Here is a 56,235-nt window from a genome sequence, read left to right on the forward strand (position 1 = left end):
AGAGTCAGAAACCGTATGGGTAGGCGAAGGACATGCGAAAGGTCCGGCGTAGAGGGTAAGACCCCCGTAGCTGAAATCTGTACGGCTCTTTTGGGAACCACCCAAGTAGCACAGGGCCCGAGAAATCCTGTGTGAATCTGGCGGGACCACCCGTTAAGCCTAAATATTCCCTGGTGACCGATAGCGGATAGTACCGTGAGGGAATGGTGAAAAGTACCGCGGGAGCGGAGTGAAATAGTACCTGAAACCGTGTGCCTACAAGCCGTGGGAGCGTCGCGATACGTGCTTGCACGTATCGTCGTGACTGCGTGCCTTTTGAAGAATGAGCCTGCGAGTTTGCGGTGTGTTGCGAGGTTAACCCGTGTGGGGAAGCCGTAGCGAAAGCGAGTCCGAATAGGGCGGCTGAGTAGCATGCTCAAGACCCGAAGCGGAGTGATCTAGCCATGGGCAGGTTGAAGCGGCTGTAAGAGGTCGTGGAGGACCGAACCCACCAGGGTTGAAAACCTGGGGGATGACCTGTGGTTAGGGGTGAAAGGCCAATCAAACTCCGTGATAGCTGGTTCTCCCCGAAATGCATTTAGGTGCAGCGTCGTGTGTTTCTTGCCGGAGGTAGAGCACTGGATAGGCGATGGGCCCTGCCGGGTTACTGACCTTAGCCAAACTCCGAATGCCGGTAAGTGAGAGCGCGGCAGTGAGACTGTGGGGGATAAGCTCCATGGTCGAGAGGGAAACAGCCCAGAGCATCGACTAAGGCCCCTAAGCGTACGCTAAGTGGGAAAGGATGTGGAGTCGCAGAGACAACCAGGAGGTTGGCTTAGAAGCAGCCATCCTTGAAAGAGTGCGTAATAGCTCACTGGTCAAGTGATTCCGCGCCGACAATGTAGCGGGGCTCAAGCGTACCGCCGAAGTCGTGTCATTGCAGCAATAGGGCCAACGCCCGCTGTGATGGGTAGGGGAGCGTCGTGTGCCGGGTGAAGCCGCGCCGGAAGGCAGTGGTGGACGGTTCACGAGTGAGAATGCAGGCATGAGTAGCGATACAAGAGTGGGAAACTCTTGCGCCGATTGACTAAGGGTTCCTGGGTCAAGCTGATCTGCCCAGGGTAAGTCGGGACCTAAGGCGAGGCCGACAGGCGTAGTCGATGGACAACCGGTTGATATTCCGGTACCCGCTATGAAACGCCCAATGCTGAATCTTCTGATGCTAAAGCCGTGAAGCCGCCTGCTGAGTCTTCGGACGAGGTGGGAGTGGTGGAGCCGCTGACCCGAGGGAGTAGTAGGTAAGCGATGGGGTGACGCAGGAAGGTAGTCCAGCCCGGGCGGTGGTTGTCCCGGGGTAAGGGTGTAGGACGTGCGGTAGGTAAATCCGTCGCGCACATAGTCTGAGACCTGATGCCGAGCCGATTGTGGTGAAGTGGATGATCCTATGCTGTCGAGAAAAGCCTCTAGCGAGTTTTATGGCGGCCCGTACCCTAAACCGACTCAGGTGGTCAGGTAGAGAATACCGAGGCGTTCGGGTGAACTATGGTTAAGGAACTCGGCAAAATGCCCCCGTAACTTCGGGAGAAGGGGGCCATCACTGGTGAGAGGACTTGCTCCTTGAGCTGGGGGTGGCCGCAGAGACCAGCGAGAAGCGACTGTTTACTAAAAACACAGGTCCGTGCGAAGCCGTAAGGCGATGTATACGGACTGACGCCTGCCCGGTGCTGGAACGTTAAGGGGACCGGTTAGTCATGATTCGTCGTGGCGAAGCTGAGAACTTAAGCGCCAGTAAACGGCGGTGGTAACTATAACCATCCTAAGGTAGCGAAATTCCTTGTCGGGTAAGTTCCGACCTGCACGAATGGCGTAACGACTTCTCGACTGTCTCAACCATAGGCCCGGTGAAATTGCACTACGAGTAAAGATGCTCGTTTCGCGCAGCAGGACGGAAAGACCCCGGGACCTTTACTATAGCTTGATATTGGTGTTCGGTTCGGCTTGTGTAGGATAGGTGGGAGACTGTGAGCCGGTGGCGCCAGCCATCGGGGAGTCGTCGTTGAAATACCACTCTGGTCGTGCTGGATGTCTAACCTCGGTCCGTGATCCGGATCAGGGACAGTGTCTGGTGGGTAGTTTAACTGGGGCGGTTGCCTCCTAAAGAGTAACGGAGGCGCCCAAAGGTTCCCTCAGCCTGGTTGGCAATCAGGTGTTGAGTGTAAGTGCACAAGGGAGCTTGACTGTGAGACTGACGGGTCGAGCAGGTACGAAAGTAGGGACTAGTGATCCGGCGGTGGCTTGTGGAAGCGCCGTCGCTCAACGGATAAAAGGTACCCCGGGGATAACAGGCTGATCTTCCCCAAGAGTCCATATCGACGGGATGGTTTGGCACCTCGATGTCGGCTCGTCGCATCCTGGGGCTGGAGTCGGTCCCAAGGGTTGGGCTGTTCGCCCATTAAAGCGGTACGCGAGCTGGGTTTAGAACGTCGTGAGACAGTTCGGTCCCTATCCGCTGCGCGCGTAGGAGTCTTGAGAAGGGCTGTCCCTAGTACGAGAGGACCGGGACGGACGAACCTCTGGTGTGCCAGTTGTCCTGCCAAGGGCATGGCTGGTTGGCTACGTTCGGGAGGGATAACCGCTGAAAGCATCTAAGCGGGAAGCCTGCTTCGAGATGAGGACTCCCACCCCCTTGAGGGGGTAAGGCTCCCAGTAGACGACTGGGTTGATAGGCCGGATGTGGAAGCCCTGTGAGGGGTGGAGCTGACCGGTACTAATAGGCCGAGGGCTTGTCCATAGTTGTACGCGTCCACTGTGTAGTTCTGAGGCAACCAGCGTGTTGTACCGCTGTTGTTTCATTGTGTTTCGGTGGTCATAGCGTGAGGGAAACGCCCGGTTACATTCCGAACCCGGAAGCTAAGCCTCAAAGCGCCGATGGTACTGCAGGGGGGACCCTGTGGGAGAGTAGGACGCCGCCGAACAAACTTTAGATTGAAGTGTGCCTCAGCCCCCGAACCGTCACGGTTCGGGGGCTGAGGCATTTCTGCGTTCTACCGGCGCCTACCGGCTTACGGCAGGGCCTGCTGCGCCGCGCACGTCCAGATCACCGGTTCGACGCCGCCCGCGTCGACCGCGAAGCCGCCGGCGTTGCCGTTGTCGGCGGCGGCTTCGGCGCCGGTGTCGGCGCCCGGCAGCAGTCCTGGCAGAGCGCGGATCGGGCCCGTGCCCGTCCAGATCTCGGCGACGCCCGGAGCGTCCGAGTACGACTCGGGGGACTCGCCCACCACCAGGCCGGTGGTGGGGCTGATCGCGCGCAGGTAGCCGCCGTTGTAGATGCCGGGCAGGCCCGCCAGCCGGGTGCCGTCGGCGGTGTAGGGGGCGTCCCAGTACGTCTCGTAGGAGCTGTCCGCCCAGTAGCTCTCGGTGGCGCCGACGATGCGGCCGTGCTCGTCGATGTCCTGGGGGGCCACGGAGATGCCGCTGTCGTCCGTGCTGTCGATCGGCAGCAGGGCGACCGCGGGCGCGGTGGGGTCGGCCGGCCAGACCAGGCCCACCTGGGCGAAGGTGCCGTTGACGAGTTCCGAGCCGGCTCCGATGACCGTGCCCTGGTTGTTCATGCCGGTAATGGTGCTGATGCTGGATGTACCGGACGGGAAGGGAAGGGTGAGGGTGCGCTGGATGGCGCCACCCTTCCAGATGTAGCCGCTCAGCGGGTAGTCGTACGCGTCGCCGCCGGCGATCTGGCCGCTGTCGTTGACGGCCCGCGCGTACGTTCCGCCGGGCAGGAACTTCGCCTTCGCGGCGCCGATCCGGTAGCTGAAGGCGACGTCCCTGCCGGTGGCGTTGTCGTTCACGTTGCCGACCATCAGGTCGTGGCGGTTGATCGCGGCGACCGAGCCGTAGCTGTAGCCCGCCGGGAACGGCACCTTCAGTGCGGTGTCGCCGATCCAGTACGCGGGGACGCCCGCGCTGCTGCCCGCCGCGATCGTGCCGCGGCCCAGCGCGTTGACCACGCCGCCGCCTCCGGGCAGCGTGCCGAGCACCTTGATCTTCGGGTGCGCGCAGCTTCCGGCGGCCGAGGCGCCGGTGGCGGCGGGCAGTTGGACGGCCAGCCCGGCGGCCAGAGCCAGCACCGAGGCGGTCACCGTACGGCGGTTCACGAGGCACTCCGCTGCGGCGGGACGAACGCCTGCTGGACGGCACAGGTCCACACCACCGGCTGCCGCACGCCGTCCCCGTCGTACGGGTCGGCGTCGTACGCCCAGCCGCCGACCGAGCCGTTGTCGCCCGCGGACTCCGCGCCCGCCGGGGCGTCGGCGGCCAGGCTCGGCAGGGCGCGGAACGGGCCGCCCGGCGTCCAGATCTCCGGCTGGTCCACCGGGGTGATCGGCGGGATGCCCTCGGGGAACTGCGCGGTGCCGGCGATCAGGCCCGTGGTGGGGCTGGTGGCCGAGAGCAGGCCCTTGTCCTCGTGGCCGGCCAGGCTGCCGATCTGGGTGTAGTCGGCGGTGTAGGGGCGGTCCCAGTAGACGCCGATGCCCAGGTCCTGGTGGAAGTAGTCGAGGTTGCCGACGATCCGGCCGTGCTCGTCGACGGCGGTGGCGAAGGTGTCCGTGTCGTTGTTGATGACGACGGGCAGCAGGTCGTGCGCGGTGACCGTGGTGGTGGCGCCGGAGGCGACGGCGGCCCAGACGGCTGCGACCTCGCCGGAGTTGCCGTCCGCGTCGGCGGCCTGGACGCTGCCGACCACCGTGCCGTCCTTGGCGATGCCGGCCACCGTCGGCCGGCTGCGGCCCGCCGGCACGGCCAGGGTGCGTTCGACGTGCGTGCCCGCCCACACGTACGCCTTGCCGGTGGTGGTGTTGCCGCCGGTGATCCGGCCGTTGTCGTTGACGCCGGCGGCATACGTGCCGCTGTCGAGGAGCTGGGACGTGGTGGCGCCGGCGGTGTAGCGGAAGGCGCGGCTGCCCGACGGGCCGCTGACCGTACCGGCCATCAGGCCGAGTTTGTTGACGGCCGCGACCTTGCCGGTGGTGTAGCCGGCGGGCAGCGGCACGCGGTGCACGGTGGTGCCGGTCCAGTACACGGGGACGTTCCCGGTGCTGCCGACAGTGAGCGAGCCGGCGCCGATGCCGGTGACCGTGTCGGTTGCGGGGCCGGTGGACGGCAGCCGGTCGAGCAGCCGCACGGCCGGGGTGCCGCAGGCGCTCGGCGCGGGCGCGGACCCGGGTGCGGATCCCGGCGCGGACCCGGGCTCGGTGGCCGAAGCGGCGGTGACACCCGTCACGGTGCACGCCAGCGTGGCGAACGCGACGGCGGCCCCCCTGGCCGCCCCCGCGCCCCGCAGGCCGCCCCGGCCGCCCTGGAAGCGCTGATTCCGTAACCGCTTTGCGGTGTTTCGCATGATTCCCCCCAGATTCGGCCCGTGGATCGGGCCGAGTGGCGGATCATTTTGCCGGGTGCACCCCGTAAGTTCCGTAATAGGCAGCGTATTTCAGCGCCGGTTACGCCAATTAGAGTGTGCGCGTGCAGTACGACCTGGTCATCTTCGACAACGACGGCGTGCTCGTGGACAGCGAGCCGATCTCCAACCGCATCCTCGCCGCGCACCTCACCGAACTCGGGCATCCGACCAGCTACGAGGACTCGATCAGGGACTTCATGGGCGGGGCCGCGCACCGGATCCACGACGTCGTCCGGGAGCGGTCGGGGCAGACGCTGCCCGAGGGCTTCGACGAGGCGTACCAGCGGCGGGTGTTCGCCGCGTTCGAGCGCGAGCTGCGGCCGGTCGCGGGCGTGGCCACCGTCCTGGACAAGCTCGCCGCGGACGAGGTGCCGTACTGCCTGGCCTCGTCCGGCACGCACGCCAGGATCCGGGTGGCGCTGCGCACCACCGGGCTCTACGACCGGTTCGGCGAGGGGCGGATCTTCTCCTCGCAGGACGTGGGGCGCGGGAAGCCGGCGCCTGACCTGTTCCTGCACGCGGCCGCGACGATGGGCGTACCGCCCGCAAGGTGCGCGGTGGTCGAGGACAGCCCGCTGGGCGTGGCGGCGGCCCGCGCGGCCGGGATGGACGTCTTCGGCTTCACGGCGATGACGCCGGCCGCCCGGCTCGACGGCGCGACCGCGCTGTTCGGCGCCATGGCGGAGCTGCCCGACCTGCTGCTGCGCTGATCCCGCGCCGCCCGCACCCGGGGGCCGCGCCGCCCGCAACCCGTGCAGGGGCGCGTTATCACCGGTCTGGACCACTTCCCGACGGCGCCGGGCGCAATTGTGATCCCCGGTACCTACTCATCCGTAGCTTCCGCGTTTACGCTGCACGCTCATGGACGACGTTCCCGCCGCCGCCCCGGCCACGACGGCCGGCCCGCCGCCGCGCCTGCGGTACGGCAGGGCCGCGCTCTCGGTCAGCTTCTTCGCGCAGGGGGCGCTGTTCGCCCTCCTGGTGACGCGGATTCCGGCCATCCAGGACCGCTACGGCATCAGCGACGGCCTGCTGCCGGTGTTCCTGGCGGCGGTGCCGATCCTGGCCGGGTTCGGCAGCGTGGGCACCGAGCAGCTGGTGAAGCGGGTCAGGCCCAGCGTCGTACTGCGCTGGGTGCAGCCGGTCGTCGCCCTGGTGCTGCTCGGGCTCGGCGCCGGCGACCGGCTGTGGGTGGCGGCGGTGACGCTGGCGCTGTTCGGCGTGTGCGTCGGCGGGCTCGACGCGTCGATGAACATGCTCGGGGTGAGCCTGCAGCGGGCGTACGGCACGAGCATCATGCTCGGCTTCCACGCCGCGTACAGCCTCGGCGGCATCGTCGGGGCGTGCCTGGCCTGGTCGGGCGCGCACTGGCACGTGTCGCTGGTGACGGTGTACGGGCCCGCCGTGGCGGTGCTGATCCCGCTGACGCTGGTCGCCAGCCGCTGGTACGCCGACCAGGAGCCGCAGAAGGCGGTGGCGGAACGCGAGGGCGCCACGTCTGCGGGCCCGTCCGTACAGCAGCAGGTCGTGATGCGGCTGCTGATGCCGCTCTGCCTGGTGATGGCGTTCGCGTACATCGGCGACTCGACCGTCTCCAACTGGAGCGCGAAGTACCTGGAAGACACCCTGCACAGCTCGGAGCAGCTGTCCACCGTCCCGTACGCCGTCTACATGGTCACCACGCTGATCGGCCGGTCGGTCGGCGACTTCGGGGTGCGGCGGTACGGTGCCGTGGCCGTCGTACGGCTGGGCACGGTGGTGGCGATGGCCGGGTTCGCGGTGGTCGCGATCGCGCCAGGGCCGTGGGTGGGGATGCTCGGGTTCACGCTGCTGGGGCTCGGCCTGTGCGTGATCGTGCCGCAGACGTTCGCGGCGGCCGGGCGGATGTTCCCCGACGCGTCGGATTCTGCCATCGCCCGGCTGAACATCTTCAACTACGTCGGGTTCTTGGTGGGATCGCCGCTGGTGGGGGCGCTGGGGGAGGCGTGGAGCTATCGCGCGGCGATGATCGTACCGATGCTGCTCGTCGGGCTGACGCTGCGCTACGCCAAGTCCTTCGCCGCCGGGCCGCCCGGGTACGGTGTCGGCCATGAGCGGCCGAGCACAGTTGATGTGGGATGAGCGGGTCACGCGGTACGACTTCGGCCCCGGGCACCCGATGGACCCGGTGCGGCTGTCCCTGACCCGCAGCCTGGTACGGGACCTGGGCATCGACCGGGAGCTCTCCGTGGTGGCGGCGCCGGCCGCCGGGGACTCCACGCTCGCCCTGGTGCACCGGGCGGACTACGTGGCCGCGGTGCGGCGGGTTTCGGCCGACCCGAAGGCGCCGGAACTCGACTACGGGCTCGGCACCATGGACAACCCGGCGTTCGCCGCGATGCACGAGGCGTCGGCGCTGATCGCCGGGCAGTCGGTCGGCGCGGCCGAGGCGGTCTGGAGCGGCGACGTGCGGCACGCGGTGAACTTCGCCGGCGGCCTGCACCACGCGATGCCCGGGGCGGCGGCCGGCTTCTGCGTCTACAACGACCCGGCGCTCGCGGTGGCGCGGCTGCTGGAGCTCGGCGCGGAGCGGGTGGTCTACGTCGATGTGGACGTCCACCACGGGGACGGCGTGCAGACGGTGTTCTGGGACGACCCGCGGGTGCTGACGATCTCGCTGCACGAGCACCCGCGGACGCTCTTCCCGTTCGTGAGCGGCTGGGCGGAGGAGACGGGCGGGCCGGCGGCCGAGGGGGGCGCCGTCAACGTCCCGCTGCCGGCCGGGACCGGGGACGCCGGGTGGCTGCGGGCGTTCCACGCGGTGGTGCCGGAGCTGGTGGCGGCGTTCCGGCCGCAGGTGCTCGTCACGCAGCACGGCGCGGACACGCACGTCGAGGACTCGCAGGCGCACCTGGCGGTGTCGCTGGACGCGCAGCGGGTGGTCGCGGAGGCGTGCCACGCGCTCGCGCACGAGCACGCGGAGGGGCGGTGGGTGGCGCTCGGCGGCGGCGGTTACGCGGTGACGGACGTCGTGCCGCGCTCCTGGGCGCATCTGGTCGCCATCGCGGCGGGCGCCCCGGTACCCCCGGAGACCCCGACCCCGGAGGACTGGCGCCACGAGGTCTACGCCCGCACCCGCCAGGAGGCCCCCCGCCGCATGACCGACGGCCTGCGGCCCGCCTGGCCCGACTTCCTGACCGCCGGCTACGACCCCTCCAACCGAGTCGACCAGTCCATCCTGACCACCCGCCGCACGGTCTTCCCCCTGCACGGCCTGCTCCCGTAGTTGCCCCGTAAGGGGCGGGGCTGTGTCTGATGTGCGGCTGCCGCCGCGTGGGCGCGAGCAGTCGCCCCGTAAGGGGCGCGGGGAACTGCGCGACCAGCCACGACGGCGCCGCACCCGATCGTGCTCCGCAAGCTCCCCGCAGGGGGCCGCGTTCACTCGGGCGGGGTGTTTTTCGCGATTTAGCGGACACCCGGGCTCGCGGGCGTAAAGATCAACCTCGTGCAGAGTGTCGGCGCGCTACGCGCGCATCTGGTGAAGGCCGGGCTGGCCGGCCGTGTCTCCACCCCGCGTGAGCGGAGCCTGCACAGCTACCGGCTGTTCGCCGCCCGCGACCCCCGGCAGACCCTGGGCCTGGACCCGGAAGGCGAGTGGAGCACCGCCGAGCTCCTCAAACTCATGTCCGAGCGCTGCGGCGTCTCCGCCGACCCCGCGGACACCTCGGGCCAGGACGTCATCGACCCCGACTGCACACTCGCCGCCCTGGACGCCTTCGCCGAGCGCCTCGCGCGGGCCGCGCATGACCGGATCCCGGTGCTCTTGGGCACAGGACATCCACATCGTCTCCTCGGCTTCTACGCATCTTTGGCCGCTGCCCTGTCGGCGGCAGGCTGTGTCGTCCTCACCCCCGCCTACGCTCGCAGTGTGGACATGCCGACGCAGTTCGGCGTACGCCGACACAATCTCTGGTACGTCGGAGGTGTCGCGGTCGCCCGCCCCGCAGACCTCCCGACGGGTGCGGAACACCCCTCCGGCGGCCCCCCGCCGGGCCCCCGCTCCGGTGCCCACACCCACTCCCCGCTGCCGGTCAGAGCGGCCCTCGCGGCCGCCGCGGAACAGGGCGGTGTGCTGCCCAAACTCGTGGTCGGGGACCACGGATTCGTATGCGGGGCAGGCCAGTTGGGGATCGAGTCGATCGGCCTCGCGGACGCCGACGATCCGGCCGTCTTCGTGGCGGAAGCGGAAGGCCGGGTATCGGTCGCGGTGCCCCTCGATGACACCGTCCGATCGGATTACTACCGGCCGCTTACTCGCTACGTACTCAATCGGGCGTGGCTGTCACAGTAGTCAACCATTGGCAACTCCTCTTCCCCACTTGCATCATGCGCCCCTAATCTAGTTGAGAGCGCACATGCTGTTGGAGTCGCCGGAGGGGAAGCCGGGGGCCGTCATGTGCGGAAGGTTCAGGTGTGTCATGACTACAACCGAAACCCGACCTCTCAACGAGGTCGTATTCCTCACTGTCGCCGAGGTGGCCGCAGTGATGCGAGTGTCGAAGATGACCGTGTACCGCTTGGTGCACAGCGGCCATCTGCCGGCGATCCGGGTCGGACGTTCGTTCCGCGTCCCGGAGCAGGCGGTGCACGACTACCTCCGCGAGTCCTACGTGGGGGTGGAATCTGCCTGAGAGAGCCCTGACGGGCCGATGACCGCCTGCGTGGGCCTCGGTTTATGCTCGTCCGCTCCGGACGGGTAGGCTTGGCCGACGTAGGTCGTGTGGGCTCGGACGCCCCGCACCGAGTGAAAACGAAGCGAGGGTAGTCGTGGGCTCTGTCATCAAGAAGCGGCGTAAGCGGATGGCCAAGAAGAAGCATCGCAAGCTGCTGAAGCGGACGCGTGTTCAGCGCCGCAACAAGAAGTAAGCGACGCTCTACGCCGCTCTTCCTGCCCCCCTCCACCGCCCGTAGGCGGCAGAGGGGGGCAGTGGCGTTCCCGGGGCCGTCCGACGGCGTTCACGGCGCGCCCGCAGAGCGTCGTTCACGGCGCGCCCGCCCGGCGTCACCGCCTGGTGACACGGGGGAGGTACGGTTCCCTCATCCCCTCAGGAAGGCGCTGAACCGTGGGCAAGGTGGTGCTCGTCACCGGCGTCGCGCGACAGCTCGGCGGCCGGTTCGTCCGGCGCGTGCAGAGCGAACCCGACGTGAGCCGGGTGATCGCGGTGGACGCCGTCGCGCCGGAGCACGGGCTCGGGGACGCGGAGTTCGTCCGGGCCGACATCCGGCAGCCGATGATCGCCAAGATCCTCGCGCAGCACGCGGTCGACACCGTGGTGCACCTGGACGTCAGCGGCACCGCGCTGGGCAGCGGCGGCCGCACCCAGTCCAAGGAGACCAACGTCATCGGCACGATGCAGCTGCTCGGCGCGTGCCAGAAGGCGCCCGGCGTGCAGCGCCTCGTGGTGAAGTCCACCACCAGCGTCTACGGCTCCGCGCCGCGCGATCCCGCGGTCTTCACCGAGACCACGCCGGTCAAGTCGCTGCCCACCGGAGGCTTCGCCAAGGACGCCGTCGAGGTCGAGGGCTACGTGCGCGGCTTCGCCAGGCGGCGGCCCGACGTGGCGGTGGCCGTGCTGCGGTTCGCCAACATCCTCGGGCCGCACCCCGACACCCCGCTGGCGGAGTTCTTCGCGCTGCCGGTGCTGCCCACCGTCCTCGGCTACGACCCGCGGCTGCAGTTCGTGCACGAGGACGACGTGATCGACGTCCTGGTGCTGTCCTGCCTCGACGCGCGGCGCGGCACGCTCAACAGCGGCACGTTCAACATCGCGGGCGACGGGGTCCTGCTGCTGTCGCAGACCGCGCGGCGGCTGGGCAAGCCGACGGTGCCGGTGCTGCTTCCCGCGATCACCTGGATCGGGCAGATGCTGCGCACCGCGGGTGTCACCGACTTCGCCCGGGAGCAGATCAGGCTGCTCACCCACGGCAGGGTGGTGGACACCCGGCAGATGCGTGAGACGCTCGGATTCGTACCCACGTACAGCACGGCGGAGACGTTCTACGACTTCGCCCGCAGCCGCGGCCCCGGTCTGCTGCCGCCCGAGCGGCTGGCACGGACCGTCGATCGCCTGGCGGCGGCGCTCCCGGCCGGTCCCGACCGCGCGTGACCGCCTCCCCCCGCAAGAAGGCCAGCAAGAAGGAGCCGACCCATGGCAGACGCCAAGGTCATCCCGTTCGACGAGGATTCGCGGACGCGTCGTGGCGGCGGCGCGGGCCGGCCGCCGCGGGGGCGGGCGGCGGCGGGCGTGCGTAAGAAGCAGGTCGCCGGCGGCGGCGATGAGGGCGCCGGCTCGGCGCAGCAGCCGCAGCTGCCGCTGGCCGCGGTGCCGGACGACCCCGGTGCGGCCTCCGCCGATCCGGCCGCCGGGATTCCCGCGCAGGCCAGGGGCGTTCGCCCGGAGGACGGCCCGCGGCCGGAGACCGCCGAGGCGGCCCGCTCAGGCTCGGTCGGCGACGCGCTCGGCGGGATCGCCGACCGGATGCTCGGCGGCCCGTGGGAGCGGAAGGTGGCCTCCGGGCTGTCGTTCCTGCGCCGCAGGGTCACCGGCGAGTACGAGGTGGACGAGTTCGGGTACGACGCCGAGCTCACCGACCAGGTGCTGATGTCGGTGCTGCGGCCGCTGTTCGACGGGTACTTCAGGGTCGAGGTCAAGGGGATCGAGAACATCCCGGCCGAGGGCGGCGCGCTGGTGGTGTCCAACCACTCGGGGACGCTGCCGCTGGACGGCCTGATGACGCAGGTCGCCGTGCACGACCACCACCCGGCCGGCCGGCACCTGCGGCTGCTCGCCGCGGACCTGGTGTTCATGGTGCCGCTGATCAACGAGCTGGCCCGCAAGCTCGGCCACACGCTGGCCTGCGCGGAGGACGCGCAGTCGCTGCTGGAGCGGGGCGAGGTCGTCGGGGTGATGCCCGAGGGCTTCAAGGGCCTGGGCAAGCCGTTCGCGGACCGCTACAAGCTGCAGCGGTTCGGCCGCGGAGGTTTCGTGGCGACCGCGCTCAAGACGGGCGTGCCGATCATCCCGTGCTCGGTGGTGGGCGCGGAGGAGATCTACCCGATGGTCGGCAACTCCCGCACGATGGCCCGGGTACTCGGCTTCCCCTACTTCCCCCTGACCCCGACCTTCCCCTGGCTGGGCCCGCTGGGCCTGGTCCCCCTCCCGACAAAGTGGACGATCCAGTTCGGCACCCCGATCCCGACGGACGGCTACCCGCCGGAGGCAGCGGAGGACCCGATGCTGGTCTTCAACCTGACGGACCAGGTCCGCGAGACGATCCAGCACACCCTTTACGAGCTTCTGGTCCAGCGGCGGTCGGTGTTCTTCTGAGGCCGAACGGGCGCTCCGGGCTTCGCCCGGGGTTTTGAAGGGGCGCGGGGAACTGCGCGCTAAGCCACGGACGGTCGGAGGCCGGGGAGCAACAGCACCAGCCCCTTCGGGCCGGTGGCCACCCGCGCCACCGTCGTGGCTTGTCGCGCAGTTCCCCGCGCCCCTGGTGAAGCCGGGGTCGGCTGCTCGCGCAGGCGCAGCCGGGGGGTCAGCCGTCTGAGTCGTCGTCGTCTGTCAGGCCCAGGCCGGGGAGGAGGCCGGGGAGGAGCGGGGGGAGGGTGACGGAGTGGTGGGAGGGGGTCGTGGGAGTGCTTGACGGGGTCTCGGGGGACGTGGGGGGCGGGGACTGGTCCAGGAGGTTGCCGGAGCCGCCGATCAGGCCGTTGGGGGCCGTCTGGGACGGGGCCGGGGTCGCGCTCTGGGCGCTGCCGTCGCCCGGGCGGGCCGGGATGCCCGCCGAGGCCGTCGTGGACGGCGTCGCCGAGCTCGTGCCGGACCGGCCGCCGCCGGTGCCACCGGCGGAACCCGTGCGGCCGGTGCCGCTGTCACCGCCGGGCGCGGCGTGCTTGCCCTTGCCCTCATGCGGAGCCGGCAGCATCGACTCCAGCGGCGCCACCTCTTGGTCTATGGCGGCGAAGGCCGAGCTCACCTGGTCGGAGACATCGGTGAGCTGGCTGGGCAGCTTGCCCGCCAGTTCGCTCCAGCCGACCCGGTTGCTCGCGGTGAACCTGTTCAGCGTCTCCATCGACTGCAGCGAGCCGTCCTGCTGGTACGCCTGGCTGAGCAGCCGGTGCCCCTCGGTCACCTCGTGGTGCATGCCGGACAGCGTCCTGCGGACCTCGGCCACCGACTCCGGGTCCAGATCGCCGCCGCGCCCGCGGTCCATCAGCCGGCGGGCCTCCTGCATCCGGGTGCCCGCCATGTCCAGGTAGACCTTGCCCCGAGAGGCGTCCCCGTTGGCCATGTCCAGCTTGATGTCCTCCATGCCCCGCTTGAGGCCGTAGAGGGTGTCGCCGGGCAGCGCGTTGGTGCTGGCCGCCGCGACCCCGCCGAACGCGCCCGCCGCGACGCCGACCGTGAGGCCGCCGACCGCGAGCCGGCGGGACAGCCGGGAGCGCGGTGCGAGCTTGCGCAGCGCGTGTGCGCCGCGGCCGCTCTCGCCGCGCTGCTCGGGCACCCTGGCGGGCACTGCGAAGCTGCCGTCGGCGAGCGCCTGCTCCATCGCGGCGAGCAGCTGCGCCCGCTGCACGGTCTTCTTCTCCGCGTCGAGCACCGGCCTGGGCCGGGAGCTGAGCGAAGCGGCCAGCGCCAGCAGCGTGGCCTGCTCCTGATCGGCGTGCCGGGCGGCGGCATGGGTGCTTGGTGCGCCCTGCTCGCCCCGGGCGCCATCGGAACCGTGCTCGCCGGTGGCCTCCCCGGTGACGACGGTGTCGTCAAGGGCCTGGGCGAAGGCGTTCGCCCGGCGGTGTGCCGTTGCCTGTCCGATCACGGGCGGCACCTCCTCTCGTCATCCACACTCGACTCCCCGTGCCGCCCGGAAGTTGCACCCCCGATCACCGTCCACCCGATCGAGTGAACAGTAATCGGCGGCGTTGGGCACAGCGGTGTCTGCATGTGATGCAACGAGTCTTTGGCCAGTTGGGTTACGCAGGTCTGATGATCTGGCCGGGGCCATCGGGGGGACACTTCACCTTCACCGGGCGTCTTCCGGCAGCAGCCGTGCCAGGGTGCGGACCGCCCGGTATTGCAGCGTTTTGATCGCGCCCTCGTTCTTGCCCATCACGCGGGCGGTCTCGGCCACCGACAGCCCTTGCAGGAAGCGCAGCGTCACGCACTCCTGCTGCTGCGGGTTGAGCTTGCGGACGGCCGTCAGCAGCGCCTCGTTGGACAGCGACTCCAGCACGGAGTCCTCGGGGCTGCGTTCGACCTCGTTGGCGTCGAGCATCTCGCCGGTGGTCACTTCGAGCCGGAAACGGCTCGACTTGAAGTGGTCGGCGACCAGGTTGCGGGCGATCGTGACCAGCCAGGCGCCGAAGTCGCGGCCCTGCCAGGTGAACGTGCCGATCCGGCGCAGGGCGCGCAGGAACGTCTCGCTGGTCAGGTCCTCGGCGGTGGCCTTGCTGCCCACCCGGTAGTAGATGTAGCGATACACGGTGTCGCTGTAGTGGTCGTACAGCTTGCCGAAGGCCTCGGTCTCGCCGTCCTGGGCGCGTTCGACCAGGTCCATCATCCGGCCGCTGTCGGTGTCGGATGCGGGGCGCCTGGCGTGCGTGCCGTTCGCGGTGGCCTGCTGGCCGTTGCTCGAACTGTTGCGAGTGCGTCTGCCTGCGGCTGTGCTGACTTCGGCCAGCGCGTACGCCGGACCGGGGACGGTGGGACCTGACGTGGCGAGGGCGGGCATGGCATACGTGGGGACGGTGCGTGTCAGGCAGTCGATCACCAGAGCGCGCAACGCAGCCAGGCCGGAGGTGTCAACCCCGTCGTGTGGGTACACGGGACTCCCAGAGGCAGAACTTCCATCACGTGCAGTACGGGACCGTTCACCCGTCGTGGCGACGTGTGGGTACCGGAATGCGTCTGAGGAGAATAACGCTTCGTACAGGCGACGCTACACCGAGTTGCGTAAATCGCCGTTTCCGCCACTTCCTGAGCGGATTGGCGACCGGTCAATTATCGAACGTGGACTGTTCGTTGACCACTTCTGCTCGTGAATTGGTCGCGCAGAGTGCGTGTTGTGCGTGTGTGACGGGGTGTGCGCACCGGGACACCAGTGACGGGCCCGGCGCCGGCAGCGGCGCGTTCAGCGACGGCGGCGGCTGATCGCCACCGCGGCGACCGCGCCGCCGGCCACCGCGCCCATGCCCGCCGCGGCCGGGATGCCGATCCTGGCCGCCTTGCGGCCGGTGCGGTAGTCGCGCAGCCGCCAGCCCTGGGCACGGGCGTGCCTGCGCAGCCGGCCGTCGGGGTTGATCGCGTACGGGTGGCCGACCAGCGACAGTATCGGGATGTCGTTGGCGGAGTCGCTGTAGGCGGCGCAGCGGGCCAGGTCCAGGTTCTCCGCGGCGGCCAGCGCCCGTACCGCCTCGGCTTTGGCCTGGCCGTGCAGCGGCTCGCCGGTCAGCCGGCCGGTGTAGACGCCGTCCACGGACTCCGCGACGGTGCCGAGCGCTCCGGTGAGGCCGAGGCGGCGGGCGATGATGGTGGCGGTCTCCACCGGCGCGGCGGTGACCAGCCAGACCCGCTGCCCGGCGTCCAGGTGGGCCTGGGCGAGCGCGCGTGTGCCGGGCCAGATCTTGCCGGCCATGTACTCGTCGTAGATCTCCTCGCCGATGGACATCAGTTCCTCGACGCGGTGGCCCTTGACGATGGACAGCGCGCTGTCGCGGGCGTCCTGCATGTGCTCGGGGTCCTCGGAGCCGGCCAGCCGGAAATACGCCTGCTGCCAGGCGAACCGCAGCAGGTCGCGCTTGTCGAAGAACTTCCGCTTGTACAGCCCGCGGCCGAAGTGGAAGAGCGCGGCGCCCTGCATCACGGTGTTGTCGAGGTCGAAGAACGCGGCCGCCCGCGCGTCGCCGGCGACCGCCGCGAGCGGGAGGTCGTCGGACTCGTCGGTCTCGGCGGCATCTGCCTGCGCCGCTTCCGCGGCCTTCGCGGCTTCCGCCGCCTCCGCGGCCTCGGCGGCGGCCTCTCCGGCCAGCACGCTGCGCTCGGTGGCGGAGTGCTTCCTCGGGGTGAGCCATTTGAGTGCGGCCATATCGCGAGCATAGTCACCGCGGACGGCCGATCCGTGGCGCGCCGGAGCACAATGGCCGTCATGACGGGTACGAATGCGCGAACCGTGACGCTGATCGGCAAGCCGGGCTGCCACCTGTGCGACGACGCCCGCGCGGTGGTGGAGAAGGTCGCCGCGGAGACCGGCGCCGAGGTGCGGGAGCGGGACATCCTCCAGGACGAGGAGCTCCACGCCCTGTACTGGGAGCAGATCCCGGTGGTACTGGTGGACGGCGAGCAGCACACGTTCTGGCGGGTGGACGAGGCGCGGCTGCGCGCCGCGCTCGTGACCGGTTAGCCGACAGGGCGTTTTGCGGGCGTTACCTGCCACTGCGGGTATTCGATTACGATCGAGGTCGTTTTGTACATCCGGGGGCACGTGTGAGGAGTGAGAACACATGCTCTCGGGCCGGATCCAGGAGGCGCACGGCTACGCCGTCATCGACCTGGAGGCCACCGGTTCGTCCTCGCGGCGGCACCGGGTGGTCGAGCTCGCGGTCGTGCTGCTGGGTCCCGACCTGGCGCCGCAGGGCGAGTTCAGCACGCTGATCGATCCGCAGGGCCCGGTCGGCCCCACCCACATCCACGGCATCGAGAGCAGCCACCTGGGCGGCGCCCCCCGGTTCGCCGGGGTCGCGGCCAGGCTGCTGGCGCTGCTGCGCGGCCGGGTGCTGGTCGGCCACAACGTCGGCTGCGACCGGGCGTTCCTGGTGGCGGAGTACGGCCGGGTCGGCTTGCGGATGCCGGCCGTCCCCGAGCTGTGCACGATGCGGCTGGCGGCGGCGCACGGCCCGGCACCGTACGGCCTGTCGCTGCGCGCCTGCGCGCACGCGCTGGGGATCACCGACTGGCGTCCGCACACCGCGCTCGGTGACGCCCGGGCCACCGCCGGGCTGTTCGCGCACTACGTCACGCACCCGGCTGAAACGGGCGCCGACGCGACTGCGGCGGGCGCCGATACGGGCCTGGCGGAGCAGCTGCGGCTGGCCGCCGAGGTCGAATGGCCCTCGACCGCCGGGCTGCTGACCGGCCCGGATGCCTTGTGGCTCCGGCGCAGCAACGATTCAGCGCTGCGAATCGTGTCCAATGTCCGTAATGAGAGCGCGTGATGCCCATCACTTCCGCCGGGCAAATCGGACACCATCTTTGTGCACGCGTTCACAAAGACATAGCCTGGCATCCACGGGGCGGCCCCAAAGACCGTGGTCGTCTTCAGCCCAGCTCTAACCGCAGGAGCACCGTGGCAACTGGCCGATCGCACCGACCGGCGACCCGCAGCCGAGGGATTCCCGAGGCCACCGTCGCCAGACTCCCGCTGTACCTGCGGGCACTGACAGCACTCTCCGAGCGCTCGGTGCCCACCGTTTCGTCTGAGGAGCTCGCCGCCGCGGCCGGAGTCAACTCGGCCAAGCTGCGCAAGGACTTCTCCTACCTCGGCTCCTACGGGACGAGGGGCGTCGGCTACGACGTCGAGTACCTCGTCTACCAGATCAGCCGGGAACTCGGACTGACCCAGGACTGGCCGGTCGTCATCGTCGGTATCGGCAACCTCGGCGCCGCCCTCGCCAACTATGGCGGGTTCGCCTCCCGCGGTTTCCGGGTGGCCGCCCTGCTGGACGCGGATCCCGCGCTGGCCGGCCGGCTGGTCGCCGGGCTGCCCGTGCGGCACACCGACGAGCTGGAGGCGATCGTGGCCGACAGCCAGGTGTCCATCGGGGTGATCGCCACCCCGGCCGGCGCCGCCCAGGAGGTCGCCGACCGGCTGGTCGCCGCCGGTGTCACCTCGATCCTGAACTTCGCCCCGACCGTGCTGACGGTCCCGGACGGCGTGGACGTACGCAAGGTCGACCTGTCCATCGAGCTCCAGATCCTCGCGTTCCACGAGCAGCGCAAGGCCGGTGAGGATCGTCAGGGACCGGATGGGGACGTGCCCACCGTGATGCCCGCATGAGCGTTCTCGTCGTGGGCCTGAGCCACCGCAGCGCACCGGTGAGCGTCCTGGAGCGCGCCGCGCTGCCCGGTGACGCCCGCGCCAAGCTGCTGCAGGACGCGCTGGCCGTCGAACCGGCCGCCGAGGCCGCGGTGCTCGCCACCTGCAACCGCATCGAGCTGTACGCGGACGTGGACAAGTTCCACGCCGGGGTCGCCGAGCTGTCGACGCTGCTCGCCCAGCACAGCGGCGTCGGCCTGGAGGAGCTCACCCCGTACCTGTACGTGCACTACGAGGACCGGGCCGTGCACCACCTGCTGTCGGTGGCCTGCGGACTGGACTCGATGGTGATCGGCGAGGGCCAGATCCTCGGCCAGATCAAGGACGCGCTGGCCCTCGGCCAGGAGCTGCACACCGCCGGCCGGCTGCTCAACGACCTGTTCCAGCAGGCGCTGCGGGTCGGCAAGCGGGCCCACTCCGAGACCGGCATAGACCGGGCGGGCCAGTCGCTGGTCACCTTCGGCCTGGCCCAGCTCGCCCCCGCCACCGGCCCGCTCGCCGACCAGCGCGCGCTGGTCGTCGGCGCCGGCTCGATGTCCTCGCTGGCCGCCGCGACCCTGGTCCGCTCCGGGGTGCGCGACGTGGTGATCGCCAACCGCACCGTGGAGCGCGCCCAGCGGCTCGCCGAGATCCTCGGCGAGCAGGGCGCCCGCGCCACCGCCATCCCGATGTCCGAGGTCACCGCGCAGCTGCCGGCGGCCGACATCGTGGTCTCCTGCACCGGCGCCACCGGCCTGGTGCTCACCGCGGACGACCTGAGCGCCGCGGTGGAGTCCCGCACGTCGGCGGCCGACCTCGCGGTGCTCGACCTGGCGATGCCCCGCGACATCGACGGCGCCGCCCACGAACTGCCCGGCGTGCACCTGGTCGACATAGAGTCGCTGGCCGCGGCCTCCGCGGATGCCCCGATGGCCGCCGACGTGGACGCCGTACAGGCCATCGTCTCCGCCGAGGTCGCCGCCTTCGGCGCGGCCCAGCGGGCCGCCCGGATCACCCCGACGGTGGTCGCGCTGCGCGCGATGGCCGCCGATGTCGTGGCGGGTGAACTTTCCCGGCTCGACGGTAGGCTGCCCGGTCTGGACGGCAAGCAGCGCGCGGAGATCACCCAGACCGTGCGGCGCGTGGTGGACAAGCTCCTGCACGCGCCCACCGTGCGGGTCAAGCAGCTCGCGGGCGAGCCCGGCGGCGCAGGCTACGCCGACGCCCTGCGCGAGCTCTTCGACCTCGACCCGCAGGCGGTGGCCGCCGTCAGCACGGCGGTCCTGCCGGCCGCCAGAGAGCAGAACCACCGGTCCGAGGACCGGGAGCAGAACCGAATCGAGGCTGGCGAATGAGCAACCCGGCACAAGCCCCAGGAGACGCCGCGCAGGCGCGGCCGCTGAGACTGGGCACCAGGCGCAGCAAACTCGCCATGGCTCAGTCAGGGATGGTCGCCGAGCAGGTGCGCGCGCTCACCGGGCGGGCGGTCGAACTGGTGGAGATCACCACGTTCGGCGACGTCTCGCGGGAGAACCTCGCCCAGATCGGCGGCACCGGCGTCTTCGTCTCCGCACTGCGCGAGGCACTGCTCCGCGGCGAGATCGACTTCGCCGTGCACAGCCTGAAAGACCTGCCGACCGCGCCCGCCGAAGGGCTGACGCTGGCCGCGATCCCGGTCCGCGAGGACCCGCGGGACGCGCTGGTCGCCCGCGACGGGCTGACCTTCGAGTCGCTGCCGCCCGGCGCCCGCGTCGGCACCGGCTCGCCGCGCCGCATGGCGCAGTTGAACGCGTGGGCGCGGTCACACGGTCTCAACGTCGAGACCGTGCCGATCCGTGGCAACGTTGACACCCGGATCGGGTACGTTACTTCCGGCAAGCTTGACGCGGTCGTGCTGGCCGCGGCCGGGCTGAACCGTATCGGCAGGCTCGCCGAGGCGACCGAGCTGATCACGGCCGATGCCGTACTGCCCGCACCTGGGCAGGGGGCGCTGGCCGTCGAATGCGCCGCCTCCAACCAGGAGTTGGCCGCACAGCTCGCCGAGCTTGACGACCCGTTCACCCGGGCCGCCGTAACCGCCGAGCGATCCCTGCTCGCCGCCCTTGAGGCCGGCTGCTCCGCCCCTGTGGGCGCGCTGGCCGACCTCGTGGCCGACGAGCAGGTTACCGAGCTGCGACTGCGCGGCGTCGTCGGCACCACCGACGGCACCTCGCTGGTGCAGATGTCCATCACCGGCCCCGTGCCGGCATCGAACGACGAAGCGCGCGCCCTCGGCCGCGAGCTCGCCGCCGAGATGCTGGCCAAGGGTGCGGCCGGTCTTATGGGGGAGCGCGAACTTTGAACCCCGCCGCCGTCGCTGCAACGACGAACACCGCCGCCGGTACGGCAACCGGTACGGCCGCCACCGCGGCCAGAGCCGCCGGTGCCGTCACCACCGCCGCATCCGCCGCGTCCGCGCCTACCGGGGTCGTCAAGACGGCACCCGGAAGCGCCAACGGACCTGCTGCCGGCCACGTCACCTTCCTTGGTGCCGGGCCCGGTGACCCCGGGCTGCTGACCTTGCGCGCCGTGGAGGCGCTGTCCCGCGCCGACGTGCTGGTCGGCGAGGGGCACGTGCTCGACGTCGTACGCAGCCACGCGCGTGCCGACGTCGGCACCGCCGAACCCGCCGCCGAGGGCGAGGAGTTGGACGCGTTCGCTGCTTCCGCTGTCGCCACCCAGCTTGTCATGGCGTCCGCGCGCACCGGCAAGCGGGTGGTACGTGCGGTCGCCGGCGACCCGGGCCTCGACCACTGCGCCGCCGAGGAGATGCTCGCCTGCGCCATGGCCGGCATCCCCTTCGAGGTGGTGCCCGGCGTGTCCGCCGCGCTCGGCGTGCCCGCCTACGCCGGGGTGCCGCTCAGCGGCGACGTCCGGTTCGTGGACGCGGCCACCGCATCCGACCGGTGCTGGAACGAGGTCGGGCTGAGCGACGCCACACTGGTGATCTCCACCACGCTGCAGACCGTCACCGCCACCGCCGCCGAACTGATCGCGGGCGGGCGCAAGCCCGACACCCTGCTGTCGGTCACCGTGGCCGGCACCACGACCCGGCAGCGCACCTGGACCGCCACGCTGGCCACCATCGCCGCCGAGCTGAAGTCCACCAAGGCGCTGCCCACCCCCGAGGGGCCGATCGCCGCGATAGCCGTGGTCGGCGAGCGCACCGCGCAGCGCGCACAGCTGTCGTGGTTCGAGACCAAGCCGCTGTTCGGCTGGCGGGTGCTGGTGCCGCGCACCAAGGAGCAGGCCGCCTCGCTGTCGGAGCAGCTGAGCTCCTACGGCGCCGTGCCGCACGAGGTGCCGACCATCGCCGTCGAACCGCCGCGCACCCCGCAGCAGATGGAGCGGGCGGTCAAGGGCCTGGTCACCGGGCGCTACGAGTGGATCGCCTTCACCTCGGTCAACGCGGTCAAGGCGGTGCGGGAGAAGTTCGAGGAGTACGGGCTCGACGCGCGCGCCTTCGCCGGGATCAAGGTCGCCGCGGTCGGCGAGCAGACCGCGCAGGCGCTGGTGGAGTTCGGCGTCAAGCCCGATCTGGTGCCGAGCGGGGAGCAGTCCGCGGCCGGACTGCTGGAGGACTGGCCGCCGTACGACCCGGTGTTCGACCCGATCGACCGGGTGTTCCTGCCGCGCGCCGACATCGCCACGGAGACGCTGGTGGCCGGCCTGGTCGAGCTGGGCTGGGAGGTCGACGACGTCACCGCCTACCGGACGGTGCGGGCCTCGCCGCCGCCGGCCGACACCCGGGAGGCGATCAAGGGCGGCGGCTTCGACGCGGTGCTCTTCACGTCGTCCTCGACGGTGCGGAACCTGGTGGGGATCGCGGGCAAGCCGCACAACGTGACGGTGATCGCGTGCATCGGCCCGGCCACCGCGAAGACCGCCGAGGAGCACGGCCTCCGGGTCGACGTGATGGCCCCCGAGCCCTCCGTCCACGCCCTGGCCCAGGCGCTGGCCGACTTCGGCACCACGCGCCGGCGTACCGCCGAGGCCGCGGGAGATCCCCTGACCCGCCCGAGCGAACGCCGCCCGGGTTCCCGCCGAAGGGCCCGCGTGTAGTTCCCCCCGCCGGGGGCGCCCCGTCCCGTCAGGGGCGCGGGGCGGGCGGGGGCCGACTGGGCGTCGGGAAGAGCATCTGCCGCGCGGGCGTACCGTGGAAAACGACCTCGACCACGATGCGCCACCACCAGCGTGAGCGGAGAACCATGTACGGCGAATTCCCCAGCGCCCGGCCCCGCCGCCTCCGGACCAGCCCGGCGATCCGCCGCCTCGTCGCGGAGACCCGGCTGCACCCCGCCGACCTCATCCTCCCCGTCTTCGCCCGTGAGGGCATCAGCGAGCCGGTCGCGATCTCCTCCATGCCGGGCGTGCTCCAGCACACCCGCGACACCCTCCGCAAAACCGCGGCGGAGGCGGCCGAGGCCGGGGTCGGCGGGATCATGCTCTTCGGCGTGCCCGAGCAGAAGGACGCCGTCGGCAGCCAGGGCACCGACCCGGACGGCATCCTCCAGGTGGCCATCCGGGATGTGGTCTCCGAGGTCGGCGACGCGCTCGTGGTGATGTCCGACCTGTGCCTGGACGAGTACACCGACCACGGCCACTGCGGCGTCCTGGACGACCAGGGCCGGGTCGACAACGACGCCACCCTGGAGCGCTACGCCGAGATGGCCCGCGTGCAGGCCGACGCCGGTGTCCATGTCGTCGGCCCGTCCGGGATGATGGACGGCCAGGTCGGCCACGTGCGGCGCGCGCTCGACGAGGCCGGCCACCAGGACGTGGCGATCCTCGCGTACACCGCCAAGTACGCCTCCGCCTTCTACGGCCCGTTCCGCGAAGCGGTCAACTCCTCGCTCAAGGGTGACCGCAAGACCTACCAGCAGGATCCGGCGAACGCCCGCGAGGCCATGCGCGAGCTGGCCCTCGACCTCGCCGAGGGCGCCGACATGGTGATGGTCAAGCCCGCCCTGCCCTACCTCGACGTGCTCCGCAAGGTCGCCGACACCGTCGACGTACCGGTCGCCGCCTACCAGATCTCCGGCGAGTACGCGATGGTCGAGTCGGCCGCCGCGAACGGCTGGATCGACCGCGACCGCGCGATCATGGAGACCCTCACCTCCATCCACCGCGCGGGCGCGAACATGATCCTCACCTACTGGGCCACCGAGGTCGCCCAGCAGCTCTGAGCGCCGCCGGGCCGGCCCGGCGGCCCCGGTGGCCTAGCTGCCCCGGACGACCCGTCAGTCCCACCAGAAGTGCCACGTGGTCCTGCCCAGCAGCCGCTTGTGGGCGTACTCGCGCAGCGTGCGGTGGTTGCCCTGGGTGATGTTGTCGGGGCAGAAGCCGAAGTGCTCGGCGGCCAGCGCCTCGGCCTCCTCCTCCGTGGCGGGCGGGGCCGCGACGGTGACCGTCAGGGTGTCGAAGCCGAGGGCGACCACGCGTATGCCGAACCGGTCCTCCCAGGAGCGCAGCACCGCGCAGAGCGGGCCCACGTCGCCGGTGTGGTTCACCGGTCCCGTCCAGCCGACGGCCGCGGGTATGTCGGCGCTGCGGCGGGCGTGCACCAGGGCGGCGTGCGGGTTGTCCAACCAGCCCGTCGCCAGCAGTTCGGCGGCCACCTCGGCGGCGGTCTCGTCCGGGTCGGCGTCGAAGTCCGGGGCGGGTGCCAGGCCCGGCCACTCCTGGTCGTAGGGGTCGAGCAGTTCGAGCAGGTCCTCCTCCTCGTAGTCCTCGTCGTCGGTGTACCCCGTCCAGGTCTCGGCGAGTACCTCCTCGGCGTCGTGGTCGCCCGGGTACGACATCAGGTCGGGGCGCAGCGACCAGTCGGCGAACCGCGGGGACTGGAAGTCGGCGGACTGCTCGCCGTCCTCGATCAGCACCGGCAGCAGCCCGGCCGCGCGGGCGGCCAGCAGCTCCGACCAGGCGTTCGGGCCGGCCGACTGGTCGGCGTACCAGAGCAGCGGCTCGGGCCCGGAGCCGTCCGGGGTGCCGTCGAACAGCCGCCCCGGGGGCAGCCGCAGGCCCTGTGCGGCGCCGGTCGGGTCGTCCGCCAGGCGGGGGAGTGGATTCGGAAGCATCGCCATGCCTCCGGACTCTAGGGGCTGCCTCTGACAACCGGCCGTCGGGGCTGGTCAGGGCCTCAGGGACGCCCGCTCAGGTGGCGATGCCGACCGAGGCGCGGAACGTCGACGGGTCGTCCAGGCAGGCCAGCAGCGCGTCGGCGACGTCGGCGCGCGGGATGGTGCGGCCGACCCTGACGTTCGCGCCGAGGGCCCGCCGGTAGGTGCCGGTGTGCGGCTTGTCGAGCAGCATCGGCGGCCGGACCACCGTCCAGTCGGTGCCGCTCGCGGCGAGCGCGGCCTCCTGGTCGGCGAGGTCGGCGTACAGGGCGCTCAGCAGCCGGCGCAGCAGCGGCAGCACCAGGGCGCGGACGAGCACGTTCTCGTCGTGCGCGGGCGGCCCGACCGGGGCCGCGCTGATCGCCGCGATCCGGCTGACGCCGGCCTGGTCCATGGCCCGCACGATCGAGCGGGCGGCCGGGCCGGCTATGGGGCCGGTGCGGGCCTGCTTGTTGCCCGCGGGGCCGATGGCGCTGATCACGGCGTCCCGCCCGGTGAGGGCGGGGACCAGGGTGACCGGGTCGAGCACGTCGGTCACGGTGGCGACCTGGAGCCCTTCGGCCGGGGCCGCCGGCAGCCGGCCGGGGTCGCGGACGACCGCGGTGACGTCGTGGCCGGCGGCCAGCGCCTGCTGGACGACGAGGCGGCCGACGCCGCCGGAGGCGCCGAAGACGGTGAGCTTCATGAGCTGGGTCCGATCTGTGCGAGACGGGGCAGGTCAGGGTGGTGGCTCTTGGGGGTGGGTGAATACTCACTCACCCCCTCTTCCCGTAGGGTGGGTGAATGCTCACTCAGAAGTCAAGCCGGCCCACTCCGCAGCGGCTGCTGGACGCGGCGGAGAAGCTGATGCGCACCACCGGCCTGGCCCGCGCCACCACCAAGGCCATCGCGCGCGAGGCGGGCTGCTCGGAGGCCGCGCTCTACAAGCACTTCACGAACAAGGAGGAGCTGTTCGTCCGGGTGCTGATGGAGCGCTCACCGAACGCCGGGCCGCTGATCGCCGAGCTCACCGACGCCGCCGGTAGCGGAAGCCCGCGTTCCGTACTCGACCGGCTGACGGCCATCGCCCGGCACGCCGCCCTGTTCTACGCCGACGGCATGCCGATGGGCGCCTCGCTCTTCGCCGAGCCGGAACTGCTCAAGCGGCACCGCGAGGGCATCCAGAAGATCGGCGCGGGCCCGCACAAGGTGCTGGACGCGCTGGCCGGCTATCTGGAGGGCGAGCGCGGCCGGGGGCGGATCAGGGCCGACGCCGACCCGCGGGCGGCTGCCGCGCTGCTGCTCGGCGCCTGCTTCCAGCGGGCGTTCTTCCTGCACTTCTCCGGCGAGGACACCGTGGACCCGGTGGACGACTTCGCGCCGGCCGTCGCCGGCGCCGTGTGGGCGGCGGTCCGCTGACCGCCGCCCACCGGGCTGTGCGCGCTACAGCCGCTCGGGCGTCCTGATGCCGAGCAGCGACAGGCCCTGGCGCAGGGTGCGGGCCGTCAGGTCGCACAGGAAGAGCCGGTTGGCGACCTGGTCGGGGCCGCCGTCGGCGGTCAGCACAGGGCACTGCTCGTAGAACGTGGTGAACAGCGACGCGAGCTGGAACAGATACGCCGCCAGCCGGTGCGGCTCGTAGGACCCGGCGACCTCGGCGAGGGTGTCGCCGAACGCGTCCAGGTGCAGTCCGAGTGCCCGCTCGGCCGGGGCGAGCGGCAGCTCGGGGTGCGCCGCCGCCTGCTGGTCCGCCGTCGCCTTGCGGAAGATCGACCGGGTGCGGGCGTAGGCGTACTGGATGTACACGCTGGTGTCGCCGTTGAGCGAGACCATCCGGTCCAGGTCGAAGATGTAGTCCCGGCCGAGCGAGGTGGACAGGTCGGCGTACTTCACCGCGCCGATGCCGACCTGCGTGCCGTTGGCGGCGATCTCCTCCTGGGTCAGGCCGATCTTCTCGCCCTTCTCCTGGACGACGGCGGTGGCCCGGGCGACCGCCTCGTCGAGCAGGTCCTCCAGCTTGACGCTCTCGCCCTCGCGGGTCTTGAACGGCTTGCCGTCCTTGCCGAGCACGGTGCCGAACGGCAGGTGCCGCACCGTCACCTCGTCGGTCAGCCAGCCGGCCCTGCGGGCGGTCTCGAAGACCATCCGGAAGTGCAGCGCCTGCCGGGCGTCCACCACGTACAGCAGCGTGGAGGCGTGCAGGTTCCCGGTGCGGTCGCGGACCGCGGACAGGTCGGTGGCCGCGTAGCCGTAGCCGCCGTCGGCCTTCTGCACGATGAGCGGGACCGGCTCGCCGTCCTTGCCCTTGATGTCGTCGAAGAACACGCACAGCGCGCCGTTGGACCGCACGGCGACGCCGGAGTCCTCCAGCAGCTTGCAGGTCTCGGCCAGCATGTCGTTGTAGCCCGACTCGCCGACGATGTCCTCGTCCTGGATCGCGATGTCCAGCTTGTCGTACACCGAGTAGAAGTAGATCTTCGACTCGTCCACGAACCGCTGCCACATCTCCAGGGTCCGCTGGTCGCCGGCCTGGAGGTCCACCACCCGGCGCCTGGCCCGGTCCTTGAACTCCTCGTCGGTGTCGAACAGCGTCCGGGAGGACTTGTAGAGCCGGTTCAGCCGGGACATCGACGCCTCACCGTCGGCGTCGGCCGCCGCGGAGTGGTCGAGCTCGTGCGGGTGCTCGATCAGGTACTGGATGAGCATGCCGAACTGGGTGCCCCAGTCGCCGATGTGGTGCCGCGGGATCACCCGCTCGCCGGCGAACCGCAGGATCTTCACGATGGCGTCGCCGATCACCGACGAGCGCAGGTGGCCGACGTGCATCTCCTTGGCCACGTTGGGCTGCGCGTAGTCGATCACGGTGATGCCCGGCGCTGCCGCCGTCGGCACCCCGAGCCGGTCGTCGGCGGCGCGGGCCGCCAGGTTCCCCGTGATCGCGGCGTCGGCCACCGAGATGTTCAGGAAACCGGGCCCGGACACCTCGATGTCGGCGATCAGCTCGTCGGCGGGCAGCGCGGCGAGCACCGCGGCGGCCAGCTCGCGCGGGTTGGCCTTGGAGCGCTTGGCCAGGCCCAGCACCCCGTTGGCCTGGAAGTCGGCCCGGTCGCTTCGTCGCAGCAGCGGGTCGGCGCCGTCGGCCGACGGCACGGCGGCCGTCAGGGCGGCGGAGACGCGCTGCTGGAGTGACGCGGCGAGGGAAGGGACCGAGGCCATGGGTGGGTGCCGTTTCATGTGTCGGGACGGATCGCGACGCCCCACGTGGGGCGAGGTCCCAGTCTCCCACGCGGCGGCCTTCCGGCCGGACGGGTTATCCACAGGCGGCGGGTCGGGTGCCGGGTTATCCACAGGGCGTGAGCGGCGCGGGCGGCAGGTCTGGGAGAATGCTGGAAGTTCGCCGGTGCCGGGCCGCCCCCCGAGACCGGCAGCCGGCACCACCCAGCCCACCATCCATATGACCCCAGGAAGAAGAGGACCGTGGCTCAGAGCACCGAGGCCGACTGGGTCTCCCGTTTCGCGGACGACGTCATCGCCGAGTCGGAGCGCCGCGCACCGGGCAAACCCGTCGTCGTCGCGTCCGGGCTCAGCCCCTCGGGCCCCATCCACCTGGGCAACCTGCGCGAGGTCCTGACCCCGCACCTGGTCGGCGACGAGGTCCGCCGCCGCGGCCACCAGGTGCGGCACCTGATCTCCTGGGACGACTACGACCGGTACCGCAAGGTGCCGGCCGGCGTCCCCGGGGTGGACGGCTCCTGGGCCGAGCACATCGGCAAGCCGCTGACGTCGGTGCCCGCCCCGGCCGGATCCCCGCATCCGAACTGGGCCGAGCACTTCAAGGACCAGATGACCGCGGCCCTCGCCGAGCTCGGCATCGAGTACGACGGCATCAGCCAGACCGCCCAGTACACCGCGGGCACCTACCGCGCGCAGATCCTGCACGCCATGCGGCACCGCGAGGACATCGACGCGATCCTCGCCCAGTACCGCACCAAGAAGGCACCGGCCGCCCCCGGTGCCAAGCCCGGCGGCAAGCAGTCGCAGAAGCCGGTGGACGCCGCGGAGCTGGAGGCCGCCGAGGGCTCCGGCGCCGCCGCGGAGGACGACGGGGGCAGCGGCAGCGGCTACTACCCCTACAAGCCGTACTGCGCGCAGTGCGGCAAGGACCTCACCACCGTCACCGCCTACGACGACGAGACCACCGAGCTCACCTACACCTGCGCCTGCGGGCACGGCGAGAGCGTGCTGCTCAGCGAGTTCAACCGCGGCAAGCTGGTCTGGAAGGTGGACTGGCCGATGCGCTGGGCGTACGAGGGCGTGATCTTCGAGCCGTCCGGCGTCGACCACTCCTCGCCCGGGTCGTCGTTCCAGGTCGGCGGCGAGATCGTCGGGCCGATCTTCGGCGGCGAGCAGCCGATCGGACCGATGTACGCGTTCGTCGGCATCGCCGGCATGGCCAAGATGTCCTCCTCCAAGGGCGGCGTGCCCACCCCCGGCGACGCCCTGAAGATCATGGAGCCGCAGCTGCTGCGCTGGCTCTACGCCCGCCGCCGGCCGAACCAGTCGTTCAAGATCGCCTTCGACCAGGAGATCCAGCGGCTGTACGACGAGTGGGACGCGCTGGAGCGCAAGGTCGCCGACGGGTCCGCGCTGCCCGCCGACGTCGCCGCGCACAGCCGCGCGGTGGGCACCGCCGCCACCGGTGAACTGCCGCGCACCCCACGCCCGCTGCCCTACCGCACGCTCGCGTCGGTCGCCGACATCACGGCGGGCGCGCAGGCGCAGACGCTGCGGATCCTGTCCGAGCTCGACCCGTCCCGCCCGCTCGCCTCGCTGGATGAGGTGCGGCCCCGGCTCGACCGGGCCGAGAACTGGATCACCACCCAGGTCCCGGCCGAGCAGCGCACCGTCGTCCGCGCCGAACCGGACCGCGCCCGGCTCGCCGCACTGTCCGACGACGAGCGGGCCGGCCTGAAGCTGCTGCTCGACGGCCTGGACACGCACTGGTCGCTGGACGGCCTGACCACCCTCGTCTACGCCGTCCCCAAGCTGCGGGCCGGGCTGGCCGCCGACGCCAAGCCCACCCCCGAACTGAAGGTGGCCCAGCGGGCGTTCTTCGCGCTGCTCTACGACCTGCTGGTCGGCCGGGACACCGGCCCGCGGCTGCCGACGCTGCTGCTGGCGGTGGGGGAGGACCGGGTGAGGCTGCTGCTGGGCCGTGTCTGACAAATAGCGCCGTCCGCCCGGAGGGCGGGGCCCGCGGCGTCTGGTGCGTGCGATCGCAAGGCGGAGGGTCGTCCTCGTAGTGGGCTACTCGGACGAGCCCGACAACGCAGTGAGCGCGCGTGCCAGGCGTCGCGGGCTGGGGGCACCTCCCGGACGAAGTCTGGGGGAGGGATTTGTCAGACACGGCCCCAGGCGGGACGGACAGCTGAGCGCGGGCCGTCGCCGTCAGGCGGCCGGCTTCTCCTCCCGGCCCGGCTCCGGGAGGAGGAGCCCCAGGGCCAGCGCGATCGGCGGGACGACGGCGAGGGAGGCCAGGGCGCCCCGGGGGCCGTGGGCGTCGGCGATCACGCCCAGCACCGGGGAGATCAGGCCGCCCACGCTGACCCCCAGACCCAAGGTCACGCCCGCCGCCGTGCCGGGGCGGGCCGGCAGGTAGTCCTGGCCCAGCTTGACCAGCACCGCGAACGGCAGGTTGAGGCACACACCGGTCAGCAGCGCGAAGAGCAGCGGAGCGCCGCCGCCCGGGGTGAGCAGCAGCCCCGCCAGCATCGGCAGCATCAGCGCGGCACCGAGCTGGACCGTCCGCACCATCCCGATCCGGTCGGCGAGCCGGCCGCCCAGCAGCGTGCCGCCGACCCCGCCGGCCAGGAAGCAGGTCAGCGCGGCCCCGGCCAGAGCGCGGGAGGCGTGCAGGTGCCGGATCCAGTACAGCTCGATGAAGGTGTTCACCCCGAAGAACGCCACCGAGCGCACCACTTCGACGCAGGTCAGCACGGCGAACGGCCGCCACCGGTCGGCTCCGGTCCGCACCGAGCCGGGGGCCGCCGCGTCCTGCCGGCGGCGGTGCCTGAGCAGGACGAACGCGGTCAGCGCCGCCGGCGGGATGAACAGCGCCGTCGCGCCCACGCCCCAGGCGATCAGCGCGGGCGTGGCCAGCACCGGCGCCAGGAAGAAGCCGACGCTGCCGCCGGCGGCGAAGACGCTCATCGCCGCCGCGCTGTCGCCCGCCGAGTCGCGGGCCGCCTTGCCCGCCGACGGGTGGAACATCGCCACGCCGAGCCCCGACAGCAGGATCAGGCACCACACCGCCCAGTACGACGGCATCAGCCCGGAGAGCCCAAGACCCAGACCGGCCAGCGCCACACCGGCGGCGGCCAGCCAGCCCAGCCTCATCCGGTCCACCGCGAGACCGATGAACGGCTGCGGGATGGAACTGCCGAGCGTCGCGGCCAGGGTGAGGCCGGAGGCGGCGACGTAGCTGTAGTGCCGGTCGAGCACGAAGTAGGGGACGGTCGCCGGGACCAGGCCCTGGTAGAGGTCGTCGACGGCGTGCGCGATGCCCCACATCCGCATCCGCCGCCAGATGCCGGGTTCGGCCCCCGACGTGGGTTCCCGGCCGCGCGCGGACGGCGGTTCCGGAGTGGGATCCGCAGACGGGGTGGACGGTTGCGGTACGGGTTCGGTCAGCTCGGTCATACCGCCAGCCTGTCCGGGGGCGGCCGCGGTCGGCCACCGGTAGTCTGCCTGTTTATGCCGCCAACCCGCCAAGCAGCGACGACGGCCGCAGAACCGTCCGCCGGGCCGCCGCCAGGCCAGGGGGCGGTGCTGCGGCTGCCGCTCTACGGGCCGACCACCGCGGAGCTGACCCACCGCGAGCGGATCGAGTGGCACTTCCACGCCAGGCACCAGCTCGTGCACCCCAGCCGGGGCGTGCTGCGGGTGTCCACCACGGACGGCACCTGGGTCGTGCCGCCCTACCGCGCGGTGTGGATCCCGGCCGGGGTCGCGCACTCCCACCAGGCGCACGGTCCGACCCGGATGCGGACGCTCTCCTTCGCCGCGTCCGCCGACCCGCTGCACACCGAGCGGCCCGCCGTGCTCGCCGTCGGACCGCTGCTGCGCGAGGTGATCGTCAGCCTCACCGACGAGGTCGCGCACCCCGTCCGCACCGCGCGGCAGTGCCGCGCCCTGGAGCGGGTCGCGCTGGACGAGCTGCGCCGCGTCGACGCGCTGCCGCTCGTCCTGCCCACCCCGGCCGACGACCGGCTGCGTGCGGTGGCCGCCCTGCTGCACGCCGATCCGGCCGATCCGCGGTCGCTGGCCGAGCTCGGCTCGGCCGTCGGTGCGGGCGAGCGGACGCTGAGCCGGCTGTTCCGCGCCGAACTGGGGATGAGCTTCCCGCAGTGGCGCACCCAGCTGCGGCTGCACCACTCGCTGACGCTGCTGGCCGCGGGGGCGACGGTGACCTCGGCCGGGACCGCGTGCGGGTACGCGAACACCAGCGCGTTCATCGAGGCGTTCAGGAACGCGTTCGGCAGCACGCCGGGCCGCTACCGCGACCCGGAACCGTGACGGCCGGCCGCAGCCACGCCCGTCCCGCCGCAACGGACCTCACGGTCTACGGAATGTGCTCGGTGTCCGACTCCGACTGGAAGCGGTAGCGCATGTCGCGGATCCAGGGGGCCATGTCGCGCTCCTCCGGCGCCGTGCCGCCGTAGATCTCCGGCAGGTAGCGGGCGAACTGGCGGGCGTTGGGGAAGGACCCCTGGTTGCGGACGTACTGGCGGTAGGCGGCGAAGAACGCCTCGTCCATCGGGATGCCGTCCGGCAGGTCGAGCCCCGGGGCGGGGTCGGCGGGGTCGGGGAGAGGCTCGGGTTCGGGCTCGGGTATCTCCTCGGCGCGCGGGGCCGGGATCGTGCGGCCGTTGCGGCCGTTCTGCGGCGCGCTGCCGCCCGCGAACCCGTTGCTGTGACCGTTGCCGCCGCTGTTGCCGTTGCTGCTGCTGCCGTTGCCGTTGAGGGGCGCGAGCGGGGCGCCGCCCAGCGGGCGGGTGCGGTTGGGGCCGGCCGGGACCCTGATCTGTGACGCCGCCGCCTCGGCGGCCGCCTGCGCCGCCTGGGCCTGCTGCTGCTCGTACGCGGCCTGCGCCTGCTGCTGCTCGTACGCCTGCTGGCGGAGCTGCTGCTCCTGCTGCGCGAGCGAAACCGGCGCCTGCCCCTGCCCCTGCGCCTGCGCCTGCTGCTGCATCTGCTGCTGCGCGTACAGCTCCTCTTCCTCGCGCTGCCGCTCCTGCGCCGCGTACTGCTGGGCCGCGAACCACGGGCTGTCGTGCGGCGCGCCCTGCCACTGCTGCGCCGGTGCCGCGGCGGCCTCGTCGTACTCCTGGTGCCCCTGGGCGTACTCCTGGTGGTACTCCTCGTACGACGGTGAGGACGACGGCCGTCCCGCCGGCTGCTGCCCCGGTGCCAGGGCCTGGGCGTGGGCCTGCGGTTGGGCCTGCGCCTGCTGCGTCCCGTCCGCCCCGGCCCCGTCCGCCGCGACGCCGACACCAGCACCTGCGGCCGGATCGGCCGCCAGCTGCCCGCCCGCGTCCAACTGCCTGACCGGCGACAGCACCTCGATGCCCGCCGCCTCAAGCCCGGCCTCCGCCGTCTCGGCGAGCGGCACCCCGTACTTCGCCAGCCGCAGCGGCATGATCGCCTCGATCGGCGCCCGCCGCCGCCACGCCACCCCGTACCGGGCGCGCAGCCGCGCGCGGTAGACCAGCCGGTCCTGCTCCCGCCGGATGACCTCCTCGTACGACCGCAGCTCCCACAGCTTCATCCGCCGCCACAGCTTGAACGTCGGCAGCGGCGCGAGCAGCCAGCGGGTGAAGCGGACGCCCTCCATGTGCTTGTCCGCGGTGATGTCCGCGATCCGGCCGATGGCGTGCCGCGCGGCCTCCACGGAGACCACGAACAGCACCGGGATGATCGCGTGCATGCCCACGCCGAGCGGGTCGGGCCAGGCCGCGGCCCCGTTGAAGGCGATGGTGGCCGCCGTCAGCAGCCACGCGGTCTGCCGCAGCAGCGGGAACGGGATCCGCAGCCAGGTCAGCAGCAGGTCCAGGGACAGCAGCACCACGATGCCGGCGTCCACGCCGATCGGGAAGACGTTCGCGAACCAGCCGAAGCCCTTGTCCAGGGCGAGCTGGCGCACCGCGGCGTACGAACCGGCGAAGCCGATCCCGGCGATGATCACCGCACCGGTGACCACCACGCCGATCAGTATCCGGTGAGTCCGGGTCATACGTATCGCGGCCACCCGCGACCCTCCCGCCGTTGGCAACTGGCGGCCCCAGACTGTCATACGGGACCGACGGCGGCGGTGCCCACCGCCGAACGGGGGACGGACAATTGTACGAATTCGGGGCGGGAGGGGCGGACGGAGCGGCGTCCGGGAAGCCGGTGGCCCCGTCCACCGAGAGGACTACGAGCCGACCGCCGCCACCCCCGCCGCGAGGACTACGAGCCGGCCGCCGCCACTCCCGCCGCGAGGACTACGAGTTGGCCGCGGCCACCGCCGCCACCGCGTCCTTCGCCGCACGCAGCGCACCGTTCGCCACGGTCGTCGACGTCGGGTTCTTCTTGCCCTCGAGGCCGGCGCCGTTGAACTCCACCAGCACCACCACGTTCCCGGTCCTGGCGACCACCGAGTCGTTCTGCGACGTGACCTTCGCCACGGTCGCCTTGCCGCCCACCGAACTCGCCTGGTCCCCGATGCCGTCCGCCACGCTGGTCGCGCTGCCCGGGATCGCCTTGCCGGCCTCCGAGACCTGGTCGGCGTAGTTGCTCTGCGCCTGCTCCTCGGGCGAACCGAGCCCGGGCGAGGCGGTGAACCGCTGGAAGGACACCGACAGCCAGCGGTACTGGTAGCCGTCCGACCCGTTGCCGGTCCACGAGCAGCCGCCGCGGGTGACGGTGTCGGAACCGGCCGCCTTGCTGCCGCCCGCGTGCTTCACCTTCGGCACCAGCGCCGAGACCGTCTCCTTGGTGAGCGACGTGCAGGCGTCCGGCAGCTTCGCGTACTTCGCGGGCTCGGGCGCCGGGGTCGCGGAGGTGGTCGTACCGGAGGACGACGCCGCCGAGTCCTTGCCGCCGCTCGACGCCGACGCACTCGCGCCGGCGCTCGAACCGCCGTCAGAGCCGGAGCCGGAACCCGAGCCGGAGGAGGAGCAGCCCGCCAGCAGCACCACGGGGACGGCCGCGCAGGCCAGCATCGCGGCTATCCGGGCGGTGCGTCGTCGTCGTTCCATGGTCCTTGGCTCACTTCCGCGCTGCTGGTCACTGCTGCCGGTCGGCCATCCACCCTACGGGGTCGAGCCGTCAGCCCGTGACCTTCTTCTCCAGCTGCCCCGCCACCTGCTGCGCGCCTTTTTGCAGGTCAACGCTTGACGGTGACGGATCGTGCGGACCCGAGGACTGCGAGTACGACACGCTCACCAGGACGTTCGCGGTGCGGAAAACCAGTGACACATCACGGCGGTGGCCGACCGGAACGGTGTGCACGTGGTCGTTGATGAATGCGGTGTTTCCCACATTCATCAGCCGCCGCGGCGCCACCTCAGGGCCGTCGCCGGGCGAGCCGCCGGCCGCGTCGGTGCTCGCCGGCGGCGTGGTGGCCGACGGCACCGGGATCGACGCGGCCGACTGCTGCTTGTCGAAGTCGAGCGTGGCCTGCACCTCGTCGCTGACCTGCGGGTCGTACGACACCACCCGCTCCAGGTCCACCCGCAGCGAGATGCCGGTGCCGTCGCTGGCCGTACTCGTCCAGCCGCAGCCCACCCGGCGGTCCGTGTCGTACGTCAGGCTCTCGGTGCCCGCGTAGTCCTCCAAGCCCGGCACCAGCTTCTTCAACGTGCCCAGGTCGACGGTGCCGCACGGCTGCGGCAGCGTCTGGTACTTGCCGGGCGGGGCCGGCGAGACCGACGGGTTGCCGGCCAGGGCCGCGGCCTTGGCGTCGTCCGTCGCGTCCGATCCCGAACCGCCCCCGGTGCAGGCGGCCAGGCCGGCGACCGCGAGCGCGACCAGCGCGCCGGCGACGGCCGGCAGGCGGCGGGTGGACCTGGACCGCACGGGCGGGCCCCTTCCTTGTGGTTTCCTGCGCCGGCCGCTGCTCCGCTTTTGAACGGATCAGGCCGGATATGTTCATTTGCTGGTGAAGCTGACGGTAATTCCTTGGCGCGCGTGAGCGAACCGTGGACACAATGTCTACCGCACGATTCGCCAAAACCACCCCTCGGGGTGGCCCGACGGCTGGGGGGAGCTGTCATGTCGTACACAGAGGTACCCGGCACCCGCGTACCGATCCGCATGTGGGCCGACCCGGCCGGCGTCGAGGACGGCGCCATGCAGCAGCTGCGGAACGTCTCGTCGCTGCCGTGGATCAAGGGCCTGGCCGTCATGCCGGACGTCCACTACGGCAAGGGCGCCACCGTCGGCTCCGTCATCGCCATGCAGGGCGCGGTCTGCCCGGCCGCGGTCGGCGTGGACATCGGCTGCGGCATGAGCGCGGTCAAGACCTCGCTCACCGCCAACGACCTGCCCGGCGACCTGTCCCGGCTGCGCTCCAAGGTCGAGCAGGCCATCCCGGTCGGCCGCGGCCTGCACGCCAGCCCGGTCACCCCGACCGGCGCCCGCTTCCACGGCATGCCGACGGCGGGCTGGGACGCGTTCTGGTCCCGCTTCGAGGGCCTCGCGGAGGCGGTGCACTTCCGCGAGGGGCGCGCGGCCCAGCAGATCGGCACGCTCGGCTCGGGGAACCACCACCTCGAGGTCTCGCTGGACGAGGAGGGCGCGGTTTGGCTGACGCTGCACTCCGGTTCGCGGAACATCGGCAAGGAGCTCGCCGAATTCCACATAGGCGAGGCGCAGAAGCTGCCGCACAACCAGGGACTTGTCGACCGCGACCTCGCGGTCTTCATCTCCGAGACCCCGCAGATGGCGGCCTACCGCAGCGATCTCTTCTGGGCGCAGGAGTACGCGAAGTGGAATCGCGCCATCATGATGGCGCTCTTCCAGGACGTCCTGCGCCGGGAGTTCAAGAAAGCCCGGGTCGTGTTCGAGCCGGAGATCTCCTGCCACCACAACTACGTGTCGGAGGAGCGCTATGACGGTGTCGACTTGCTGGTGACCCGCAAGGGAGCGATCCGCGCGGGCAGCGGAGACCTGGGCATCATCCCGGGCTCGATGGGTACCGCCACGTACATCGTCCGCGGCCTGGGCAACACCGCCGCGTTCAACTCCGCCTCGCACGGCGCCGGCCGCCGGATGAGCCGCTCCGCCGCCAAGCGCCGCTACACCGCCCGCGACCTGGAGGACCAGACCCGCGGGGTGGAGTGCCGCAAGGACTCCGGCGTGGTGGACGAGATCCCGGCGGCGTACAAGCCGATCGAGCAGGTGATGGAGCAGCAGCGCGACCTGGTCGAGGTGGTGGCGAAGCTGAAGCAGGTCGTCTGCGTCAAGGGGTAGGAGTACGGGGGTAGTACCGCGGTGGTACGGGGTCCGGCCGGTCGGCCGGGCCCCGTCTGCTGTCCCCGGGCTGACGGGGATTTCGGCGGGGGCGTTCCCTGGTGGGGGGAACGATGGGGTAACGGGTGGGGGGATTGCGGGTCGATTACCATTTGAGGGCGGCTCGTTCGCTTCCGCGTTGATCGGGTGACATCATCCGGTGGCCCTGGAACGGACAAATTACGGGCTGCTTGTGGGTAACAACTGCACCGGGGGAAATCCGTGGCGCCCAGAGAAGTCTCCCCGCTGTCCACGGGGTTCGCCGGTCGGCTGCGGCCGTGGCTGCGCGCGGGGTGGGCGCGGGTCGGGCGGGCGCCCGGTGCGGTGCGGGCCGGGGTGCTTGCCGCCGTGGTGACGGTGGTCACCTTCTGCGCGGGGGATGCGGTCGCCCGGCAGTACCCGTTCGGGCATCGCGACCGGAACGTGAACGACCTGGGCAACCAGTTCGTACCGTTCCACGTCCACCTGTGGGACCTGCTGCACGGCCGGGCGGACGGCGGGCTGCTGGTCAACTGGCAGTCCGGGTACGGCACCAGCTTCCTGCCCGACTTCGGGACGTACGTCTCCAGCCCGTTCGCCCTCCTCGTCGGGGTCTTCCCGCGGGACCGGATCGACCTCGCGGTCTACGTCATCACCCTCCTGAAGATGATGACCGCCGCCGCCGCGATGGCCTGCCTGCTGCTCAGGCTGCGCCCGGGGCGCTGGTGGGCGGCCGGGCTGCTCGGCACCTCGTACGCGCTGTGCGGCTGGACGCTGATGCTGGCGTCGTACGACCCGATGTGGCTCGACGGGCTGATCGCGTTCCCGCTGCTGTGCCTGGTCGGCGAGTGGGCGCGGGCCGGGCGGCGGCCGGTCGTGTCGGTGCTGGTGGTCGCGCTGTGCTGGACGGCCAACTTCTACACCGCGTACATCGCCACGATCGGCGCGGCCCTGGTGCTCACCGCGCGGCTGCTGACCGACACCGATCCCGAATCGACCGTCCGCCGCAAGCTGTTCGCGGTCGGCCGTGGCGCGCTCAGCGTGGCGCTGGGCATCGGGCTGACCGCGCCGCTGCTGCTGGCGATCGTCAAGGGCGCGGGCCTGGCCTACCCCGTGACGCGCGGCTTCGACCCGGCGCCGCTGCCCGACCTGCTGGTACGGCTGCTGCCCGGCACGTACGGCTTCTCGACCCCGTCGCTCTACGTCGACACCGCCGCGCTGCTGCTCGCCTTCGTGCTGCCCTTCCACCCCCAAGTGCCGCGCCGCACAAGGGCGGTGTGGTCGGCCCTGGCGGTCGTCGTGGTCGCGTCCATGCAGTGGAACCCCACGCACCTGTTCTGGTACGCGTTCACCACGCCCAACGGCAGCCAGTACCGGCAGACGTTCGTCCTCAGCGGGGTGCTGGTGATCGCCGCGTGGCTGGCCCTCGCGCACGGGCTGCCCAGGCCGCGCCAACTGGCCTACGGGGCAGGGCTGATGGTCGCGGTCGTGGGCGTCGGCTGGATCGGCGCGGACAAGGATCTGGCCGGCCCGGGAACGTACCCGGGTGCGGCCGGCGGGCTGGTCGCCGCGGTGGGCGCGCTGCTGCTGCTGCGCCGCGCGGAGCGCCTGCGCCGGGCGCTGCCCGCCGTGCTCGCCGTCGGGGTGCTGGTCGCCGTCCAGTTCGCGCAGTCCGGGCTCAGCAACGCCTGGACGGACCGCAAGCGGGTCGCCGCGTTCGACACGTACCCCGCCTGGGGACAGCGGCAGACCTGGCAGGACGACGCCGTTCAGGCCGCCGACGGCTGGCCCGCGTACCGCACCGACCCCGGCCGCGAACAGACCGTCGGCAACGACCCGTTGGTGGTCGGCGGCCAGGGCGCGCAGTACTACAGCAGCTTCACGCCCGAGGTGTGGACGAACACCCTCGCGCAACTCGGCGGCGGCTGGACGTCCGACGGCCGCTCGTTGCAGAGCCTGGACAACCCCGTCACGGACGTGATCTTCTCCGTCGGCGCCCGGCTGCACAGCCCGCCCGCCCCGCACGCGCCGGGCCCCAACACCGGTGCCGCCACGGCCAAGGTGGAGCCGCCGACCGTCACCAGGCGGCAGGTGCCGCCGCTGGTCACCGTGCACGGTGCGGCGCCGGCCGGGTACGGCGAATCCCCTTACGCCAACCAGGAGTTGCTGCTCGGCAGCGACGTCTACACGCCCGGCCGGATGCGGGTCTCCGACCACCAAGGCCACCCGGTCCGGGTGGGCAGCGGCGGCTTCCGCGTCACCGGGACCAAGGGCGGCGGGCCCGGCAGCACGTACACGCTTCAGTCGTCCTGCCCGGCCGGCGACCAGATCTACCTGTGGGCGCCGTACGCGATGGCGAGCGTGCGGCTGCCCGGGCAGCCGGTGGTGCGGTACACCGGCCGCTGGCGCAGCCACCGGGCGGTGCTCCAGTCGCTCGGCACGGCGCCGCGCGGCGGGACGTTCACCGCGTCGGTGGAGATGTACGAGCCTGGGACGCTCGACGCGGGCGGCATCGGCTGCCTGAACCCGGCCCGGCTGGCCGCCGCCGAGCAGCGCCTCGCCGCGACCGCCGCCACCCGGGTGCACGTCACCGATGACGGGATCAGCGCCGAACTGCCCCCGGGTTCACAGGGGTTCGCGGTGATCGCCGCACCCGCCATCGAGGGGTGGACCTGCTCGGCGGGATCGGGCTCGCATCCCGCGCAGTCGTACCTGGGTCTGCTGTCGGTGCCGCTCGACGGGCGTACGACGCACGTCTCGTGCTCGTTCACGCCGCCCGGGCTGCACGAGGGCGAGGCGATCGGCGGCGCCTCGCTGCTCGGGCTCGTCGCGCTGGCCGGCTACGGGTGGTGGCGCGGCCGGCGGCGGGGGACCGGGGAAGGGGAGGGCGGTACGGGCGGCGGCCCCGGGGGTCGCAGTGTCGCGGGGGCGGAGCCGGTGAACGCGGCGCTGGGTTGACCGTCGGGGCTGGGCTGACGGTCGGGGGTGGGTTGACGGTCGGCGCTGGTTGACGGCCGGGGCTTGGCTGACGGTCGGGGTTGCGGCGGGTGGGCGTGCGGGGCGCCTTGGCGGTCTGCTCCGGTCCGGCCGTTCAACCAGTGCGCCCGATCCCGTCGTTCGGCGGTCGGCCCGTTCAACCGGGCTTGCCCGTCCGCCCGTTCAACCGAGCCCGCCCGTCCACCCGCTCAACCGGGCCTGCCCGTCCGCCCGTTCACGCGCCGGCCCGCTGCCGGAACGCGTCGGCATTGCGCGCGCACCAGTCGCTGAACGTCCGCAGCGGGCGGCCGAGCAGCCGCCCCGCCGTCTCGGTGCGAAAGCCGTCCGTGTCCGCGCGCATCGCGGCGAACCCCTCCGCGATGGCGGCGGCGAGCGCCGGCGGAGCGCCGTTCGGGAAGCGGGACTTGACCGCCTCCTCCGGGGTGGCGACATCGCGCACCTCGATGTCGCGGCCGGCTGCCGCGGCGAGGATCCGCACCTGCTCGGCGACCGTGAACACCTCCTCGCCGGTGAGCACGTACTCCTGCCCGAGGTGGCCGTCCTCGGTCAGCGCGAGGGCCGCGACCGCGGCGATGTCGGCGGGGTCGATCGGGGCGTAGCGGCCGGGGCCGACCGGGTCGAGCACGTAGCCGCCCTCGTGGATGGTGGGCAGCCAGTCGAGCGCGTTGGTCATGAAGCCGCCGGGCCGCAGGAAGGTCGCGGGGATGCCGGACGCGCGGATGACCTGCTCGCGCTCGTGGTGCCAGCGGCCCATGGCGGGCATCGGGTCGCCGAGGACGTTGAACGAGGACAGGTGGACGATCCGGCGCACCCCGGCGTCGCGGGCGGCGGCGACCGCGGCGGTGGTGTGGTCGAGGCGGATGCCGGGGGTGAGCAGGAAGAGGGCGTCGGCGCCTGCGAAGGCGCGCGGCAGGGTGGCGGGGTCGTCGAGGTCGCCGACGACGCGTTCCGCGCTCGGCGGGAGGCCGGCCGCGCGGGCCGGGTCGCGGACGAGAAGTCGCACGTCGGCGCCTCGCGCGTCGAGTTCGGCCGCCAGTTCGCGGCCGACGTTCCCGGTGGCTCCGGTGACCAGTAGCATGAGGGCTCCCAAGGGTCGTTAACCGGTTATCGAGTGCTGTCGGGGCAGACGTTAACCGGTTAATGATCCCGTCGTCAACCTGCGCTGCCGGCCGTCGGGCCGACTACCGTTGGCCCCGGCCGGCACCCCGGCCGTCCCGCCCCCCACCACCCGGAAGACCGCGATGCCCGAGTTCCTCGACCTGCACGGCAAGACGTCCAAGGTGCTGCGCGCCCTGGCGGACGCGGCGATGCGCCGGCACGGGCTGCACCTCGGGCAGAACCACCTGCTCGCGCTGCTCTGGGAGCAGGACGGCCGCACGCCCGGCGAGATCGCCGCCGCGCTGAACGTCACGACGCCGAACGTCGTCAAGATGGCCGACCGGATGACCGGCACCGGACTGCTCGTCCGGCGCCGCGACGACCGCGACAACCGCCTCGTCCGACTCTGGCTCACCGACGCCGGCCGCGCGCTGCGCGAACCGGTCGAGGAGGAGCGGCGGTTGATCGAGGAGCGCGTGCTCGCGGACCTCACGGAGGCGGAACGCGCCTGCCTGCTGGGCGCGTTGGCGAAGGTGCACCGGACGGGGAGCGAGCTGCTGGGAATTGGAAGGTTTGTTGACTGATAGTGGGCGGCGTGTTATTCAACACGGGAACCTTGGACTAGACCAACCCCCCCAAGTCTTAAGGACCCCCACATGAAGCACCGCCTCAAGCTGCTCGTCGCGGCCTCCGCCGCGGGCCTCGCCGGGACGCTCCTCGTCCTCGGCAACACCACCGCCTCCGCCGCCACCGCGGGCCCGATCACCGGACTCGGCGGCAAGTGCGTGGACATCGCCGCCGCGTCCAGCGCCAACGGCGCCCACGTCCAGCTCTACGACTGCAACGGAACGGCCGCGCAGAGCTGGACCGTCGGCAACTCCGACAACTCCATACGCGCGCTCGGCAAGTGCCTCGACGTGACGGCCGCCTCCACCGCGAGCGGCGCCAAGGTGCAGCTCTACGACTGCAATGGGACCGCCGCGCAGCAGTGGACGCCGAGCAACGGCCAGCTGGTCAACACCGGTTCGGGCAAGTGCCTGGACGCCACCGGCCAATCGTCCGCCAACGGCAACCAGTTGCAGATCTGGACCTGCACGGGCGCGGCGAACCAGAAGTGGACGCTGCCCGACGGCTCGGCGCCCCCCACCAGCCCGCCGCCCGGCGGCGGCCTCAACACCTCGGTCGCGCCCGGCGGGAACTTCAACCTGTCGGTGTGGGAACTGCAGGAGCCGGTCGGCTCACCGGGCTCGCCCACCACGATCTCGTCGTCCCGGCTGCAGGGTGCGGGCGGCTTCCAGGACTCGTACTTCTACACCGACGGGTCCGACGGGGCGATGACCTTCTGGGCCCCGGAGAAGGGCGTCACCACCCCCAACTCCAACTACGCGCGCTCCGAACTGCGCGAGATGAACACCAACGGCAGCGCCGCCGACTGGTCGCTCAGCGGCAACCACAAGCTGAGCGCGACGCTGCGCGTGGTGTCGGTGACGAGCAACGTCGCCGTCGGGCAGATCCACCTCGGCTCCGGCGGATCGTCCACCAAGCCGCTGCTGGAGCTGTACTACCACGCGAACGGCGACGTGGTCGTCGGCATCGAGAACTCCCCTGACGGCGGCCAGAACACGCACACCGTGGGCCACGTCGCGGTCGGCACGAAGTGGAGCTACACGATCGCCGTCTCGAACGGCAACACGCTCGACCTGACGATCAACGGCAGCACGACGCACTACCCGATCCCGTCGTCCTTCAGCCCGTACAAGCAGTATTTCAAGGCGGGTTCGTACAACCAGTCCTCGTCAAGCAGCACCACCAACGGGGCCCGGGTGGCGTTCTACGCGCTCACCGTCGCGCACGGATGACCGGGCCGATAACCGGCGTGGCCAAACGCCACGGGTAGACGGAACGGGTAAACGGAACGGTTAATTCACCGGAATATCCGGCGAGCCCGGGAGGGCGGGTCGCGGCACCGCGACCCGCCCTGCGCCGATGCCCCCGTGACGGTCATAACCATCCCTTAGTACGATCAGTTGATCGCAAAATCGCCGTCAACCGGGGGGATGACATGCGCAGCGTGAATCCGGTCGATCTGGAGCAACTGGCCACCCTGCTGGACGGGAAGGACCCCGCCAGCCTGAAGAACGGCACCGACTCCGTCTTCCGCAAGGCCGCCACCCTCGGAGTCACCGCGAAGCTCGGCGCCCTCCGCCCGATGGAGTCCTGGGTCACCGACACCGGCCCCGACCTGCGCCGCCGCGCCGCCACGATCAGAATGGACAACGGCGACCTGTCCGGCGGCCTGCTGTGGGCCGGCTTCACCCCCGACGAACTCTCCAAGCTCAAGGCCGGCGCGGTCACCCCCGAGGACCTGCTGCTGGCCAACTCGGTCGCCTCCAGCGACGACCCGAAGGCGTCCGCCTTCCACCGCAAGCCCGACGAGTCCCTGAACGACTGGCTCGACCGCCTCAAGGCGACGGCCCTGACGAGCATTCCGGGCTTGCAGCCGTTCGAGCCGGCGGTGCAGTACCTGATCGGCGCGTACGGCGACTGGGGCGCGGTCACGGACGCGTCGGGGAAGGTGATCCTGCACGGGACGGCGCTGACGAAGGTGCTGCTGGGCAACTCGTTCAAGCAGGGCTGGGGGAAGGCGTGGAAAAACTGGGCGGCGAAGGGGATGGCGAAGATCCCCGTCGGCCGGGTCCAGTCGTGGGCCACGAAGCTGGACGCGTGGAACCCCAAGATCCGCTCGCTGAGCGCGCCAGGCTCCTGGCTGCCCAGCAAGATCAGCGCCGGTCTGCAACGCATCCCCGGCCTCAACGGCTGGATCGGCGACCAGACCGGCACCGGCTGGGACATGCTGCGCCGCATGCCCTTCATGGACGCCGCGCTGCACGGAATCTCGGCGAATCGGGCCATCGACTTCCTCGTCGGCTCGGACAGCATGGCGAGGATATTCGGCGGCCTGACGCATTCCGGTCAGCCGGTGGCCAGGGCTGCCAGCGCCAACCTGTTCAGGGTCGGCAAGAACGTGTACACAGCGGCCCGCTTCGGTGACGAGGCGACAGCCGCCAGCCGCACCACCGCGCTGATGGAGGGGGTGGGCATCGCAGGCCGGACGTCGGGCGCGCTGCGCGGTCTCGGCATCGCCGGCAGCGCGGCGTCCACGGTCTACAGCGCCGTGAACGTGATCTCCCAGGGCAACCCGGTCAAGGCCTTCAAGCGCAACGGTGCCGGGTACGTCGCCGACGTCGCCGAGGTCGGCTTCAACGCCTCCCTGACCGCGGCCATGATCGCCCCGAACCCGGTGACGTTCGGCCTCGTCATCGGAACCGGCGTCATCTACGGCGGCGCGAAGATCGTCCAGCACTGGGGCGACATCTCCAAGGGCGCGAGCAAGGCCGCGGACTGGACCGCGAAGACCGCGAGCAACGTCGGCCACGACGTGGCCAAGGGCGCGAAAAGCCTGGCCAGCGGAGCGAAGAACGCCGCGAAGAAACTCAACCCGTTCAGTTGGTAGCGCCTCCGGGGTGCGGAGGAACCCCCGGAGGCGCGCCATAGGGTGGCAGGGCCAGGACGAGACAGCGGGACGAGAGACCGGAGAGAGGGGAGCACGGTGGGCGACTTCACGTTCGAGTTGGTGCCGTACAACAACGATGCCCAGCGCGGCAAACGGGGCACGGTCGGACCGTATGGAGACGTCCAGGCCTTCTACGTCAAGCCGGTTCGGGAGCCGCGGCAGGGGGAGCAGTTCCGGGCGGAGTTGGTGAGTGAGCACCTGCCGGAGACGTACTTCACCGGCACCGGGATGGGCGGTCAGCCCTCACTGGCCAAGGGCAGGATGCAGGTCGATCAGACGCAACTCGACGTGGCCTACAACTGGCGAGGTATCCGCCGCGCGTCGCGCGCGCTGCACCTGCGCTATGAGGACCGCGCCTACACGTACGCGGCCAAGGGGTCCCGGCAGGGCGTGGAGTTGAGCCGTGACGGCGCCAAAGTGGCCTTGAAGAACGGCACGTTCGTCTCCGGAGTCGGCTTTCACCGCGTCGGATCGACCCACGGTTCCGCGGATGAGGTGGACTTGGCCATCGCGCTCGTGCTGGAAGCAGTCGACGTGGAATCCCTGACGCTCGGCGGCGCGATCGGCGGGGTGCCGTTCAAGCTCCTCAACACCGGCGACGGCGGCGGGGAGTAGAGGGGATACACGGTGGGCGACTTCACGTTCGAGTTGGTGCCGTTCAACAACGATGCTCAGCGTGGGAAGCGGGGCAGGGTAGGCCCGTACGGGGATGCTCAGGCGTTTTTCGTCAAGCCGATTCGGCCGGCGCGGTCTGGTGAGATATTCCGGGCCGAGTTGGTGAGCGAGCACCTGCCCGAGGCGTCCTTCACCGCGCCCGGGATGACGGGGCAGCCGTCGCTGGCCAAGGGCAAGATGCGGGTGGGGGAGACGCAGGTCGAGGTGTCCTACAACGTGCACGGTGTCAGCCGCGCGTCGCGGGCGCTGCATCTGCGCTACGAGGACCGGGCGTACACCTACGAGTCCAAGCCGGGGGGCGAGGCGGTGGAGTTGCGCCGTGACGGTGCCAGGATCGCGATGGCCAACGGCAAGCACCGCCGTTACGTGGGCTTCCCCCGGATCGGAACGGCGTGGGACGGCGTGGACGAGATCGATCTGGCCATCGCGCTCGTGCTGGAGGCGGTGGAGGTCTCGTCCCTGTCGCTGGGCGGGGTGATCGCCATCACGCCCTGGCGGCTGCTCAACAGCCCCGGCGACGGCGGCGGGGAGTAGACGGGAGCCCAGCGGCCTCGTCGGTCGTCTCCCCGTTACGGCTTCGCCGACTCCTCCGGCTCCTCGGGCTCGACCATGAGATCCTCCACGTCCGGGAGCAGATCCGCGAGTTGGTCCCACAGCTCGCCCGATCCCGCCCGTACCAGGTGCAGTTCGGTGTCCGGGCCCACCTGGCCGGGGAGGATCGGCTCCTCGGGGCGTTCGCGGATCCAGTAGCCGAGCCGGCCGCAGTCCCAGACGGCCAACGCCCTGATCGCCGCGGCCCGTTCGCCGTCCTGCTTGGTGTCCCATGCCGTCGTGACGCGCCACGTGCAGTTGAGGGCGGCTACCAGGTCTGCGAAGACGTACAGCGCGGGCTCGGCCGGGCCGCCGGCCTCCGCGATGGCCTTGCGGGCGAGGCTCGCGGCCTCGACGAGTTCGATGCCGGGGGTGTCGCCCAGTGCGACGAAAGCGGCGTCGAGCACGCCCATCGTCGTCTCCACCCGGGCGACCGGCAGCTCCACCGGCTTGATGTCGCGCAGGTTGACCAGCCGGGCCAACTCCCAGACGAGACGGGCGGGTTCGACGGAGACGTACTCCGACTCCTCCTCGCCCGGCCAGCCGTCGTGCGCGATGACGGCCTCCTGGCCGACGATCATCCCGTGGTTCACGGCGCCGTGCTCACCGGTGACCTCGACCCGGATCATCACCATCGGGTCGGCGAACGCGCCGACGAGGTCGATCAGCAGCGGGGACAGCTCGCCCTCCGGGCCGACCAGCCCGATGTGCTGCAACTCCGCCAGCGGCTGGGCGAGTTCGTCGGGCGGCGTCTCGCGGTCGGCCAGGTGGCCGAGGACGGCGATGTGCTGGTCGGCGAGTCGGAAGCGCCCTCGGGAGCTGTCGTAGGAAGGCATCTGGTGTCGGCGCTTTCTGTCGGCGTGGCGGGAGCGGCGGGAGTGGGGGAGCGGCGGGAACGGGACGGCAGGCGGTCGGTCGATTGGTCGGAACCCGGGGTCCGACGCGACCCGGCGCGCTACTTCTTCTGCAGGTCCTTGGCGTTCTGCTCGCAGGTGAACGCCTCGTCGCGGAGGGTCTGCGCGGCGTGCTGGCAGGCGGTGTGCCAGCCGTTGATGTCGCCGCGGGTACGGTCCGCGTGCGGGCCCTCCCAGCCCTTCATCGTCTGGGTGGCGAACGTCCGCGCCTTGTTCGGCAGCGCCTCGACCTCCGCCGCCAGCCCGCGCAACTGCGCGGCCCGCGTGTTCAGCTCCTGCACATCCGGTGATCCCATGCCCGCGCCCCCTACGCCCCTCCGGCATCAGGCTTCAACGATAACCCGACGATCCGAGCGGGGGGCGGCCGGACCCGCCGCCGTCAGGACACGGACGCCGACGAGGACGCGGACGCCGGCGCCTCCTGAACCGCCGCCACCGCCAGCGCGTGCGCCCGCTCCAGTGCCTCGTCGGCGCCGCAGCGGACGTCCGGGGTGACGCCCGTGCCCTCCCAGTTGGTGCCGGAGACCGGGTTCTCGTCCCGGCCGACCGGGATCGTCGCCTCCAGGTGCGGGTGGACGGTCCAGCCCTCCCGCGGGTGCGCGCCGCCGCGGGTCTGCTCGCCGACGACGACGGCCCGGCCGAGCTGCTGGAGGTTGTACGCCAGCGCCTCCCCGCCGGAGAACGTCTGCGCGCTCGTCAGCACGTGGACGGGGCGGCTGCCGCCGAACCGCGGGCCCGGTACGTACGGCAGGCTCCACGTCTGCTCGGCGCGGTCGCCGTCCCGCCAGTGCATGGTGGTGAGGTGGGTGCGCTCGTCCAGCAGGTAGCTGCACACGAAGGCGACGGTGTCCGGGTCGCCGCCGACGTTGCCGCGCAGGTCGATGATCAGCGCGGAGCCGCGGGACGCGAGGGTGAGCGCGGCGGTCAGCGGCTCGGCGGCCCACTCCAGCGGGAACAGCATGGGCCCGAGCTCCAGCAGGACGACGCCGTCGGCCATCAGCTCCACCCGGGGCACGCCGCCCAGCGACGCGTCGAACTTCCGGCGCACCGCCGCCATCGTGGCGGCGCCCTTCTCCGCCGGGACGGGGTCCGGGTGGTGCAGCAGCCGCAGGTGCAGGTCGCCGTTGACGGACTGGAGGTCGGCGGTGACCCGGGCGGCGAGCTCCTCCGCGTCCTCGCCGACGCCGTAACCGCCCTCGGCGAGCCGACGGCGCAGCAGGGCCGCGATCTCGTCGGCCGGGCCGGGAAAGATGTAGTGCTCCCCGACCAGGCGCGCGGTGGCGTCCACCACGGAGGCGGGGTCCAGGGCGGGGGTGCCGGGGTCGGGGGTGCGGGCGGCCGGAGCGGCGGCGGGAGTCGTCATGGCACGGAAGTAGAGCACCGCCCTTGCGAAAGCGTCAAGAGAATTGGACACTTAGCTCATGGCCGACCCGGAGAACCCTGCCCGACCGCCGCAGGACGTCCAGGAGATCAGTACGCCCGAGCAGTTCGCGGCGCTGGCGCACCCGCTGCGGCAGCGGCTGCTGTTCACGCTGGGCAGCCGGCAGGCGACGATCAGCCAGCTCGCGGTGCGGCTCGACGCGAAGAAGGGGAGCGTGGCGCACCACTTGAAGGTGCTGCGGGAGGCGGGGCTCGTGCACGTCGCCGAGACCCGGCAGGTGCGCGGCGGCACCGAGCAGTATTACCTGCGGACGGCTCGGAAGATGCACGTGCCGGAGCCGCGCGGGCCCGGGACGGCGGCGATGCTCGGGGCGGTGGCCGAGGAGATGGAACGGTCGCCGGCGCCGACGACGCTCACGTTGCGGAACGTGAGGCTCAGCCCGGAGCGGGCGGGGGTTTTGGCGGGGGAGTTGGAGCGGCTCGTCGACGAGGCGGAGGAGGAGGGGGCGGCGCAGCCGGTGCACGGGGTTCTGGTGGCGCTCTACCGCCACGCGTCGCCTGCCGCTGAGGCTTCTCCGGGGTCGTGACCCCGGTGCACGGGGGCCGGGAGCGGGCGGCGCCCCGACGCGGTTCCCGGCCTGCGGCCCGGTGGGGGCTTGTCGCGCAGTTCCCCGCGCCCCTACGGGGCGCCCGCTGGCCGGGAGCGCCCGCGCGGCGGGAGCCGCAGATCGACAGCAGCCGCGCGCCGCTGGCGTGGCGCGAGCGATGGGGCCCGGCCGGCCCGGGCTTTTAGGGGCGCGGGGAACTGCGCCACCAGCCACAGACGGCCGGTAGTCCGGCAACTACAGCAACTGCCCCTTCGGGCCGGTGGCCACGCGCGCCACCGTCGTGGCTGGTCGCGCAGTTCCCCGCGCCCCTGGTGATGCCGGGGTAAGCCGCGCCCACGCGGCGGGAGCCGCAAATCGACAACAGCCCCGCGCCCCTTACGGGGCCCGTGCTCGCGCCCACGCGGCGGCAGCCGCAAATCGACAGCAGCCCCGTGCCCCTACGCGGCGCTCCCTCGCCGGGAGCGCCCGTGCGGCGGCGGCCGCAAGCTGCTCGGGGGCTATGGGACCGGGGGGCCGCCCAGGTAATTGCCGTGGGGGTCGTAGGGCCAGGCGTTGGGGATGCAGCCCTTCAGGCCGTCTATTTGCTGCATCATCGCGGGGGCCGGGCGGCCGGGGCCGGGGCAGGTTTCGTGGCCGTGGCCGATGCGGTGGCCGACCTCGTGGTTGATGATCAGCGCGCGGTACTCGGTCACCGGGCCGGTGAACTCCGGTGAACCGGTCTTCCACCGCTTCAAGTTGACGATCACCTGATCGCCCACGTCACAGTTGACCTCGCCGTGCGTGTGCAGCCCGGCCGCGCCGCAGATCGCGTCCACCGTCGCCGGGCTGGCGATCTTGACCTCGAAGTCGTGCGGGCCGCCGGACACCAGCTGGAACGCGTCATGCCCGTCGGCCGTCCAGCCGCGCGGGTCCGCCAGGATGCCGGCGATCTCGTTCGCCGCGGCGTCCGGGTCGACGCCGGTGCCCTGCTCGACCTGGACCTCGTAGCGGCGGATCTGGCCGCTGCCGACCGACTTCCCCGACGCGTCGGCCGTGTCGAAGACCCCGTTCCCCGGCGGCCAGGACGTGGTGGCCGACGCCCGAGGCGACTTCGCCGGCTTGCGGGTCGTGGCCGCCGGCGTCGTGCGGGGCGGCGCGGACACCGGTGCCATCGCGGGCGTCCCGGGTGGCGTCGACGGCGCCGGGAGCTGCGCCGACGCGTCGGTCCCGCCGCCCTTCACGAAAACCAGCACCGCCCCGATCACCCCGACGGCCAGCAGCGCTCCCAGCACCGCACCCCGCCGCGCGCCGCCACGCGACCGTCCCCGCCCGCGGGCGCGGCCCCGTGCGCCCGAACGGGCCGCCGCCCGCCCCGCACCGTGCCCCGCCGCCCGCCCAGGGCCACTACTCCGTGCCGACCGGGATCCCGACCCGCCTTCCGACCTTCGTGCCGCGCTCATGCCAGCCGACCCTGCGGCCCGCGGATGATGGCGGCTGGCCCGCCATGTGATCCTTCTGTAACGGCTGCCCCCGCCGGCCACCCGCGCCCACCCGGCCGGCGGCCCCCTCACGCATACTGACCTGCATGTCCCGCGTCCTGCTCATCGAAGACGACCCCGCCGTCCGGCGCGGCGTCGAGCTGGCGCTGCGGCATCACGGGCATGACGTGTCCGCCGCCGCGACCGGCGAGGAGGGCATCGAGCAGGTGCGCTCGTTCCGGCCCGACGTCGTGGTGCTCGACCTCATGCTGCCCGGCATCGGCGGCCTCGACGTCTGCCGCCGAATACGCCGGGACGACCAGGTGCCGATCATCATGGTGACCGCGATGGGCGACGACGTGGACATCGTCGTCGGCCTGGAGGCGGGCGCCGACGACTACGTCGTCAAGCCCGTACAGGCCCGGGTGCTCGAAGCCCGGATCCGCGCGGTGCTGCGCCGGCTGAACCCGCCCGCCGGCGAGACCGGGACGCCCCGCCCGGAGACCCACGGCGACCTGACCATCGACCGGGCCGGGCTGCTGGTCAGCCAGCACGGCGAGCCGGTGCCGCTGGCGCCGTCGGAACTGCGGCTGCTGTTGACCCTGTCGGCGTCGCCCGGCCAGGTGCTGAGCCGGCAGCAACTGCTCGAAGCGGTCTGGGAGCACAGCTACCACGGCGACATCCGGCTGGTGGACGCCTGCGTCAAACGGCTGCGCGGCAAGCTCGGCGAACTCAGCGGCGACGCCCGGCACATCCAGACCGTACGGGGCTTCGGCTACCGCTTCCGCTCCTCATGAGGACCGCGAAGGCCGGCCCGGAGCCGGGGCACAGCGCCGGGCAGCCGAAGGAGCACACCCGGTCCGCGCGTACCACCCGGTCCGCCACCGCCCGCGACCTCGCCTCCCGCGCCCTGCTCGCCCTGCGCTTCCGCCTCGTCGTCGGCTTCGCCATCGTCGCCGTCGTGAGCGCGCTGAGCACCGGCGCCCTCGCCTTCCGCGAGGCCCGCACCGGCGTGCTCCAGCAGAGCCAGGACGCGGTGATCCGGCAGTTCCGCGACACCGTCGACGGCGTCGCGCCGACCATCGACCCGGCCCCGGGCCAGGCGGATCTGGAGACGCTGGTCGCCGCCGTGGCCCGCGCCAACCAGTCGCAGGGCTGGCGGGTGCTGGCCACGTACGGCGGCCGGCGGGCCAGTTCGGTGCCCGGCGACTCGTTCCCCGAACTCAGCACGGAGCTGCGGCAGTCGGTCCGCGACCAGGCCGCCGCCGTCTTCCAGCGGGTGAACAACGGCGGCCACCCGGTCCTGGTCGTCGGCCTTCCGGTGACCTACCGGGCCGGCGACGCCCCGACGCTGTCCGGGCTCGCGGTGTACCTGGCGGTGCCGCAGAACACCGAACAGGGCTACGTCACCGCGATGATCACCGCGATCGAGCACGCCACCTGGTCTGCGCTCGGCCTTGCCGTGGTCCTCGCGCTGCTCGCCGCCCGCGGGGTGCTGCGCCCGGTGCGGGCGCTGCGCCGGGCCACCCGCCGGATGGCCGAGGGCCACCTCGACATCCGGCTCGCCGTCAACGGCTCCGACGAACTCGCCGACCTGTCCAAGTCGTTCAACGAGACCGCCGCGGCCCTCGAACAGTCGGTGACGGAGCTGCGCCGGCTCGAAGCGCAGGCCCGCCGGTTCGCGGCCGACGTCTCGCACGAGCTGCGTACGCCGCTGGCCGCGATGTCGGCGGTCACCGACGTCCTGGACGAGGAGGCGCCGCACCTGAACCGGGTGACGGCGGACGCGGTGCGGCTGATCAGCGAGGAGACCGTACGGCTCACCCGGCTGGTGAACGACCTGATGGAGATCTCCCGCTTCGACGCCGGCGCGGCCCGGCTCAATCTGGACGAGATCGACCTGGCCGAGTCCGTCCAGCGCACGCTGGCCTCGCGCGGCTGGCGCGACCAGGTGCGGACGGTGCTGCCACCGCCCGGACACTTGCGAACCCGGGTGGATCCGCGCCGGGTTGACGTCGTGGTCGCCAACCTGGTCGGCAACGCGCTGCGGCACGGCGCCCCGCCGGTGGTGCTGCGGCTGGGCGTGCGGGACCGGGAGTGGGCGGTGATCGAGGTGCTCGACGAGGGCCCCGGAATATCGGAGCAGGCGATGCCGCATCTCTTCGAGCGCTTCTACAAGGCCGACACCACCCGGACGCGCAGCGAGAGCAGCGGGCTCGGCCTCGCCATCACGGCCGAGAACGTCCATCTGCACGGCGGCCGGATCCACGCGGGCAACCGCGCCTCGGGCGGCGCCGTCTTCACCGTCGAACTGCCCCTGCACCGGCACTCGGAGCACGACCCGGCCGACCACCGCGCCGATCACCGCGCCGACACCCCGAGCGTCAACCCGGCCGACCACCGCGCCGACACCCCGGCCGACCACCGCGCCGACGGCCGGACGGAACCGGGGGAGCGCCGGTGAACCGCCCCCGCGCCGCCGCGCTGCTCACCGGCCTCGCCGCCGCCCTCGCCCTGGCGGGCTGCGGGGTGCCGCCTTCCGGCGTCATCCAGGCCGGCGACCCGGCGACCGGCCTCAGCCCCGGCCTGACCCTGTACTTCCTGTCACCGGCCGACACCCTGCGGGCCGTACCGCGCCCCGGCGACGGGGGCACGGACCCGGCCGCCGCCGTCCGGCTGCTCTTCGCCGGGCCCACCGACGCGGAGGCCGGACAGGTCCGCACGCAGCTGCCGCGGACGCCGATCGCGCCTCAGGTGTCGGTGCACGGCAGCACCCTCGTCATCGGGCTGCCCGGACTCGGCCCGCTCAGCCGACTCGGCGTGGACCAGCTGGTCTGCACCGCGACGGCGGCCTGGCACGGGCGCTCCGCCCGGCAGCCGGGCGGCCCCGCCACCGAGCCGCCCCTCCGGCCCGGAGGCAGTGGCGGCAGCGAGCAGGCGCCCTCCGCGGCCGAGCACGCGGGCCCCCCGTCGCCGCCCACCGTGACCCCCGTGCCCACCGCCGTCTCGCCGGTCGTGGTGGTGGTCAACGGGGACGGCTGGACCCTGCCGCGGAAGGAGCCAGACTGCCCTTCGGATCGATGACGGTCGGTGCGCGGCTGGGGAGGGCGATCGGCCGGCCGCCGCTGTCGAGGAAGGTGAGGTCGGGGTCCAGGCTGATCAACTGCGTGTTGTGCTGGACGAAGTACCACACGCCCCAACCGGGGTTGTCCGGAAGGGAGAGGACCGTACCCCGCACGGTGTGGCCGCCGACCGTGGTGACCACGGCCACCGGGGTGCGCGGCGCCCTGTACGTACCCAGGGCGAAGCTGTCGCCGAAGTTCTCCGGGTGATCGTGCGCCCTGAGTTGGGTGGCGAAGGACGGCGCCGGGCCGGTCTTCGCGTCGTAGCAGCTGGACGGACCGGGGGGCGCGGCGCCCTGGCAGTATTTCCCGTCCGCCGTCAGCCACAGCTGCCTGCCGTCGACGAGCACCTTCACGCCGGGGTCCACCGTCAACAGGCTGGGAGGCGCGCCGACTTGGCGGCCGTCGTCGGGCGGTGCCGCGGCCGGCAGCACCGCGTAGAGCAGCGGACCGAGCAACACCGCGCAGCACGCGGCGAGTCCGGCGACCCGGCGGCGGCGGGTACGGCGGTGCGCGGCCCGTACGACACCGGCCACGTCGGCCGGGAGGTTCGGCACCTCGCCCGCGAAGTCGTCGAGGGCGCGGCGCAGTTGGTCTGCCTCGGGGCTGGGGTTCATCGCTGCTCTCCAGACGGGATCGGGGCGTAGGCGGCGAGCGCGGGGTGACCGCGCAGGGCCGCCAGCGCGCGGCGGGTGTGGACCTTGACCGAACTGGGCGAGCAGCCGAGGATGGCCGCCGTCTGCTGCTCGGTCATGTCGTCCCAGTACCGAAGGATCACCGCCGCGCGCTGCCGGTCGGACAGTGACGCCAACGCCTGGTCGAGCGCGAGCCGGTGCTCGACCGTCTCCGCCTGGCTCCGGTGGCCCCGCTCCGGCACGAAGGGGGTGAGGAACTGGACCACCCGCCTTCTGCGCAGCCTGCTGCGGTGGTTGTTGATCAGCGCGCGCCGCACGTAGAGGTCTGCATCCTCGTCACGGATGCGCCGCCAGTGCGTGCACACCTTGGTCAACGTGTGCTGCAACAGGTCCTCGGCGTCATGGAAGTCGCCGGTGAGCATGTAGGCGATGCGCAGCAGCCGTCGCCACGAAGCCGCGGCGTAGGCGCTGAACTCGGCGTCACTGTCCGGTGTCACGCCGGCGTCAGTCGACCTGCGCGCCGGTGGCGAACGCCGGCTTCTGGGGTGCGACGGGGTGGCCGGCCTTGTCGTAGACGACGACGGAGGTGCTCTTGACGTACTTCGGCGCGGGGCCCAGGTCGGCGAACCAGACACCCCGGCCGGGGTTCCCCGGGAGCCTCAGGACGGTGCCCTCGTGCCACCGGCCGTCGTTGAGCCGGACCCGTACCCCTGCGGGGGTCTTGCCGCTGATGTAGTCGCCGGACACGAGCATGTGATGGTTGCTGGTGACGTCGGACAGTGTCCACTCCACCCGGGGCGACGGTGCCTTGGGGCCGCCGCTGCACGCGTAGACCGTCCAGTTGTGCGTCACCGGCGAGCCACCGTGTGAACTTGTGGTCGTCCTGCTCGCCTTCACCTTCATGAGCCCGCAGAGCCCGCTGTCCTTGCCGAGCCACACCGAGCGGCCGTTGGGCGCCCTGACCTTCTGGCCGGGCTTGACGACCAGGACGTGCGGCCGGGGCGCCCCGGCGGGGGCGTGGTCCGGGGCGTTGAGGGCGTAGGCGGCGGTGGGGGCGCCGATCGCGACGGCGGCGGTGCAGACGACGGCCGCGCGGCTGATCCGTTTCACGGGTGACTCTCCTTGTGTCGGGGCGAATCGCGTACGGGAGGGGCGCCTCTCCATCCCCTACTACGCGCTTTCGCCCCGGCCCGGGTGACACCCCTCGGCAACGGGTTCTGCGACGGGTTCTGCGACTGGTCCCGGCCCGGGCTACTGCTCCCGGTGCACCTTGTAGTTCGACGCCTGCGCGCGCGGGCGAACCACCAGCAGGTCGATGTTGACGTGCGAGGGGCGGGTGACCGCCCACGAGACGGTGTCGGCGATGTCCTCGGCGGTCAGCGGCTCGGCCACGCCCTGGTAGACGGCGGCGGCGCGGTCGGCGTCGCCCCGGAAGCGGGTGACGGCGAACTCCTCGGTCCTGACCATGCCGGGCGCGATCTCGATCACCCGCACCGGAGTGCCGTTGAGCTCCAGCCGCAGCGTCTCGGCGATCACATGGGAGCCGTGCTTGGCGGCCACGTAACCGCCGCCGCCCTCGTAGGTGGCCAGGCCCGCGGTGGACGACATGATCACGATCGTGCCGTCGCCCGAGGCGGTCAGCGCGGGCAGCAGCGCCTGCGTCACGTTCAGCACGCCGATGACGTTGACCTCGTACATCGCCCGCCAGTCGGCCGGGTCGGCGGCGGCGACCGGCTCGGTGCCGAGGGCGCCGCCCGCGTTGTCCACCAGCACGTCGCAGCGCGGCAGCGAGGCGGCGAACGCGTCCACGGCGGCCCGGTCGGTGACGTCGAGGACGTGGGCGGCGGCGCTGTGCCCGGCCGCGGCGAGTTCCTTGGCGAGCGCTTCGAGCCGGTCCGCGCGGCGGGCGGTGAGCACGACGTGGAAACCGGCCTCGGCGAGCTTGCGGGCGGTCGCGGCACCGATGCCGCTG

49 protein-coding genes, 2 rRNA genes and 2 pseudogenes (2 of these 53 cut by a window edge) are annotated in these 56,235 nt (G+C 71.8%); 32 read left to right on the plus strand and 21 right to left on the minus strand.

The annotated features are described in order from the left end of the window. A 23S ribosomal RNA gene (locus ACQPW6_RS23335) occupies positions 1–2,770 on the plus strand (it extends 354 nt beyond the left edge of the window). 67 nt (positions 2,771–2,837) lie between these two features. Continuing rightward, positions 2,838–2,954 (plus strand): 5S ribosomal RNA (gene rrf / locus ACQPW6_RS23340). A gap of 87 nt (positions 2,955–3,041) precedes the next feature. Here rrf and ACQPW6_RS23345 read toward each other — a convergent pair. Together ACQPW6_RS23345 and ACQPW6_RS23350 are read right to left on the minus strand one after the other, a co-directional pair. After that, positions 3,042–4,133: a hypothetical protein gene (locus ACQPW6_RS23345; RefSeq protein WP_433891620.1), complete on the minus strand. Its 1,092-nt coding sequence runs from the start codon at positions 4,131–4,133 to the stop codon at positions 3,042–3,044. Then, a complete protein-coding gene (locus tag ACQPW6_RS23350; RefSeq protein WP_433891621.1) occupies positions 4,130–5,377 on the minus strand; it encodes a hypothetical protein in 1,248 nt (415 codons plus the stop codon). The genes ACQPW6_RS23345 and ACQPW6_RS23350 overlap by 4 nt, the downstream gene beginning before the upstream one ends. Before the next feature lie 122 nt (positions 5,378–5,499). Between ACQPW6_RS23350 and ACQPW6_RS23355 the strand changes: the two genes are divergently transcribed. The 8 genes from ACQPW6_RS23355 to ACQPW6_RS23390 all read left to right on the plus strand — a co-directional run bounded on the left by ACQPW6_RS23355 (position 5,500) and on the right by ACQPW6_RS23390 (position 12,804). Beyond that, positions 5,500–6,147 (plus strand): HAD family hydrolase, encoded by a 648-nt coding sequence (locus ACQPW6_RS23355; protein WP_433891622.1) that lies wholly within the window; start codon positions 5,500–5,502, stop codon positions 6,145–6,147. 151 nt (positions 6,148–6,298) lie between these two features. After that, on the plus strand, positions 6,299–7,558 hold the full coding sequence (locus tag ACQPW6_RS23360; protein ID WP_433891623.1) for an MFS transporter: 1,260 nt from the start codon (positions 6,299–6,301) through the stop codon (positions 7,556–7,558). Next, positions 7,527–8,702, plus strand: coding sequence for an acetoin utilization protein AcuC (locus tag ACQPW6_RS23365; RefSeq protein ID WP_433891624.1), 1,176 nt, complete (start codon positions 7,527–7,529; stop codon positions 8,700–8,702). The genes ACQPW6_RS23360 and ACQPW6_RS23365 overlap by 32 nt, the downstream gene beginning before the upstream one ends. A gap of 219 nt (positions 8,703–8,921) precedes the next feature. After that, positions 8,922–9,767, plus strand: a complete 846-nt coding sequence (locus ACQPW6_RS23370) for a phosphatase (protein WP_433891625.1) — start codon at positions 8,922–8,924, stop codon at positions 9,765–9,767. Between the two features lie 127 nt (positions 9,768–9,894). Further along, a complete protein-coding gene (locus ACQPW6_RS23375; RefSeq protein ID WP_433891626.1) occupies positions 9,895–10,107 on the plus strand; it encodes a helix-turn-helix domain-containing protein in 213 nt (70 codons plus the stop codon). Between the two features lie 136 nt (positions 10,108–10,243). Next, a complete protein-coding gene (locus tag ACQPW6_RS23380; RefSeq protein ID WP_003948845.1) occupies positions 10,244–10,342 on the plus strand; it encodes a 30S ribosomal protein bS22 in 99 nt (32 codons plus the stop codon). A gap of 197 nt (positions 10,343–10,539) precedes the next feature. After that, positions 10,540–11,583, plus strand: coding sequence for an NAD-dependent epimerase/dehydratase family protein (locus ACQPW6_RS23385; RefSeq protein ID WP_433891627.1), 1,044 nt, complete (start codon positions 10,540–10,542; stop codon positions 11,581–11,583). Between the two features lie 42 nt (positions 11,584–11,625). Further along, on the plus strand, positions 11,626–12,804 hold the full coding sequence (locus ACQPW6_RS23390; protein WP_433891628.1) for a lysophospholipid acyltransferase family protein: 1,179 nt from the start codon (positions 11,626–11,628) through the stop codon (positions 12,802–12,804). Between the two features lie 208 nt (positions 12,805–13,012). On the opposite strand, the gene ACQPW6_RS23395 is transcribed toward ACQPW6_RS23390, so the two are convergent. The 3 genes from ACQPW6_RS23395 to ACQPW6_RS23405 all read right to left on the minus strand — a co-directional run bounded on the left by ACQPW6_RS23395 (position 13,013) and on the right by ACQPW6_RS23405 (position 16,558). Next, entirely contained in the window at positions 13,013–14,293 is a 1,281-nt protein-coding gene (locus ACQPW6_RS23395; RefSeq protein WP_433891629.1) for a DUF5667 domain-containing protein, read from the minus strand. Between the two features lie 204 nt (positions 14,294–14,497). Continuing rightward, positions 14,498–15,298: an ECF subfamily RNA polymerase sigma factor, BldN family gene (locus ACQPW6_RS23400; RefSeq protein WP_433891630.1), complete on the minus strand. Its 801-nt coding sequence runs from the start codon at positions 15,296–15,298 to the stop codon at positions 14,498–14,500. A gap of 306 nt (positions 15,299–15,604) precedes the next feature. Continuing rightward, positions 15,605–16,558 carry an HAD family hydrolase gene (locus ACQPW6_RS23405; RefSeq protein ID WP_433891631.1) on the minus strand — a complete coding sequence of 318 codons (954 nt, stop codon included), beginning with the start codon at positions 16,556–16,558 and terminating at the stop codon, positions 15,605–15,607. 60 nt (positions 16,559–16,618) lie between these two features. Here ACQPW6_RS23405 and ACQPW6_RS23410 point away from each other — a divergent pair, with 60 nt between their 5' ends. The 7 genes from ACQPW6_RS23410 (at position 16,619) to hemB (ending at position 23,769) form a co-directional block, all read left to right on the plus strand. Next, a complete protein-coding gene (locus ACQPW6_RS23410; protein ID WP_433891632.1) occupies positions 16,619–16,873 on the plus strand; it encodes a glutaredoxin family protein in 255 nt (84 codons plus the stop codon). 100 nt (positions 16,874–16,973) lie between these two features. After that, a complete protein-coding gene (locus ACQPW6_RS23415; RefSeq protein WP_433891633.1) occupies positions 16,974–17,684 on the plus strand; it encodes a 3'-5' exonuclease in 711 nt (236 codons plus the stop codon). 131 nt (positions 17,685–17,815) lie between these two features. Further along, positions 17,816–18,526: a redox-sensing transcriptional repressor Rex gene (locus ACQPW6_RS23420; RefSeq protein ID WP_433891634.1), complete on the plus strand. Its 711-nt coding sequence runs from the start codon at positions 17,816–17,818 to the stop codon at positions 18,524–18,526. After that, entirely contained in the window at positions 18,523–19,899 is a 1,377-nt protein-coding gene (locus ACQPW6_RS23425; protein WP_433891635.1) for a glutamyl-tRNA reductase, read from the plus strand. Before ACQPW6_RS23420 ends, ACQPW6_RS23425 begins: the two co-directional genes overlap by 4 nt. Then, positions 19,896–20,885, plus strand: a complete 990-nt coding sequence (gene hemC / locus ACQPW6_RS23430; protein WP_433891636.1) for a hydroxymethylbilane synthase — start codon at positions 19,896–19,898, stop codon at positions 20,883–20,885. The genes ACQPW6_RS23425 and hemC overlap by 4 nt, the downstream gene beginning before the upstream one ends. Next, positions 20,882–22,645, plus strand: a complete 1,764-nt coding sequence (locus ACQPW6_RS23435; RefSeq protein ID WP_433891637.1) for a uroporphyrinogen-III synthase — start codon at positions 20,882–20,884, stop codon at positions 22,643–22,645. The genes hemC and ACQPW6_RS23435 overlap by 4 nt, the downstream gene beginning before the upstream one ends. Positions 22,646–22,791: 146 nt before the next feature. Next, on the plus strand, positions 22,792–23,769 hold the full coding sequence (gene hemB / locus ACQPW6_RS23440) for a porphobilinogen synthase (protein WP_433891638.1): 978 nt from the start codon (positions 22,792–22,794) through the stop codon (positions 23,767–23,769). A 54-nt stretch (positions 23,770–23,823) separates the two neighbouring features. Here hemB and ACQPW6_RS23445 read toward each other — a convergent pair whose 3' ends face one another. Both ACQPW6_RS23445 and ACQPW6_RS23450 read right to left on the minus strand, forming a co-directional pair. Further along, complete coding sequence (locus ACQPW6_RS23445; RefSeq protein WP_433891639.1) at positions 23,824–24,666, minus strand: DUF4253 domain-containing protein; 843 nt, start codon at positions 24,664–24,666, stop codon at positions 23,824–23,826. 70 nt (positions 24,667–24,736) lie between these two features. Continuing rightward, positions 24,737–25,387: an NAD(P)-dependent oxidoreductase gene (locus ACQPW6_RS23450; RefSeq protein ID WP_433891640.1), complete on the minus strand. Its 651-nt coding sequence runs from the start codon at positions 25,385–25,387 to the stop codon at positions 24,737–24,739. A 98-nt stretch (positions 25,388–25,485) separates the two neighbouring features. Between ACQPW6_RS23450 and ACQPW6_RS23455 the strand changes: the two genes are divergently transcribed. Beyond that, a complete protein-coding gene (locus tag ACQPW6_RS23455; protein WP_433891641.1) occupies positions 25,486–26,100 on the plus strand; it encodes a TetR/AcrR family transcriptional regulator in 615 nt (204 codons plus the stop codon). A 24-nt stretch (positions 26,101–26,124) separates the two neighbouring features. On the opposite strand, the gene argS is transcribed toward ACQPW6_RS23455, so the two are convergent. Beyond that, positions 26,125–27,897, minus strand: a complete 1,773-nt coding sequence (gene argS / locus ACQPW6_RS23460; protein ID WP_433891642.1) for an arginine--tRNA ligase — start codon at positions 27,895–27,897, stop codon at positions 26,125–26,127. Positions 27,898–28,158: 261 nt separating this feature from the next. On the opposite strand from argS, the gene lysS reads away from it, so the two are divergent. Then, positions 28,159–29,904: a lysine--tRNA ligase gene (lysS, locus tag ACQPW6_RS23465; protein WP_433891643.1), complete on the plus strand. Its 1,746-nt coding sequence runs from the start codon at positions 28,159–28,161 to the stop codon at positions 29,902–29,904. Positions 29,905–30,129: 225 nt separating this feature from the next. Here lysS and ACQPW6_RS23470 read toward each other — a convergent pair whose 3' ends face one another. Further along, positions 30,130–31,380: an MFS transporter gene (locus tag ACQPW6_RS23470; protein ID WP_433891644.1), complete on the minus strand. Its 1,251-nt coding sequence runs from the start codon at positions 31,378–31,380 to the stop codon at positions 30,130–30,132. A 54-nt stretch (positions 31,381–31,434) separates the two neighbouring features. On the opposite strand from ACQPW6_RS23470, the gene ACQPW6_RS23475 reads away from it, so the two are divergent. Further along, positions 31,435–32,256: an AraC family transcriptional regulator gene (locus ACQPW6_RS23475; protein ID WP_433891645.1), complete on the plus strand. Its 822-nt coding sequence runs from the start codon at positions 31,435–31,437 to the stop codon at positions 32,254–32,256. A 46-nt stretch (positions 32,257–32,302) separates the two neighbouring features. Here the strand turns inward: ACQPW6_RS23475 and ACQPW6_RS23480 are convergent, their stop codons facing one another. From ACQPW6_RS23480 to ACQPW6_RS23490, 3 genes are all read right to left on the minus strand, one after another. Then, positions 32,303–33,973, minus strand: a complete 1,671-nt coding sequence (locus tag ACQPW6_RS23480) for a DUF2637 domain-containing protein (protein WP_433891646.1) — start codon at positions 33,971–33,973, stop codon at positions 32,303–32,305. A 250-nt stretch (positions 33,974–34,223) separates the two neighbouring features. Continuing rightward, positions 34,224–34,979: a DUF3558 domain-containing protein gene (locus ACQPW6_RS23485; RefSeq protein ID WP_433891647.1), complete on the minus strand. Its 756-nt coding sequence runs from the start codon at positions 34,977–34,979 to the stop codon at positions 34,224–34,226. A gap of 70 nt (positions 34,980–35,049) precedes the next feature. Next, positions 35,050–35,799: a hypothetical protein gene (locus ACQPW6_RS23490; RefSeq protein WP_433891648.1), complete on the minus strand. Its 750-nt coding sequence runs from the start codon at positions 35,797–35,799 to the stop codon at positions 35,050–35,052. 195 nt (positions 35,800–35,994) lie between these two features. Between ACQPW6_RS23490 and ACQPW6_RS23495 the strand changes: the two genes are divergently transcribed. Next, on the plus strand, positions 35,995–37,194 hold the full coding sequence (locus tag ACQPW6_RS23495) for an RtcB family protein (protein ID WP_433891649.1): 1,200 nt from the start codon (positions 35,995–35,997) through the stop codon (positions 37,192–37,194). A gap of 387 nt (positions 37,195–37,581) precedes the next feature. Then, the gene (locus ACQPW6_RS23500; protein ID WP_433894635.1) at positions 37,582–40,170 is read left to right on the plus strand and encodes a YfhO family protein; all 2,589 of its coding nucleotides are present in this window, start codon (positions 37,582–37,584) and stop codon (positions 40,168–40,170) included. A gap of 253 nt (positions 40,171–40,423) precedes the next feature. On the opposite strand, the gene ACQPW6_RS23505 is transcribed toward ACQPW6_RS23500, so the two are convergent. After that, the gene (locus tag ACQPW6_RS23505) at positions 40,424–41,287 is read right to left on the minus strand and encodes an SDR family oxidoreductase (RefSeq protein WP_433891650.1); all 864 of its coding nucleotides are present in this window, start codon (positions 41,285–41,287) and stop codon (positions 40,424–40,426) included. Positions 41,288–41,450: 163 nt separating this feature from the next. Between ACQPW6_RS23505 and ACQPW6_RS23510 the strand changes: the two genes are divergently transcribed. From ACQPW6_RS23510 to ACQPW6_RS23535, 6 genes and pseudogenes are all read left to right on the plus strand, one after another. Continuing rightward, complete coding sequence (locus tag ACQPW6_RS23510) at positions 41,451–41,891, plus strand: MarR family winged helix-turn-helix transcriptional regulator (protein WP_433891651.1); 441 nt, start codon at positions 41,451–41,453, stop codon at positions 41,889–41,891. 72 nt (positions 41,892–41,963) lie between these two features. After that, positions 41,964–42,422, plus strand: a pseudogene (locus ACQPW6_RS23515) (ricin-type beta-trefoil lectin domain protein); the annotation flags it as partial. Positions 42,423–42,488: 66 nt separating this feature from the next. Further along, a pseudogene (locus ACQPW6_RS23520) lies at positions 42,489–43,166 on the plus strand (polysaccharide lyase family 7 protein); the annotation flags it as partial. A gap of 203 nt (positions 43,167–43,369) precedes the next feature. Further along, positions 43,370–44,821, plus strand: coding sequence for a PE-PGRS family protein (locus ACQPW6_RS23525; protein ID WP_433891652.1), 1,452 nt, complete (start codon positions 43,370–43,372; stop codon positions 44,819–44,821). A 96-nt stretch (positions 44,822–44,917) separates the two neighbouring features. Further along, the gene (locus ACQPW6_RS23530) at positions 44,918–45,496 is read left to right on the plus strand and encodes a hypothetical protein (RefSeq protein WP_433891653.1); all 579 of its coding nucleotides are present in this window, start codon (positions 44,918–44,920) and stop codon (positions 45,494–45,496) included. A 162-nt stretch (positions 45,497–45,658) separates the two neighbouring features. Beyond that, positions 45,659–46,090, plus strand: a complete 432-nt coding sequence (locus ACQPW6_RS23535; RefSeq protein ID WP_433891654.1) for a hypothetical protein — start codon at positions 45,659–45,661, stop codon at positions 46,088–46,090. Positions 46,091–46,125: 35 nt separating this feature from the next. On the opposite strand, the gene ACQPW6_RS23540 is transcribed toward ACQPW6_RS23535, so the two are convergent. The 3 genes from ACQPW6_RS23540 to ACQPW6_RS23550 all read right to left on the minus strand — a co-directional run bounded on the left by ACQPW6_RS23540 (position 46,126) and on the right by ACQPW6_RS23550 (position 48,424). Then, complete coding sequence (locus tag ACQPW6_RS23540) at positions 46,126–46,983, minus strand: hypothetical protein (RefSeq protein WP_433891655.1); 858 nt, start codon at positions 46,981–46,983, stop codon at positions 46,126–46,128. Between the two features lie 119 nt (positions 46,984–47,102). Next, positions 47,103–47,357, minus strand: a complete 255-nt coding sequence (locus ACQPW6_RS23545; RefSeq protein ID WP_433891656.1) for a hypothetical protein — start codon at positions 47,355–47,357, stop codon at positions 47,103–47,105. 83 nt (positions 47,358–47,440) lie between these two features. Beyond that, on the minus strand, positions 47,441–48,424 hold the full coding sequence (locus tag ACQPW6_RS23550; RefSeq protein ID WP_433891657.1) for a S41 family peptidase: 984 nt from the start codon (positions 48,422–48,424) through the stop codon (positions 47,441–47,443). Positions 48,425–48,482: 58 nt separating this feature from the next. Here ACQPW6_RS23550 and ACQPW6_RS23555 point away from each other — a divergent pair, with 58 nt between their 5' ends. Then, entirely contained in the window at positions 48,483–49,028 is a 546-nt protein-coding gene (locus tag ACQPW6_RS23555; RefSeq protein WP_433891658.1) for an ArsR/SmtB family transcription factor, read from the plus strand. A gap of 518 nt (positions 49,029–49,546) precedes the next feature. On the opposite strand, the gene ACQPW6_RS23560 is transcribed toward ACQPW6_RS23555, so the two are convergent. After that, the gene (locus tag ACQPW6_RS23560; protein WP_433891659.1) at positions 49,547–50,320 is read right to left on the minus strand and encodes a DUF3152 domain-containing protein; all 774 of its coding nucleotides are present in this window, start codon (positions 50,318–50,320) and stop codon (positions 49,547–49,549) included. A gap of 293 nt (positions 50,321–50,613) precedes the next feature. Between ACQPW6_RS23560 and ACQPW6_RS23565 the strand changes: the two genes are divergently transcribed. The 3 genes from ACQPW6_RS23565 to ACQPW6_RS23575 are packed head-to-tail and all read left to right on the plus strand — an operon-like array spanning position 50,614 to position 53,590. Next, on the plus strand, positions 50,614–51,303 hold the full coding sequence (locus ACQPW6_RS23565) for a response regulator (protein WP_433891660.1): 690 nt from the start codon (positions 50,614–50,616) through the stop codon (positions 51,301–51,303). Further along, a complete protein-coding gene (locus ACQPW6_RS23570) occupies positions 51,300–52,970 on the plus strand; it encodes an ATP-binding protein (RefSeq protein ID WP_433891661.1) in 1,671 nt (556 codons plus the stop codon). Before ACQPW6_RS23565 ends, ACQPW6_RS23570 begins: the two co-directional genes overlap by 4 nt. Beyond that, entirely contained in the window at positions 52,967–53,590 is a 624-nt protein-coding gene (locus ACQPW6_RS23575) for a hypothetical protein (RefSeq protein WP_433891662.1), read from the plus strand. The genes ACQPW6_RS23570 and ACQPW6_RS23575 overlap by 4 nt, the downstream gene beginning before the upstream one ends. Here ACQPW6_RS23575 and ACQPW6_RS23580 read toward each other — a convergent pair. The 4 genes from ACQPW6_RS23580 to ACQPW6_RS23595 all read right to left on the minus strand — a co-directional run. Beyond that, positions 53,532–54,245, minus strand: coding sequence for a hypothetical protein (locus ACQPW6_RS23580; protein ID WP_433891663.1), 714 nt, complete (start codon positions 54,243–54,245; stop codon positions 53,532–53,534). The genes ACQPW6_RS23575 and ACQPW6_RS23580 overlap by 59 nt on opposite strands. After that, the gene (locus tag ACQPW6_RS23585; RefSeq protein WP_433891664.1) at positions 54,242–54,760 is read right to left on the minus strand and encodes a SigE family RNA polymerase sigma factor; all 519 of its coding nucleotides are present in this window, start codon (positions 54,758–54,760) and stop codon (positions 54,242–54,244) included. The genes ACQPW6_RS23580 and ACQPW6_RS23585 overlap by 4 nt, the downstream gene beginning before the upstream one ends. A gap of 7 nt (positions 54,761–54,767) precedes the next feature. Then, entirely contained in the window at positions 54,768–55,373 is a 606-nt protein-coding gene (locus ACQPW6_RS23590) for a hypothetical protein (protein ID WP_433891665.1), read from the minus strand. Between the two features lie 141 nt (positions 55,374–55,514). After that, positions 55,515–56,235 carry the 3' portion of an SDR family NAD(P)-dependent oxidoreductase gene (locus ACQPW6_RS23595; RefSeq protein ID WP_433891666.1) on the minus strand. Its footprint extends 35 nt past the window's final position, so the window shows 721 of its 756 coding nt (coding positions 36–756); its start codon lies beyond the right edge, outside the window; the stop codon is at positions 55,515–55,517.

The sequence above is a fragment of the Streptomyces sp. CA-111067 genome, from assembly GCF_050956065.1.
In the GTDB taxonomy this organism is placed as follows: domain Bacteria; phylum Actinomycetota; class Actinomycetes; order Streptomycetales; family Streptomycetaceae; genus Actinacidiphila.

Excerpts from the sequence above, each read along its gene's own strand:
- ACQPW6_RS23495 (WP_433891649.1), top strand. The coding sequence starts at position 35,995 with ATGTCGTACACAGAGGTACCCGGCACCCGCGTACCGATCCGCATGTGG.
- hemB (WP_433891638.1), top strand. The coding sequence starts at position 22,792 with ATGTACGGCGAATTCCCCAGCGCCCGGCCCCGCCGCCTCCGGACCAGC.
- ACQPW6_RS23505 (WP_433891650.1), bottom strand. The coding sequence starts at position 41,287 with ATGCTACTGGTCACCGGAGCCACCGGGAACGTCGGCCGCGAACTGGCG.
- argS (WP_433891642.1), bottom strand. The coding sequence starts at position 27,897 with ATGGCCTCGGTCCCTTCCCTCGCCGCGTCACTCCAGCAGCGCGTCTCC.
- ACQPW6_RS23445 (WP_433891639.1), bottom strand. The coding sequence starts at position 24,666 with ATGGCGATGCTTCCGAATCCACTCCCCCGCCTGGCGGACGACCCGACC.
- hemC (WP_433891636.1), top strand. The coding sequence starts at position 19,896 with ATGAGCAACCCGGCACAAGCCCCAGGAGACGCCGCGCAGGCGCGGCCG.
- ACQPW6_RS23580 (WP_433891663.1), bottom strand. The coding sequence starts at position 54,245 with ATGAACCCCAGCCCCGAGGCAGACCAACTGCGCCGCGCCCTCGACGAC.
- ACQPW6_RS23550 (WP_433891657.1), bottom strand. The coding sequence starts at position 48,424 with ATGACGACTCCCGCCGCCGCTCCGGCCGCCCGCACCCCCGACCCCGGC.
- ACQPW6_RS23480 (WP_433891646.1), bottom strand. The coding sequence starts at position 33,973 with ATGACCCGGACTCACCGGATACTGATCGGCGTGGTGGTCACCGGTGCG.
- ACQPW6_RS23555 (WP_433891658.1), top strand. The coding sequence starts at position 48,483 with ATGGCCGACCCGGAGAACCCTGCCCGACCGCCGCAGGACGTCCAGGAG.
- ACQPW6_RS23450 (WP_433891640.1), bottom strand. The coding sequence starts at position 25,387 with ATGAAGCTCACCGTCTTCGGCGCCTCCGGCGGCGTCGGCCGCCTCGTC.
- ACQPW6_RS23410 (WP_433891632.1), top strand. The coding sequence starts at position 16,619 with ATGACGGGTACGAATGCGCGAACCGTGACGCTGATCGGCAAGCCGGGC.
- ACQPW6_RS23485 (WP_433891647.1), bottom strand. The coding sequence starts at position 34,979 with ATGGAACGACGACGACGCACCGCCCGGATAGCCGCGATGCTGGCCTGC.
- ACQPW6_RS23545 (WP_433891656.1), bottom strand. The coding sequence starts at position 47,357 with ATGGGATCACCGGATGTGCAGGAGCTGAACACGCGGGCCGCGCAGTTG.
- ACQPW6_RS23455 (WP_433891641.1), top strand. The coding sequence starts at position 25,486 with ATGCTCACTCAGAAGTCAAGCCGGCCCACTCCGCAGCGGCTGCTGGAC.
- ACQPW6_RS23475 (WP_433891645.1), top strand. The coding sequence starts at position 31,435 with ATGCCGCCAACCCGCCAAGCAGCGACGACGGCCGCAGAACCGTCCGCC.
- ACQPW6_RS23565 (WP_433891660.1), top strand. The coding sequence starts at position 50,614 with ATGTCCCGCGTCCTGCTCATCGAAGACGACCCCGCCGTCCGGCGCGGC.
- ACQPW6_RS23365 (WP_433891624.1), top strand. The coding sequence starts at position 7,527 with ATGAGCGGCCGAGCACAGTTGATGTGGGATGAGCGGGTCACGCGGTAC.
- ACQPW6_RS23470 (WP_433891644.1), bottom strand. The coding sequence starts at position 31,380 with ATGACCGAGCTGACCGAACCCGTACCGCAACCGTCCACCCCGTCTGCG.
- ACQPW6_RS23405 (WP_433891631.1), bottom strand. The coding sequence starts at position 16,558 with ATGGCCGCACTCAAATGGCTCACCCCGAGGAAGCACTCCGCCACCGAG.
- ACQPW6_RS23540 (WP_433891655.1), bottom strand. The coding sequence starts at position 46,983 with ATGCCTTCCTACGACAGCTCCCGAGGGCGCTTCCGACTCGCCGACCAG.
- ACQPW6_RS23360 (WP_433891623.1), top strand. The coding sequence starts at position 6,299 with ATGGACGACGTTCCCGCCGCCGCCCCGGCCACGACGGCCGGCCCGCCG.
- ACQPW6_RS23570 (WP_433891661.1), top strand. The coding sequence starts at position 51,300 with ATGAGGACCGCGAAGGCCGGCCCGGAGCCGGGGCACAGCGCCGGGCAG.
- ACQPW6_RS23350 (WP_433891621.1), bottom strand. The coding sequence starts at position 5,377 with ATGCGAAACACCGCAAAGCGGTTACGGAATCAGCGCTTCCAGGGCGGC.
- ACQPW6_RS23390 (WP_433891628.1), top strand. The coding sequence starts at position 11,626 with ATGGCAGACGCCAAGGTCATCCCGTTCGACGAGGATTCGCGGACGCGT.
- ACQPW6_RS23375 (WP_433891626.1), top strand. The coding sequence starts at position 9,895 with ATGACTACAACCGAAACCCGACCTCTCAACGAGGTCGTATTCCTCACT.
- ACQPW6_RS23415 (WP_433891633.1), top strand. The coding sequence starts at position 16,974 with ATGCTCTCGGGCCGGATCCAGGAGGCGCACGGCTACGCCGTCATCGAC.
- ACQPW6_RS23525 (WP_433891652.1), top strand. The coding sequence starts at position 43,370 with ATGCGCAGCGTGAATCCGGTCGATCTGGAGCAACTGGCCACCCTGCTG.
- ACQPW6_RS23510 (WP_433891651.1), top strand. The coding sequence starts at position 41,451 with ATGCCCGAGTTCCTCGACCTGCACGGCAAGACGTCCAAGGTGCTGCGC.
- ACQPW6_RS23425 (WP_433891635.1), top strand. The coding sequence starts at position 18,523 with ATGAGCGTTCTCGTCGTGGGCCTGAGCCACCGCAGCGCACCGGTGAGC.